At 41.2% G+C, this 57,671-nt stretch carries 35 protein-coding genes and 2 tRNA genes (1 of these 37 running past the window's edge); 14 read left to right on the top strand and 23 right to left on the bottom strand.

The annotated features are described in order from the left end of the window. Nucleotides 1–121, top strand: the 3' portion of a protein-coding gene (gene psb34 / locus H6G79_RS26235) for a photosystem II assembly protein Psb34 (protein ID WP_190593169.1). 308 nt of this gene lie to the left of the window's left edge; only the last 121 of its 429 coding nucleotides appear in the window; the start codon falls outside the window, past its left edge; its stop codon occupies nucleotides 119–121. Nucleotides 122–317: 196 nt separating this feature from the next. Here psb34 and H6G79_RS26230 read toward each other — a convergent pair whose 3' ends face one another. From H6G79_RS26230 to H6G79_RS26215, 4 genes are all read right to left on the bottom strand, one after another. Continuing rightward, nucleotides 318–1,718 (bottom strand): TolC family protein, encoded by a 1,401-nt coding sequence (locus H6G79_RS26230; protein WP_190593170.1) that lies wholly within the window; start codon nucleotides 1,716–1,718, stop codon nucleotides 318–320. 148 nt (nucleotides 1,719–1,866) lie between these two features. Continuing rightward, a complete protein-coding gene (locus tag H6G79_RS26225; protein WP_277877345.1) occupies nucleotides 1,867–2,538 on the bottom strand; it encodes an ABC transporter ATP-binding protein in 672 nt (223 codons plus the stop codon). A 115-nt stretch (nucleotides 2,539–2,653) separates the two neighbouring features. After that, nucleotides 2,654–3,943, bottom strand: coding sequence for an ABC transporter permease (locus H6G79_RS26220; RefSeq protein WP_190593171.1), 1,290 nt, complete (start codon nucleotides 3,941–3,943; stop codon nucleotides 2,654–2,656). 185 nt (nucleotides 3,944–4,128) lie between these two features. Further along, nucleotides 4,129–5,679: an efflux RND transporter periplasmic adaptor subunit gene (locus H6G79_RS26215; RefSeq protein WP_190593172.1), complete on the bottom strand. Its 1,551-nt coding sequence runs from the start codon at nucleotides 5,677–5,679 to the stop codon at nucleotides 4,129–4,131. Between the two features lie 527 nt (nucleotides 5,680–6,206). Here H6G79_RS26215 and H6G79_RS26210 point away from each other — a divergent pair. Beyond that, the gene (locus H6G79_RS26210) at nucleotides 6,207–6,671 is read left to right on the top strand and encodes a hypothetical protein (RefSeq protein WP_190593173.1); all 465 of its coding nucleotides are present in this window, start codon (nucleotides 6,207–6,209) and stop codon (nucleotides 6,669–6,671) included. A 203-nt stretch (nucleotides 6,672–6,874) separates the two neighbouring features. On the opposite strand, the gene H6G79_RS26205 is transcribed toward H6G79_RS26210, so the two are convergent. The 3 genes from H6G79_RS26205 to H6G79_RS26195 form a co-directional block, all read right to left on the bottom strand. Further along, nucleotides 6,875–8,179 (bottom strand): beta-propeller fold lactonase family protein, encoded by a 1,305-nt coding sequence (locus tag H6G79_RS26205; protein WP_190593174.1) that lies wholly within the window; start codon nucleotides 8,177–8,179, stop codon nucleotides 6,875–6,877. Nucleotides 8,180–8,305: 126 nt separating this feature from the next. After that, on the bottom strand, nucleotides 8,306–14,263 hold the full coding sequence (locus H6G79_RS26200) for an AAA family ATPase (RefSeq protein ID WP_190593175.1): 5,958 nt from the start codon (nucleotides 14,261–14,263) through the stop codon (nucleotides 8,306–8,308). A gap of 637 nt (nucleotides 14,264–14,900) precedes the next feature. Next, nucleotides 14,901–14,972 (bottom strand) — tRNA-Lys (locus H6G79_RS26195). Between the two features lie 607 nt (nucleotides 14,973–15,579). On the opposite strand from H6G79_RS26195, the gene H6G79_RS26190 reads away from it, so the two are divergent. Then, nucleotides 15,580–16,032, top strand: a complete 453-nt coding sequence (locus H6G79_RS26190) for a hypothetical protein (protein ID WP_199334078.1) — start codon at nucleotides 15,580–15,582, stop codon at nucleotides 16,030–16,032. Nucleotides 16,033–16,486: 454 nt separating this feature from the next. Next, complete coding sequence (locus tag H6G79_RS26185) at nucleotides 16,487–17,887, top strand: Dyp-type peroxidase (protein ID WP_190593177.1); 1,401 nt, start codon at nucleotides 16,487–16,489, stop codon at nucleotides 17,885–17,887. Nucleotides 17,888–18,486: 599 nt separating this feature from the next. On the opposite strand, the gene H6G79_RS26180 is transcribed toward H6G79_RS26185, so the two are convergent. The 7 genes from H6G79_RS26180 to H6G79_RS26150 all read right to left on the bottom strand — a co-directional run bounded on the left by H6G79_RS26180 (nucleotide 18,487) and on the right by H6G79_RS26150 (nucleotide 29,567). Next, nucleotides 18,487–20,730 carry a GAF domain-containing protein gene (locus H6G79_RS26180; protein ID WP_190593178.1) on the bottom strand — a complete coding sequence of 748 codons (2,244 nt, stop codon included), beginning with the start codon at nucleotides 20,728–20,730 and terminating at the stop codon, nucleotides 18,487–18,489. Nucleotides 20,731–21,130: 400 nt separating this feature from the next. After that, the gene (locus H6G79_RS26175; RefSeq protein WP_190593179.1) at nucleotides 21,131–21,700 is read right to left on the bottom strand and encodes a hypothetical protein; all 570 of its coding nucleotides are present in this window, start codon (nucleotides 21,698–21,700) and stop codon (nucleotides 21,131–21,133) included. A gap of 317 nt (nucleotides 21,701–22,017) precedes the next feature. Beyond that, the gene (locus tag H6G79_RS26170) at nucleotides 22,018–22,791 is read right to left on the bottom strand and encodes a DUF928 domain-containing protein (RefSeq protein WP_190593180.1); all 774 of its coding nucleotides are present in this window, start codon (nucleotides 22,789–22,791) and stop codon (nucleotides 22,018–22,020) included. Beyond that, complete coding sequence (locus tag H6G79_RS26165; protein ID WP_190593181.1) at nucleotides 22,788–25,118, bottom strand: CHASE2 domain-containing protein; 2,331 nt, start codon at nucleotides 25,116–25,118, stop codon at nucleotides 22,788–22,790. The genes H6G79_RS26170 and H6G79_RS26165 overlap by 4 nt, the downstream gene beginning before the upstream one ends. A 72-nt stretch (nucleotides 25,119–25,190) precedes the next feature. Beyond that, nucleotides 25,191–26,618, bottom strand: a complete 1,428-nt coding sequence (locus H6G79_RS26160; RefSeq protein WP_190593182.1) for a DUF1822 family protein — start codon at nucleotides 26,616–26,618, stop codon at nucleotides 25,191–25,193. A 99-nt stretch (nucleotides 26,619–26,717) separates the two neighbouring features. Then, nucleotides 26,718–28,517: an XRE family transcriptional regulator gene (locus tag H6G79_RS26155; protein ID WP_190593183.1), complete on the bottom strand. Its 1,800-nt coding sequence runs from the start codon at nucleotides 28,515–28,517 to the stop codon at nucleotides 26,718–26,720. A gap of 498 nt (nucleotides 28,518–29,015) precedes the next feature. Further along, nucleotides 29,016–29,567 carry a hypothetical protein gene (locus H6G79_RS26150; RefSeq protein ID WP_190593184.1) on the bottom strand — a complete coding sequence of 184 codons (552 nt, stop codon included), beginning with the start codon at nucleotides 29,565–29,567 and terminating at the stop codon, nucleotides 29,016–29,018. 493 nt (nucleotides 29,568–30,060) lie between these two features. On the opposite strand from H6G79_RS26150, the gene H6G79_RS26145 reads away from it, so the two are divergent. From H6G79_RS26145 to H6G79_RS26130, 4 genes are all read left to right on the top strand, one after another. Beyond that, the gene (locus H6G79_RS26145; protein WP_190593185.1) at nucleotides 30,061–30,303 is read left to right on the top strand and encodes a mersacidin/lichenicidin family type 2 lantibiotic; all 243 of its coding nucleotides are present in this window, start codon (nucleotides 30,061–30,063) and stop codon (nucleotides 30,301–30,303) included. Between the two features lie 173 nt (nucleotides 30,304–30,476). Then, nucleotides 30,477–33,779, top strand: a complete 3,303-nt coding sequence (locus H6G79_RS26140) for a type 2 lanthipeptide synthetase LanM family protein (RefSeq protein WP_191049377.1) — start codon at nucleotides 30,477–30,479, stop codon at nucleotides 33,777–33,779. A gap of 44 nt (nucleotides 33,780–33,823) precedes the next feature. After that, nucleotides 33,824–36,040: a peptidase domain-containing ABC transporter gene (locus tag H6G79_RS26135; RefSeq protein ID WP_190593187.1), complete on the top strand. Its 2,217-nt coding sequence runs from the start codon at nucleotides 33,824–33,826 to the stop codon at nucleotides 36,038–36,040. 46 nt (nucleotides 36,041–36,086) lie between these two features. After that, nucleotides 36,087–37,577, top strand: a complete 1,491-nt coding sequence (locus H6G79_RS26130) for an HlyD family secretion protein (RefSeq protein WP_190593188.1) — start codon at nucleotides 36,087–36,089, stop codon at nucleotides 37,575–37,577. A 24-nt stretch (nucleotides 37,578–37,601) separates the two neighbouring features. On the opposite strand, the gene H6G79_RS26125 is transcribed toward H6G79_RS26130, so the two are convergent. The 4 genes from H6G79_RS26125 to H6G79_RS26110 form a co-directional block, all read right to left on the bottom strand. Next, a complete protein-coding gene (locus H6G79_RS26125; protein ID WP_190593189.1) occupies nucleotides 37,602–38,450 on the bottom strand; it encodes a DUF4351 domain-containing protein in 849 nt (282 codons plus the stop codon). A 446-nt stretch (nucleotides 38,451–38,896) separates the two neighbouring features. After that, nucleotides 38,897–44,434, bottom strand: coding sequence for a tetratricopeptide repeat protein (locus H6G79_RS26120; protein WP_242048561.1), 5,538 nt, complete (start codon nucleotides 44,432–44,434; stop codon nucleotides 38,897–38,899). Between the two features lie 417 nt (nucleotides 44,435–44,851). Next, a complete protein-coding gene (locus H6G79_RS26115; protein ID WP_190593191.1) occupies nucleotides 44,852–46,111 on the bottom strand; it encodes a glycoside hydrolase family 10 protein in 1,260 nt (419 codons plus the stop codon). Between the two features lie 642 nt (nucleotides 46,112–46,753). After that, nucleotides 46,754–47,557: an S-adenosyl-l-methionine hydroxide adenosyltransferase family protein gene (locus H6G79_RS26110; protein WP_190595200.1), complete on the bottom strand. Its 804-nt coding sequence runs from the start codon at nucleotides 47,555–47,557 to the stop codon at nucleotides 46,754–46,756. A 111-nt stretch (nucleotides 47,558–47,668) separates the two neighbouring features. On the opposite strand from H6G79_RS26110, the gene H6G79_RS26105 reads away from it, so the two are divergent. Further along, nucleotides 47,669–47,824 carry a hypothetical protein gene (locus H6G79_RS26105; protein WP_190595201.1) on the top strand — a complete coding sequence of 52 codons (156 nt, stop codon included), beginning with the start codon at nucleotides 47,669–47,671 and terminating at the stop codon, nucleotides 47,822–47,824. A 171-nt stretch (nucleotides 47,825–47,995) separates the two neighbouring features. Here H6G79_RS26105 and H6G79_RS26100 read toward each other — a convergent pair whose 3' ends face one another. Further along, nucleotides 47,996–48,724 (bottom strand): Uma2 family endonuclease, encoded by a 729-nt coding sequence (locus H6G79_RS26100; protein ID WP_190595202.1) that lies wholly within the window; start codon nucleotides 48,722–48,724, stop codon nucleotides 47,996–47,998. A 276-nt stretch (nucleotides 48,725–49,000) separates the two neighbouring features. Further along, nucleotides 49,001–50,788: an aspartate--tRNA ligase gene (gene aspS, locus H6G79_RS26095; protein ID WP_190595203.1), complete on the bottom strand. Its 1,788-nt coding sequence runs from the start codon at nucleotides 50,786–50,788 to the stop codon at nucleotides 49,001–49,003. Nucleotides 50,789–51,076: 288 nt separating this feature from the next. Here aspS and H6G79_RS26090 point away from each other — a divergent pair, with 288 nt between their 5' ends. Further along, nucleotides 51,077–52,621, top strand: a complete 1,545-nt coding sequence (locus H6G79_RS26090) for a DUF4157 domain-containing protein (protein WP_242048560.1) — start codon at nucleotides 51,077–51,079, stop codon at nucleotides 52,619–52,621. Beyond that, complete coding sequence (locus H6G79_RS26085; protein ID WP_190595204.1) at nucleotides 52,614–53,573, top strand: polyprenyl synthetase family protein; 960 nt, start codon at nucleotides 52,614–52,616, stop codon at nucleotides 53,571–53,573. The genes H6G79_RS26090 and H6G79_RS26085 overlap by 8 nt, the downstream gene beginning before the upstream one ends. Nucleotides 53,574–53,639: 66 nt before the next feature. Here H6G79_RS26085 and H6G79_RS26080 read toward each other — a convergent pair whose 3' ends face one another. Both H6G79_RS26080 and H6G79_RS26075 read right to left on the bottom strand, forming a co-directional pair. After that, complete coding sequence (locus H6G79_RS26080) at nucleotides 53,640–54,044, bottom strand: hypothetical protein (protein WP_190595209.1); 405 nt, start codon at nucleotides 54,042–54,044, stop codon at nucleotides 53,640–53,642. Nucleotides 54,045–54,090: 46 nt separating this feature from the next. Further along, nucleotides 54,091–54,957, bottom strand: a complete 867-nt coding sequence (locus tag H6G79_RS26075) for a zinc metalloprotease HtpX (RefSeq protein ID WP_190595205.1) — start codon at nucleotides 54,955–54,957, stop codon at nucleotides 54,091–54,093. A 558-nt stretch (nucleotides 54,958–55,515) separates the two neighbouring features. Between H6G79_RS26075 and H6G79_RS26070 the strand changes: the two genes are divergently transcribed. Both H6G79_RS26070 and H6G79_RS26065 read left to right on the top strand, forming a co-directional pair. Continuing rightward, nucleotides 55,516–56,436 carry a TIGR04168 family protein gene (locus tag H6G79_RS26070; protein ID WP_190595206.1) on the top strand — a complete coding sequence of 307 codons (921 nt, stop codon included), beginning with the start codon at nucleotides 55,516–55,518 and terminating at the stop codon, nucleotides 56,434–56,436. Nucleotides 56,437–56,543: 107 nt separating this feature from the next. Further along, nucleotides 56,544–56,628, top strand: a tRNA-Ser gene (locus H6G79_RS26065). Nucleotides 56,629–56,641: 13 nt separating this feature from the next. On the opposite strand, the gene H6G79_RS26060 is transcribed toward H6G79_RS26065, so the two are convergent. Continuing rightward, a complete protein-coding gene (locus H6G79_RS26060) occupies nucleotides 56,642–57,142 on the bottom strand; it encodes a DUF1772 domain-containing protein (protein WP_190595207.1) in 501 nt (166 codons plus the stop codon). An 84-nt stretch (nucleotides 57,143–57,226) separates the two neighbouring features. On the opposite strand from H6G79_RS26060, the gene H6G79_RS26055 reads away from it, so the two are divergent. Continuing rightward, nucleotides 57,227–57,523 (top strand): hypothetical protein, encoded by a 297-nt coding sequence (locus H6G79_RS26055; protein WP_062294907.1) that lies wholly within the window; start codon nucleotides 57,227–57,229, stop codon nucleotides 57,521–57,523. Nucleotides 57,524–57,671: the final 148 nt, after the last annotated feature.

Genomic DNA, 57,671 nt, shown 5'->3' with positions numbered 1-57,671 from the left:
ACCTGTGATGTCCTTGGCAGAGTATCCCTCTCCAGAACAACAACAACGCTACATCATCCAGGGGATAGTAGCTATTATGTTTGTTGCTCTGACACTGATGACTGCATTTGCTGTCAGCTAGGGTAACAATATCTAGTACAACAAGGCAAAAGTAAAAGGTCAAAAGGAAAAAGAAAGAATAGTGATCCTACAACCCTTTTAGCAATTCCTTATGGTCACTGAGCGCCGTCGAAGTGTGGTCGGTTTATTTACGCCAATCTGTACTAGATATTTAGGCTCAGATGGAAGATCGATATCTAGCTAAACTACTGACATACCTAGCGCGAGGCTCTAGCACTAACGGCGCGTTGGAGATTAGCCAAAGCTCGGTTGTAATTTAAAATTGCGGTGACTCGATTACCTTCGGCTCTGGTTAAGTCATTTTCTGCCTCAATAACTTCTGTTTGCGTACCAACACCAGCTTGATATCTAATTCGGGCAATATTCAATGCTTCTCTAGCTTGTTCTAAACCCACAGCAGAAGTCTGCACATTATCTAAATTAGAGCGTAGTTGAGTGTAGTATTGTTCAACATTAAAGCGAATTTGGTCGCGCTGATTGGCAAATTGAGTTTCTGCGATCGCTATATTAGTTTTAGCCTGCGCTGCCCTAGCTTTAGCTGCGCCGCCATCAAATAAATTCATACTGGCTTGCAAACCAATAGAATACCCATCAGTGACGCTGGCAGTATCGTTAAAGCGATCGAGTAAGTTATAACTTGTGACTAAACTTACTTGCGGTCTGACTTGTGCTATTGCTTGTCGTCGTTGTTGTTCGGAGATATTTCTTTGGGCTATTTGTTGACGCAATTCGGGGCGATTTTGAAAAGCTTCAACTATACTTTGTTCTAAGGTTGGTTGCCAAAGTCCTGCTAATGCCACTGCATCTGCGGCTGTTATATCTACTGACTGGGGTAAACTGAGCAATGTCCCAAGTTGACGACGGGCAATTTGTTGATCTGATAGGGAATTAGTCAAGTCTTGTTGAGCATTAGCCAAGTTTACTTGAGCTTGTAGGACATCAAATCTTGTCCCTACACCTGCTCTTTCTCTGGCTTGAGCATCTTGTAAACTGGCTTGAGCATTTGCTACCGCAGATTGATTAATTCTGACTTGTTCATCAGCTTGCTGCAAATTATAGTATTGAGTTTTGACATTCAGTTCAATTTCTCTAGATTGGTTTTCCACATCTAACTCATCGATGCGTAACTGTTCTTCGTCCTCTTTGATAACCGCTTGACGATTACCGGATGTGTAGAGGTCATAATTCAGTTGTGCTGTACCGTTAAAAGAGGTACTTGGTTGAGAAGAGTTGCTACTAAAACCATTACCACTGTTAGTTACATTCCCGTTAATATCAAGACTAGGAAACAAACTCGCTTGAGATTCTCTCAGTGCTGCACGACTGCGTTCTAACTCTAAAATTGTGACTTGTAAATTACGATTATTGCGTCTGGCTAATTCTAAAGCCTGTGTCAAACTCAAAGGTACAGTTTTTTGAATCTGTACCTCTTCTGGTTTAGTCGGAAATTGTAAAGGATTGGCACTAGGATTTAAGTTTTCTGCGGGAATTTGTGGTGTTGTTTGCGGTGAAGTTTGAGCATCAACACTCTTTGGTACAGCAGAAATTAACAGAGCGATCGCTACAACAAACCAAGTAGAATGCACTGAAGATAGCATAGGGAGTAGGGAGTGGGGAGTGGGGAGTAGGGAATAGGAGTGGTTAATAAAGTTTAAATTACTTAATTTTGTCTGACTATCACCTGAGAGAATGATATCCGCGTGCATCCACGTTTATCTGCGGTTAATTATTTTGTAATCACCCAAATCAACCAACAATTAAACCATCTTGGACGCGGATGGTTCTTTTTGTTTGCGCTGCAATATCTGGTTCATGGGTAACAATCACAATAGTGATACCTTGCTCATTTAATTCTGTGAGCAAATTCATCACTTCATAAGAAGTTTCTGTATCTAATGCACCTGTTGGTTCATCTGCTAAAACTAATGCTGGTCGATTAACTAAAGCACGCGCGATCGCAACTCGTTGTTGTTGTCCTCCAGAAAGTTGACTGGGACGGTTGAGAATGCGTTCAGCTAGTCCTACTTTTGTTAAAGCTGACAAGGCTCTTTCGCGGCGTTTGTGTTTGGGTAAGTTAGCATAAACCATCGGTAACATCACATTTTCTAGTGCTGTTGCTCTTGCTAATAAATTAAATTGTTGGAACACAAAGCCTATCCTTTGATTGCGGATATAAGCTAATTCATCATCATCAAAAGTAGTTAAGTTTCTGCCTTCAAAAATATAATTTCCATTAGTAGGTCTATCTAAACAGCCCAAAATGTTCATGAGTGTAGATTTACCTGAACCTGATGTACCCATAATTGCGACATATTCGCCCTCTTCAATTGATAAGTGAATACCTTTGAGAATCGGAACGCTCATTTCTCCGAGTTTGTATATTTTTGTAATAGATTCCATCCAAATCATTGTGGTCATAATTTTTAGTGCTGAGTAGTGAGTGCTGAGTGAAAATATTAGTTAGGGAGTATTTTTATTTAATATATGAATAGAAGAGACAAGGGAGACAAGAGAAAAGCTTTTATTTCTCAAATTAGTCGCTTCTTAAAGCTGTAATCGGATCTAATTTCGCTGCATTACGAGCAGGAATCACACCAGCAACTAGGCCAACAGATAACGAAAGTCCAAAACCGATAACTACTGATGCCACAGAAATTACAAAAGGAAATTTAAAAATACTTGATGCGCCAAAGGCAATTAAAATACCACTGCCCATACCAATACCGCCACCGACAATCGAAATCACGATCGCCTCGGCTAAAAATTGATTGAGAATCGCTGAATTAGTTGCCCCGACGGCTTTACGAATGCCAATTTCTCTGGTTCTTTCTACTACGGAAACTAGCATAATATTGGCAATTCCGATACCACCGACCACCAGAGAAATTCCGGCGATCGCTACCACCATGATTGTAAATAAACCAACCACATTAGTAAAAGTACTCACAATATCAGCTTGATTCGTAATCCGAAAATCATCAGCTTGCGGTGGATAAATTTCATGCCGCAAGCGCAAAATATTAGTCACTTGAAATTGCGCTGCTTCTAACTTATCTTGATTACTAGATTTGATTAAAATTCCACTCACCGAAACACCAGTTAAAGCATTATTTCCTACTAGTCTCCCCGACATACTAGTTAAGGGAATAAAAATTTGGTCATCTCTATCCATCGGCCCTTGAGCGCCTTTCGGTTCCATAATGCCAATTATTTCATAAGTCTCTCCTTGAATGCGAATTTGCTCACCAATGACTTGAGTACTATTGCCAAATAAAGTCCTTTTGACTGTCGGGCCAATCACCGCCACTTGCTTATTAGAATCGAGTTCTTCTTGGGTAAAAAATCGCCCTTCTTGGGGATGAGTATTGCGTGCATCGGGATAATTTAAATCTGTACCGTAGATTGTAGTGGAAGTATTTTCGCCACCGTATACTACTTGAGCATTTCTTTGCAGATATGCCGAAACTAAATCGACTGATGGGGCTTGTTGAGCGATCGCTTTAGCATCTTCCCAAGTTAAAGTACTGGTAGAACCAACGCCTTGACGGATATTTCCACTCCTGGCTGCACCCGCTAAAACTTGCAATACATTTGTTCCTAGTGCTTGGATTTGGTTTTCAACACTTTTCTGCACCCCTTGACCCACAGAAGTAATCGCAATTACAGACGCAATACCAATAACCACCCCTAGCATCGTCAGTCCTGTGCGTAATTTATTATTCCATAGCGTTTCTACAGCCATTGATATGATTTCAGTCAACGGCACTGTAGACTTACTAGGTCTTTTTTGAATTTTGGGAATTTTAGATAAACTCTGAAGCATATTAAATAGAATGGCGTAAATATTTGTAGTTTGGAAAAGGCAGGAGGCAGTGGTTCGACTTCGCTCACCAACCATTCACATATATCTCTCCCTTATCTCCCTTATCTCCCTTATCTCCCTTATCTCCCTTGTCCCCCTTGTCCCCCTTGTCTCCTTCGTCCCCTCATCCCCCTTGTCTCTCAACATTACTGACCAGAACGCCCACCGCCACCAGAAGAACGACCTCCACCACCACCAACACCAGGAAATACACCTCCCCTTGGCGTTGACTGGGGTCGTGAACCAGGGGGGAAACTCAGCAAGACTTTTTCATCACCTGTTAATCCAGACTTCACCTCTGTAAAATTATTCACAGTCACGCCAGTTTCAATGCGGGTGAATACAGGTTGCTCATTTGCGCCTAAAACATACACGCCTGTGGCTCTTTCTCGGCGCACAACTGAGGCTGTGGGAACAACTAAAGCATTTTCTAGCTCACCAACTTGAAATTCTGTATCGACATTCATCCCCGACCGGAGTAGGTTTTCTGGGTCAGAAAGAGATGCTTTCACCTGAAAACTAGTCACGTTCTGCTCGACGGTGGCTTGAGCCGCAATTTGACTGACTTTTCCTTCAAAAACCTTTCCTGGGTAAGCATCAGCTTTAATTGTCACTGGTTGACCAAGGCGAATTTTGGCAATATTCGATTCTGATAAATTAGCAACAACTTCATTCACGGAAGCTAAAGCCAAAATCGAAGAAGAAGTAGCGGAAGAAACAGCACTCCCGGAAGTGGTGGGAGTCACAAAAGCACCAGGATCAGAGAATTTTTGTGTGACTACACCATCAAAAGGGGCGCGGATAATTGTGTCGTTGATTTGGGCTTGGATGTTTTGCAGTGAACCACGGGCGGAAATAACTTGAGCGCGGGCGACTTCAATATCTTCTGGGCGGTTTCCGGCTTTGAGTAATGCTAAAGCTTCTTCTCGCTGTTTCACAGTCGCCCTAGCTTGTTGAATATCTTCTGAACGTGAACCAGCTTGTTGCAGTGCTAAGGCTTGTTGTGCTTCATTAACTTGGGCTTGGGCGCTATCACGGGTTGACCGTTTTTGAATAACCGTTTGCAGAGAAATAGCCCCGGAGTTGTATAGTTGTTGATTACGCTTTAAATCATCTTCGGCTTGGACTAAGTTGGCTTGGGCGCTTCTTAGCCTTGCTTGGGCTTGGGCGATATCTTGGGGACGGTTCCCGGCTTCGACTTTTTGCAGATTTGCTTCGGCTTCGTCGAGTTGGGCTTGGGCTTGGGCGATATCTTGAGGACGATTCCCGGCTTGGGCTTTTTGGAGATTTGCTTCGGCTTGGGCTAACTGTCCTTGGGCTTGCACCAAACTACCCCGCAGGTTGGAATCATCCATATAAGCGAGAATTTGTCCTTTTTTGACCGAATCTCCTTCTTTAACTAGCAGAGTTTTGAGTACACCCGAATTTTTGGGACTAACATTAATAGAGCGTTCTGGTTTGACTGTACCATTAGCCGAAACTGCGATCGCTAAATTTCGTCTTTCTACCGATTGGGTCAATATTTTTTGCCTAGCTTCTTGGCGCGGCACTACCGCCACTCGATAATAAACTCCATAGCCAATTCCACCCAACAGACCGAGCAATAGCAGCCAAAGTAACCAATTATACTTTTTTCGCTGTTTCTGTTCTAAGGGTAGAGCTGATGAATCTACAGGGTTTGATGTATCAAGTTTCATAACTGTGTCCGTTGTCCAAAATGGCTACCAAGCTAGTTATCTAAGTTCCAGCACCTAAATGCTCGGATTTTAAATGGCTTAATCTTATACCATCGCTATAGTGACTATATAAGCAAAAAATTTTAAGTTTGCAATTTATTATCAGCTAAAACGGACTGTTTTCTTCTATGACTAAAGTCACTAATAATTTCTGATTGCTCTATGACTAAAGTCATTAAATTGTCATACCAAATCGATATAGCATTTTTATTTGATATGTGAACAATAGAGACAAGGGAGACCAGGATGACAGGGTAGACAAGGGAGAAAGATGTTTATAAATCATTTAGGATTGCTATAGCTATAATTTTATTTTTAATTGCCTATCTACTGCAAAGACTTTCTGGATTGATATTATTCAAAAATCTAGAAAAACCAGGAATATCTAGGAGCAAATAAATCAATTATTCAGTATTATTGCTGAATAAAGCTATAGCATATTTAGCTATAATACTTCTGTAATTAGGATAAAATTTAGACATTAAAATATGAATAACTTACTGAAATTTTTGACAATTTCATCTTTGCTACTATCTACAAGTTTGCCATCTTTCGCAACCAATAAATCCTTCGTCACTGAGAAACACTTCCAAGGCGATGTGGAGCCAAAAAACTGCCCTCTCCAAAAAAGGAAAAAAGGTATTCTTATATATAATCTTTGCCAAGTTAAGGGTAAGCCAATATCTTTATATATCCAAAGTGTTGAAGTCTCTGGTGGCAGTGAAAATGACGCTCTAGATGTTGCTGTATTAAAATATAAAAATGGAAAATTAATTCACGTCAGTGCTGAAGATTTCCACAGATATGGTTTCCGTAATCAAAAGTTAGTTGCAGCTTGGCATCTAGATAATACCATTGAAAATGTATCATCACCTCAATATCGCGCCATAGAAAAGCGTTTTTTAGCAGAGTCTCGCAAGGGTTTAGAACTATTTGGGATTAAGCAAAAATAGCTGTAGAATCTAATTGATTCGTAAGTTGGAATTTACAACAATGCAAATGAAAAAGCATATAATTACTGGAATTTAGACTAAATGGCAGACTATCAGTCTGAGGGTGTTTATATGCTTTTTCATGCTTGGCGATGAAATTTATTTGATTGAGACTGCTTTCCTCATCAAACCTTTGGGTTTTTGACTGAACACAAAACCTAACTTTAATTAGCAACAATTCCTTGTGGGAAGCTATTATTTACTGAGGGTATTAATTGAGGTGAAGAAGGTACTTCAGTGACAGTTCCGTCATATCGGTTGACTTTCAGCACAGAGATTCGATTATTCGCAACATTGATAGCTGGTTGAGAAACAACATGCAGAAATGATTCTGTAGAATCTAAAGCTAGTTGAGCGCCACCAGTAAGCATCTCTCCCCTGAGTACAACCCTCTGAATTTCTACTGGTGTGCTGGGGTCTCGCCCAATATCATAGACAGTCACACTGTTATCAAGAGGGTTTGTGGTGTAAAGACGAGTTCCAGCGCGATTAGTTACTAGCCAACAAATTGCTCTACCCGAATTAGGTACGGTTCTCAGGAGGTGTAAATCTCCATTAGGCTCGTAAGAATAGACTCCCAATTGATTGCTGAGTGTAAAAGCAACATACAAAATTGGTCGACGGGGATGAACTTGAAGCCCCAGTGTTAGACCTAGAGGGTTGGGTGGGAATGCGGCTGGAGGTAGTTGTTGTGGTGAGTTTGGGCTTTGTTGCAAACGACCATTAGGAAGAATTTGATAAGAGCGCAATAAACCAGTCCCTGCGTCCATACCAAAGAGCAAACGTTTGTTAGGAGAAATGAGTGCTTGGGTAGGTAGAGAACCTCTGGGAACAGAAGCTGTAGAATTTGGAATAGGAATCAGTCTGCCCTTGGGAGTGACGCGAAAAGTAGTATAGTTCGGTAAAGAATCGCTGGCTTCCTGGGTGGGAATCTGCGGTAATAAGTTTTGGTTAACTACAGTCAAAATATCGCCGGCTAGACCAAGACTAACTGGCTGAACTCCCCCGCTAGGAAATGGCGATCCTTCTACTGGCGAAAGACTGCCATCTCGATTGATGTCAAAAACAGCAATAGTATTTGACCCAGAATTGACCGCAAATAGCCGCGTTTTTTCAGGGTTAACAATCACTTCTTGATCAGAAGCAAAGGCTGTAATGAAAAAGGGGCCTTTTCCAGCGATGGAAGCATTAGGAATTCCTGCACCGCCAGTTGGAAAAGACGGTGTAGATAATGGTGTGAGCGTACCCAAAGCATCACGGCGGAAACCAAGAATAGAGTTAGCATTGGGAGTTGGAATGTTACTTTGGGTGTAAACAATACCAGTTAAACGAGGCCATTGATACCAGTGGGCATCGGCACTTTGAATTGCTAATCCGCCTGTCAGTACAAGGGCGGCTACACCAGTGAGTGTCAGCAATTTTTGAGAACGCTGACGATTATTTTTGTTAGTTTTGGAGATTATATTCATCAATTTACCCTGGGAAATAACTACATGCGGTATGTAGAGATATCACAGTGATTCCGAGAATTTATGCAAATTTCTTCAGATCATTTCCGGGTAATCAATTATGCTTCTGTACAAGCAGAGGAAACTTTATACAGGAAGGTGTAAGATAAATTCTGTACCTTCACCCAACACAGAGTTACAAATTAATTTGCCATTGTGAGTTTCTTCCACAATTTGACGGGCGATCGCTAATCCCAATCCTGTACCTTTACCAACTCCTTTGGTAGTAAATAAATGGTCAAATATTTTTTGCTTGACTTCTGCCGTCATTCCTTTACCATTGTCAGCAATTGAGATGATTACTTGCTGCTCTACCACAGAAGTTGTAATTTTAATTTGATTGGGTTTGGCTTCGATTTCGGCAAACTTCCGCCCATCATTTGATTCATCTAAAGCATCAATCGCATTTGCCAAAATATTCATAAATACTTGGTTTAACTGCCCAGGAAAGCACTCAATATTTGGTAAGTCGCCATAATCAGTAATTACGGCAATGGCAGGGCGTTGGTTATTAGCTTTGAGGCGATGTTTGAGAATTAAAATTGTACTATCGATACCTTCATGAATATTGAATAAGGCTTTGCAATCCCTATCAGCACGGGAGAAAGTACGTAAACTAGTGCTAATGCTTTTTAAGCGATCGCAAGCCAGAATCATGGCAGAAATCATCTGGGGAATATCTTCTAGTGTATAATCTAAGTCTATTTCTTGGGCATGTTTAATGATATTTGGATTAGGAGGATTTAAACTTTCTTGGTACAGATTTAAATGTTGAATAATATCTGCCAACATAGGTTTAGCTTGTGCCAAACTAGCAGAAATAAATCCCAGAGGATTATTCATTTCATGTGCTACCCCAGAAACCAAATTACCCAAAGCAGACATTTTCTCATGTTGGACTAATTGGATTTGAGTATGCTGGAGATGTTGGAGTGTTTGTTCAAGTTCGGTGGCTTGTTTTTGTGTTTCAATTAATAAATCTGCTTGCTTGATAGCAACACCCATTTGTGCGCCAATTTGTTGGGCAAATTGAATTTCAAAAGGTTGCCAATGACGTGGGCGATCGCATTGATGAATGCAGAGTAAACCCCACAGTTCATCATCTTGCATAATTGGTACTACCAACGATGCTTTAACTTGGAACTTCACTAAAATTTCTCGATGACAATCAACTACTGCATCTGTGTTGATATCATCAATGGCACAATAGCGCCCTTGTTTATATAAGGTAGCAAATTCTTCTCCAAAACAATGATCTTGCACTTTTACTGCTAAAGCCGAAGTAAATGAGGGTAAAACATCCTCGGCGATAAATTCACCATATTCATAATTTGTCTCTAGGTGAAATTGATAAATTCCCACCCGATCAGTATGGAGAATTTGACGGATATTTTGGGTAACGGCGCAGAAAATTGCCTCTAAATTTAAAGATTGTCGAATTTGCGTTACCACCTCAAATAAGGTTTTTTGCTGCTGGAGAGTTTGTTGCAGTAGTTGGGCTTTTTCTTGGGATTCTCGATACAGTCGGGCATTTTCTAAAGAAATTGCCGCTTGGGCTGATAACATTTGAATAATTTCCAGGCGATCGCTATAAAATACACCACTTGTGAGTTTATTTTCTAAATAGATAATACCGACTAAATGCCCATGATAAATAATTGGCTTACCTAATACACTACCGGGCTTGACGCTTTGCATATATTCCCCAATGATGCCCGGAATATCTGTTTTACAATTATCAATGACAACGGTTTTTTGCGTATTTTTGACATAATTAATCAATGTGGCAGGAATCTCAAGGCAAGTTTCTATTGATTGGGGGTTAATTGTAGTTTCTATCTTCCCTTGAGAACTTACTTGACGATTAATTTTAGTAATTGCTTTGACTTGCCAAACACCATTTTCTTCCGGGAGAATCAGTACTGCTTTTTTTGCCCCAGAATTTTCTAAAATAATTTCAGTTAACCCGGCGATAAGTTCATCTAATTCAATAGTACTGGAAATAGTTTGAGCAGCTTTGAGGACAGATGCAAAATCTATAGCATCAGTAATATTAGTACTATTACTAGTAGATGTTTGAGCAATGGTCGCAATAGTTTCTAATGGGTTGAAGTTGAGTCTTTGCTGTTGTTGGATAGGTTTTAGGAGTTGCGGGTAGCGTTTTTCTAAGTCGTCGGTTTTAGCTTTTGCGCCCCAGCGTGCATAGCTATAATATGCAGCTTGCATATATCCTTGGGCAGCATTTTCTTTATTCAACTTTAGATAAAATCTAGCTAAAAGTTCATTTGCTAGTGCAGCTTCGCAGATATAGCCATTATTTTTAGCCCTCTCAATTGCCAGATCATAACTTTCTATTGCTTCCCAGTAATTATTAAGTAATTGATGACATTCAGCCGCCACTAACTCAAATTTGTGTAAATAATTCATTGGCGCTTTATCAGCCCAATTTTTCATTTTCTGCTGATTTTCAGCTATTTTTTTCAGTAACTCATCCAACTCCAGATGAGGCTTTTCCTTGTATACCTCTATGTGTGCTAAAGAATCATAAAAATAAAATAGAGGAATATAAGGAAACCCAACAGCACCATCTAAATATTGTGCAGTTGCAGCAGCATCAACAATTGCTTGTTGATAGTCTCCCAATAAATAATTTAAAAATAATTTATGAAAATTGATGTAAAATAAACCCAAGCGATCATTAGATTCTATATACTGGGATAAAATAATTTGTTCATCAAAAAACTCTCCTTGTAAGTATGGTGATGAACTTCTACCAGTTTGGCAATCTTGTAGTGCCTGTTGCAACATTTTTAAATAATAAACAGAAGTATTTTGCTTGATTTGATAAAGAGAATCGTGAAAAGCTAATACTTCTTGTTGTAGTTCTGATAACTCCTTTTCTATCCCGCCAAAATATGCAAATGCACAGTACATAACTGCGCTATATCCGGCAAATTGAAAATCTCCAGTTTCTAAGCCAATAGTATAAGCATCACGCAGAGGTTTTAAAGTTGTACTTAAAGCATCTTGCCAATGTTTAATAAAGCCATAAACCATAGCATTAACTTTACATTGCAGTTCTTTAATATTTAGCTTGTGCAATAAATCTAATGCAAGTTGACCAAACTGATAACCAGTTTCACTATCTCCCATCCCACCAGATAAAATCGCTGCATAACAGCCATAACTATGGGTAGAAATGGCATGATTTCCAGATTCTACTGAAATTTTTACTTCTTTAAATGTTAGTAACACATAAAGAATAGGAGATGTAAGAAAAGCTGCCGGTAAAATGCTCGATATCAGGCATAAAATTGCTAATTGTACTGGATCAGTCATTAATGGTAAGTTAATTAATGACTCTATTTCTTGACCTTGATAAGCTAATTGTGTTTCTTGTAATGCCACACCAATATCATTGGGTGTGGGATTTTCAGGAAATTCTACACCTAATAATTGTAGAACTTTCAGCACTATTTTGATCGCTACTAAAGCTTGATTTTGGGCAATTAAAGCTTGAGTTTTGACTTCATAAACTGTGATTGTGTCAAGAATTGTCTTGGCTTGTTGCAATAAAACTTCTGATAATCTTTCCATTTCGGGAAAATCACCACTGAGATAAGCGGCTTCTATGGCTGTTTCATATACTTTTAAAGTAAACTCATATTGATATTGCCAACTATTTTCGGGTAAAAGCTGTAGACTAAATGTGCAGTATTCCCAAGCGGCGCTATATGCTGTTGAGGCTTTAGCTTTTTGGGCTGCATTGAGATTTAAATGTGCTAGTTCGTCTCGCTGTTCGGCTGTTGCTAGTAATTTAATTCCCCAGTTCAGTTGATTAACAATGGCAAATATTTTCTCCTCCCGTTGATTTTTAGGAGTATTATTTAACAATAATTGCCCGATATGTAAATGGGTGCGTTGTTTGTGTTCTTCGGGTATTAATGAATAAGCGGCTTGTTGGATGCGATCGTGTAAAAATTTATAGGTGATAATTTCAGAAGTGTTTTGATGAATATTTTGATGATCTGAACTGATGAAAAACTTGTAAACATCACTTTGAGGTAAAATCAAACCTGCTTTTAAAGCACTCCACAAAGATGTTGCCGTTTCTGGTTGTGATTTTTGCGAAACAATTGCTAAGGTTTCTAAATCAAATTGGTTGCCGACACAAGCAGCTAATTTTAAAATTTCTTGTGTTGTTTCTGGCAATTTTTGGATTTGTAGTGCCATAAATTCAACAACATCGCTAGTAAGCGATCGCTGATTAATCGCCGCTATATTACATTCCCAATGTCCTTGCTCATAATTAAAATAAATCAGCTTATCTTGGTGTAAGAATTTGAGAAATTGTGTTGTAAAAAAGGGATTGCCTTGAGTTTTTTGATAAATTAATTGTGAAATTGGTAAGGCTAAGGTTTCTGAACAAATTAAGGTATCAGCTACTAACTGATTTAATTTCAATTCGTCCAGTTCTTTCAGGGTGATGGTATTAATTGTAGTGCCATTTTTAGCAACTTCATCTAAAGCTAAGATTAAATGATGTGCTGCCGAAACTTCATTATCTCGATAAGCCCCAATCAGAAGTAAATATTCAGGATGTGCCTCACTCATTAACGATTGCATCAGTTTTAATGAGGCAGAGTCAATCCATTGTAAATCATCTAGAAATATCACCAAAGGATGTGCTGAGGCGCTGAAGAGTTTAATAAATTTTTGGAATAGCAAATTAAATCTATTTTGGGCTGCATTACCTGATAATTCTGGTGCGGGTGCTTGTTTACCAATAATTAGTTCTAATTCCGGGATAACTTCAAGAATTACCTGGGCATTTTCGCCTAATTCTTCAGTAATTTTATGCTGCCATTGTTGGATTTTATCATCGCTTTCGGTGAGTAATTGTCCCATTAAATCCCGGAAGGCTTGTACAAATGCTGAAAAGGGAATATTCCGGTTAAATTGGTCAAATTTACCTTTAATAAAATAGCCACGTTGTCTAACAATTGGTTTATGAACTTCATTCACAACCGCAGTTTTACCAATTCCCGAAAAACCCGCCACTAGCATAATTTCTGTGCTACCGTTAGCAACGCGATCAAATGCGGTTAACAGAGTTTCAACTTCTAGTTCACGTCCATACAGTTTTTCAGGAATAGTAAAGCGATCGCAAATATCCCTTTGGGCAATTTGAAAACTTTTAATTCTACCCGTTGTGTGGAGTTGGGTTAGACAATTTTCTAAATCATACTTGATTCCTAATGCACTTTGATAGCGGTCTTCGGCATTTTTCGCCATCAGTTTCAACACAATCTCGGAAACTACCTGGGGAATTTCTGCACTGTTAACTAATGCGGGCGGAATTTTGGCAATATGACAATGCAACAATTCCATCACATCGGTTGATGGAAAAGGTAATTCTCCAGTCAGTAACTCATAAAAAGTTACCCCCAAGGAATAAAAATCAGTCCGGTAATCAATCAAACGATTCATTCTCCCAGTTTGTTCGGGAGAAATATAAGCCAATGTACCTTCTAAGACATGAGGATTAATCAGCGTTTGAGTTTCTCTAGGCAACAAAGATGCAATACTAAAGTCAATAATTTTTACTTGTTTGGTATTGGGATTAATGACAATATTGCTGGGTTTAATATCTTTATGGATGATACCATCACGATAGAGCGTATCTAATATACTGCACAGAGCGATCGCTATTTCTAAAAACTCTAGTAAAAACTCAGGAGATTGCCGTTTTGTGGCAGTAAAATAATCCTTGAGCGCAATTCCCCCCATATCTTCCATCACGATCGCATAGCCATTTTGATAAGATTCCAGGCTATAGGTTTCGATAATTCCAGGTTTATGCAAATTTTTAGCGATCGTGTATTGATTGCGAAACTGCACTAATTCATTAAAACTCGGATAAGGGTTTTTCAGCAATTTCACTACTACTGGTTTGTTGTCAATTTCTCGATATCCACGATAAACCAGTGTTCTAAAGCCATCGTAGAGTATTTCACTAAATTGATATCCAGAAACTGCTAACATACCACCAAATCCTAAAGACGCTTAGATATTAGTGTTCCCAAATATCATCAATTTCTCATCAATAATTTTGATTTTTTAATTTATTATTTCAATTCAATTTTCACTAAATTATCTTACCTATGTTTACAATGGAAATCCTTGCCTAATTTTCTCTGTTTATGGATTCAATTTGTTAAAGCAATGTCTAATACAATTTAGTATTTGAGATTTTAGATTAGTTTAGGTGAGCAAAAATTTTACACTTCTGCAACCTTATATCTATTCCTGCTAATGTGAATAGGACTTTATAGTAAAGTACTGACTAGGAATCTAGTACAAGTCAGCGTAAATAAACCAACCATAAGAAATTGTTAAAAGGCTTGTGGTATCACTATTCTTTCTTTTTCCTTTTAACCTTTTACTTTTGCCTTGTTGTACTAGTGTTATCAGGTGTTTCAAGCATAAACACAGTCCTAAAAGATGCTTCGACTACTTTAGTGCATCAGCTATTAGCAGTTAGTAGTGTACTGACATTGGGATCAAATTAACCGCAGATGGAATTTCTTTTACTACAATACTTTAGCCTTACCATAGATGTGTTAGCGACAGCGTAACACATCATACTTAATAGTCTGTTTACTCAGCACTTTAAAGCCAGTGGGTGACGAGGGATTTGAACCCGCAACCAATAGATTAAGAGTCTACTGCTCTACCGTTGAGCTAGTCACCCGCACTGAATAGCTATTATAGCAGCTTTTGTGGGGTGATGCCAAGGTAAAGTTAATCAGGAAGCGGGTTACAGCGTAGTTAATCTAACAGAATCCTGCCTAGACAGCAAATGTGAAATGGCGATCGCCTTTCAAAAAACAGAATTAGGATTTCTGAAGTCAGGAATAATCTTCTTTTTAGAGCCGAAAATATTAAAAAATAATGATATCTTATCTATTTCGATTAAAACTAGTTGACATACATCTATCTTAGGATATAGTTTATTTAGCCAATACAGCTTGATAGTTGATTGCTTGCAACAGTGTGAAAACCACGTTGCTACTGAGTAGTATTTCAGTAAATCTATTAGGTGTACATATCCAACCAAAAAGTATGAGATTAAATTCGTAAATCTCTGTCAATTTGTTTGGATACAATTTGCTCTGGCATAACAACGCTGTCTGTAGCGCAGATATCGGTTTGTTTTTATGCACCTATGTCAGCACTATCAAGTTCAAATTTATTATTACTGCATCAAAAAGTAGAAAAGTGCAGATCACCTACTAATAAATGTGGCAAGTTTTGTAACTACTTACGTTAAGTTTTGAAAATACTTCGGAGTCATGAACATGAGTAATAAACCAGAACAAAGTCCATTAAGCTTTGTTGCTCCAATTAAAGCACCAGTAGCAGATAACTATAAAGCTCTCAAGAAAATTTTAGAAACTGGGACTTTTGGAGAAGCACTAGATGAAGTTGGTACGGTACATTTTGGACGTTTTATGTTCCTCGAACAAGTTACGCCAGAATCAGGGGAAGAGTATTATGCTAAATTCGCTCTCTTTACAGCCTATGACGGAGATTTTACAAAATACGTTGATGACTTTGTTGCAGTAGTTGGTGATTTTTTTAATTTACTATTACAGCATTTAGAAGATGGAGATCAGGTAATACCAGTTCAAAAAAATGCTCAAGATTTTGCACAGTATGTACACAAATATGATCAGGAAGTCAAAGTCTGGTATAGTGCTTATCCGAATTTAAATGTAGTTGACATCCGTCAATTAGTAGCCCAATCATAAGATTATTGGTTTTATCACTTCCTTGCAGCTAAACCTAATTAAGGACAGATGAAGAATTAGCTACTAATAAAATTTTAAAAGAAGTTTTACTGTTTAAAAGTTTTCTAAAAAATAGCGTTGTATATTAGCGCAATTAGCTAGAATCTTTACTTAAAAACATTCTTTTAAGATTTTATAGCAGAATCATCTATTAAAGTGAAGAAGAAATTTAGATGAAGTTTAACACAAGGAAGTGATAATTTATGACCTGTAATACTAAGGGTATTACGGGTATTCGGATTAGCTAAATATTAAGAATATAGGGATACGTTTTGATTACTGAATCCATTTGTGTACGCAGAGAGGAGGTAGTAGGAAAGAAGCTTAATCTGGGCGTACTGATTTTTTTAGAAATCAAACATGAGTCCTATAGTAGCATATTTCTCTTTGAAATCAAACAAGAATCAAAGTTGATATGACAATTAGTAAAAATCAAACACAGCTTGATTTCAGTGATATACAGGGTTATATCGTCCGTGGCTATAACATGGATTTTGCAAGACATTTTGTCCTTCAGGTTCAAGATGCAAAAGCTGCCAAAAAATTTATTGGTAACTTAGTAAATGGTAATGAATCAATTCCCCAAATTACTACTGCGGCATTGTGGGACGTAAAACCGAGTTACTGCTTGAATATTGGATTTACTTTTGAGGGGTTAAAAGCACTACAATTTGGAAATGTTGATCAATCTTTTTCAGATAAGCATTATCTTTCCTTTAAAAAAGGTGCTAATCATCCAGAAATAGCAAAGAAATTAGGTGATGTTGGAGAAAGCTCTCCTGAAAATTGGAAAGGTGGATTAGGAACATCTAATACTCATATTTTACTATCTCTCTATGCTCAAGATAGTGAAGTGTTAGAGAAGCAATCAGATCAACTGCGAATACTTTTTCAGGAAGAACAAGCATTGAAAGAATTATCTTGCTTGGATGGAGCTAAACTTCCTGATGAGCAAGGCAAACCTAGCGATATCATTCATTTTGGTTACAACGATGGAATTTCTCAACCAAAAATAGAAGGGGTTCCCTCAAAGGCTGGACTTCCATCATCTCTCGATCCTCAGCCTGCGATTCCTGCTTATGACTTTATCCTACTAGATGAACCAAAAGCTCCTTACTACGTACCAACACCTGATAAGTTGGGTTTAAATGGTAGTTTTGCTGCTTTTCGAGTGATGGAACAGGATGTAGCTGGATTTGAAAAGTTCCTTCAAGAGCAAAAAGATAAAATTGAGCCAGAAAAACTAGCAGCTAAAATGTGTGGTCGATGGCGCAATGGTGTCCCGCTAGTCCTTTCTCCAGATGCTGACCAACTTTCACCCCCCGAAAAACCAATTACTTACGAACAATTTAATAATTTTAACTATCGTCAGGAAGACCCACAAGGATATAAATGTCCCATTGGTTCACACATACGTCGCACAAATCCCCGTGATGCGAATATACAAGGGGTAACAAAAATTCACCGACTCCTCCGTAGAGGAATGCCTTATGGGCCTGCTTATAATCCTAATTGCCCTAATGATGGTCATGAAAGGGGATTACTAGGACTATTCATTTGTGTGAGCCTAGATCGCCAATTTGAATTTGTCATGGAAGAGTGGGTGAATAAAGGAAAGTTTGCTACTCTGCCTGACAATGCCCAAGATCCTTTGCTTGGTGTTAACGACAGTAATCAAAGTCAGTTTGATATTCCTGTCTCTCCCGACCAACCTTCTATCAAGCTGACTAGTTTTGAGCGATTTGTTAAAACTAAAGGTGGAGCTTACTGTTTTTTACCTAGTATTACCGCCTTGCAATATATAGCTAGTAATTGATGAGTGATGAGTAATGAGTGATGAGTAAATAGGACTGATGCAAAATTATGAGAAGACGTAGACGCGCTCTTCGGCTACTCTTACGAGAACGCCTAACGGCGAAAACGAAGTTATAAGAGTTTGAGAGAGTTCTTGCGTAAGTCCTAGTAAATACTCATAACTCATTACTTATTACTCATTACTTGTTATACCATTTTGGATTTTAGATTTTAGATTTTGGATTGGGTAAGGGTTGATCGGTATAGCTTTTGAGTCATCCATCTGTCGCAATCATTTTTTAATTTGGTATTACTTAACGCGATGTGCGACTTATTCTTGAAACCCCTCTCCAAACCTCTCACGCCAGTCGCTACAACGGAGGAAACCTCCGCAACGCGCTGGCTCCCCGAAACGGAGAGAGGCTTTGAATCTTGCTCCCCTTCCCTACCAGGGAAGGGGTTGGGGGTTAGGTTTGAGAGAAAGTCGCACACGGCGTTATACCAATTCACGAAATTACTGATACAAATCACTTCCTCTGCAACTCTGATTCCGGTCGCCGAGCGAAGTCGAGGCGCTGCTTTCATGTCTGTATCATTTTTAAAGTGAAATGGTATTACTTATTACTCATTACTCATTCCAAAACTGGGCAATGTAATGATGAAGGTGGTTTGGCGATTTGCACTCTCTACCGTGATTGTACCGCCTAGATGCTTGACCATTTTCTGCACTAAAGCCATTTCTAAGCCTGTACCACTATATGTCCAGGGGTCATTTTTCATGAGGCGATAGAATGGTTCAAAAATCCGGTGTATTTCACTGGCGGGAATTTCTAAGCCGGAATTGCAAATCTTCAGTTGCACTGCATTAACTGTAAAATCAGCCGAGACGGTGATGATTTCACCTGATGGGGTATTTTTGCAAGCATAGCTTAACAGTTCGGTGACTATGCGTTCTAAATCGGTGATGTCTGTTTCTAGGGGCGGGAGTTGATGATTAATATTGAGGTGTAATTTTTGTTTTTGGCAATGGGAAAGGTCACGAAAGGACTCAACAATAGGTGGTAGCCATGTTTGTAAGTCAATGGTGATCAATGTGGGTATATTTGGTTCGGTTTCGAGATAAGAAAGCTGCATCAAATCGTTGATTAACTTACTTTCTCGCCCACACTCGTTTTGCAAAATCTGCAATAGTTGGGGGACAATTTCGATATCTAGGATGCCTTCTGGGGTTAGCACACTTTCGAGAGTTTGGGCGGCGAGACTAATGCTGGTTATGGGTGTGCGTAGTTCATGGGAGAGGGTTTTTAAGAATTCGTTTTTGCGGCGTTCTTGCTGTTCTAATGTTTGCATTTGTGCTTGAGTGGTGGATGCTGTTTTGGCTTGGCGAAGGGCGATCGCACATTCATTGGCTACCTGTTGTACTAAACTAATTTCCAGTGGCTCAAACATTTCTTGGTTTGGTCGATGCAACCATAAGTTACCCAAAATGCCTTGGTTATCAAAGATTGGACAAGCTAACTGAGTTATAACCTTTAGTTGTGGGTGCCATCCAGGAACAATTTCTAAAGATTGCCAATGTTTTTTGGCTAACAATAGCTGATACACTTCTGGCAAGTCGGCAACTTGGCGGGTTAATCCTTGATATTCCGGGGTGCTAGTGGTGTATTCATAGATAACAGTTGTTTCACTTCCACCAGCATTGTAAGTTTCAATGTAACAAGACTGGAGTTGAAATAACTGAGTTAGTTCTTGAGTGGCTGTTTGCATTACCTGGTTCGTAGATTGATGGTCGCGGATTTGTTCGGTAATGCGACACACTAATGTTTGAAAGTTATTGGCTTGCTGTTTTTGTAGTTCTAGCTGGGTTTGCAAATGCTGTACTTGTTCTTGGAGTTTGGCTTGATGGACTGCTATACCAATTTGATTGGCTAGTTGTTTGAGTAAGTCAATTTCGATTTCTTGCCATTGGTGGGGTTGATGGCAATGTTGGGCGGTGATTAATCCCCAAAGTTTTTGCTGTGACCAAATTGGGACAACTAAATTCGCCCTGATAGGCCAGGATTCCAGCAAATTAACTTGGTCAGGATGTAACCCGGCTGTGTAAATATCTTCAATAATTTGAATGCAACTGCGTCCACTGCGTTCTTGATATTTGCCAATTAAGCTAGGATCGGGGAATTTCTGCCCTAAACAAGAATTGGGGGTGACTGTTGATTCTGCAATGACTACGTTAGTCTCATCAGGCTGCATACAATAAACTAAAATGCGATCGCACCCCAAACAATGCCGCAGTTCTTTAACAAGTTGATGCAGCAATGTATCTAAGTCTAAGGATTCTCGAATCCATTGAGCGATCGCTTCTAGCAGTTGTTCTTGGGCTGTTTGAATTTCTTTTGCTTGGGCTACCTGCTTCACTGGAGTGATGTTACTACTTGTGCCAATCAGTCGATAAATGCGAGAGTTTGCATCTCGCAATGGTGTTAATGTGGTACTCCACCAAGTCGCCACTCCTTGAAATTGCAAGCATTGTTCGTAGGAAATGGTTTTACCAAACCGCACGCAGTCAGCATAATGCTGACGCACATTTGCCGCATCATCAGGCGAGAGAATATCTTCTGGTTTTTTTCCCTTCAGATTCTCAGAACTAATGCCAATCCATCGTTCATGGGTGGGGTTTAAGGCTACGTAGCGAAAATCTCCATCGTCGAGAACATCCACGATAAATATAGATGTCTGCACAGAATTATAGATGCTCAGTAAAAACTGTTCACTACCACTGTGTTTCGCTAATTCTGGATCAAAGAGAATTTGAGAATGCAATTGTTGTTTCAACTCAACGGTTGATTCACCCGGATTTATATTCATGGGAGAGTCCCTGTCTGCTATTAATGACTCCTCTAAGCGCAACCCCTGATGATGCTAAGTGATGAAAAATGCTTTTTTGCGCTTACAGCAAAGCATTGTCTGTCTTTGCTCAACTGATTTTTCGATCTTTTTCTATTCTTATCAGAAATATCGGAAACTTAATAGCAGTCAACTCAACAAATATATCTCCTTGAAGATCAGAGTGCATTTGCAATCAGATGCAAATTTATTAGTCATTTTTTATTAAGAATGATTTAAGATTGTTGCATACATCTAAGTATACTCAAAAGCAATATTTGCCAAAAATTACATTTCTTAATGTTATTTTAATATGCAGTGCTATTAACAGCATATTAACAAAATATTGCATGATGATTTTGCCTGGATGAGAAATGATAAATTATCGCAATAGTCGGTAAGCATTGATCCCTGTGAAGATGGCAACAACAATCCAAGCAATAGCTAAACCAACAACTTCACCTAAAAACAACCGCGTTAACCGGAGTAATACTATTCCCACAATTGCGCCAATGGGTACAGCCATCGCCCAAGCGATCGCACTCACAAATATCCATTGCCATGACAAAGCTACAGACTTGGGAATCGCTGTCCACTGTGCGAAGCCAATAATCAAACCAGCAACAGCACCTAAATTTGTCCCCCAAAATATTCTTAGGGGTAAAGCTGGTGTATTGGGGACAATCCAACCCACAGCACCCACACCAATAGCCGTGATGATTGCCCAAGCCAACAAAGTCGCTAATACCCAGCGCCCAGATAAAATTTGATGGCGGATGAGTAAACTTTGGGGAAATGCGATCGCCAAACCACCCAAAGAAGCCTGCGCCACCCCCACATCTGGCTTTTCCCCGACTTCAATCCAGCACAAACTGATCAAAAAACCACCCAAAGTAGCGATCGCCCACTGCAAGATAAAACCAACTTGACTTTTAGTAGATGTGAAGAACATGAACTTCTCGCCAGTAAAGCATGGTAGAGATTACTATACAGCGCGAGAAAAATCAAAAAAGTTCAAAATGTTTGGCTATCAACAATAAAACTTTTAAAACATCCTCTTACACCCTTACACCGCATTTCTCACAAGCTTCAGGCGTTTGATGGGGCAGAGGGGCAGAGGTGCGGAGGGGCAGGGGAGAGAGTACCTTCATTCTCCCCTGCTCCCCTGCTCCCCTGCACAGGCTTTGAAAGGTGTGGTGAGAAATCCGGGTTACACCCCCACACCCTTACAACCAGTCTCCACAGAAAATATTTGTGCGTAAGTTATACCTAATTACAACATGAAACAATAGGCTTGTTAGCAATCTCTTTTAAACCAACATCACCTAGTAATTTCTGCCAATCTTGCATCAAGGTTTTGCTTTGGGGATTGCGGCGGCGGAGTTGGGCTAATTGGGTTAAAGCATCGTACCAAATGCCTTTTTGGGCATACAAAATCACTTGCTGGCGATTCGCTGAAGGAGTATGTTGAAATTTGACTCGTTGAATCCAGCCATTGACATTGATTGATTCATTGTCACCCTGACAATTGATATTTAGGGATAAATACCAATGATAGTTTTTATCTGGTTCGAGTTTAACTGTGGATGGCAGACTGAGAGCGATCGCACCTGGTGTTTCCTTAACAGTGAAAGTTCTTTGATAAATTTGCTTGTAATTTCGCTGTTCGCGGCTAGTTTCGTCCCATAATTCTAATTCAGCGCCCTGAATATCTTTGGCCTGGTAAGGAACATAAAACCAGAGTGTCGGAGAGGCGCTAACCGTTAAGCCCCAAACATGGCTCATTTTTGGTTCTGATTCCACAGCCGGAACTATAGCGGTGAGACGCTCTTTAATATCTAGGGCGGTGCAATTGCGACCGTCACGAGTTCCCCCACCTTGGCGATTTCCCGGTGCGCCTCTGGATGATAACGGTGGTTGATTAAAAATCACCGACGAAATCCTAGAAGGTGTTGACTGGGACTGTTTTATAGGGGATGAATAAACTTCTCCCTGATTCACAGCTAAAACCCATACCAAACCTAATCCTATCAACCGCATCATGATTTCCCTCCCAAATGCCGCTTTAAACCAGTTGTGATCACGTATGTAATTGCCAAAGCAAATACTGATGGTATCACTGGGAGACAAAGACCACTCAAGAAAAAGCCAAAACACAGACTAACAAGGATAACACTGGCGATCGCAGCTAAAACTCGACGATATAGAACCGAGTCAAATCTCCAAACACATAAGCCCCCGATGAGTGACCAACTCCAGATCCAAATCACATCCCAACCCTGGGGCCAAAACCTTAGTAAAGGGCGTTCTTGTTGAGCGATACTGAGCATTTGACTCACCATTTGGGCGTGAATGACGATACCGGACATTTTTTTGTCAACTTCTTTACTAAAGGGCGTAAAAAAGCGATCGCCAATTGAGGGCGCTGTGACACCAATCAAAATAATCCGATTTTTCACCCACTGGGGCGGTAAATCATTGTTGAGAACGGCTGCTAAGGTAACTTCCCTGGCAACTTTTTGCGCTGAACGGTAATTGAGTAAAACTTGATGACCACGCGGATCAATGTTGTGATAAAAACCAGTATGATTTTCCAAAGGCTGAAAAACAGTAGAGCCAAGCTGCAAGTTACCCTCTGATGTGGCTTGTGGTTTGATGCCCTCAAAATCGAGGTAACGCCGCGCTAATTCGGCACTGAAGGCAAATGAAGACTGACACCGGGAATTTCCTGGATCTATATGCAGCAAAGAACGCCTGATTATGCCATCTGATTCCACTACAAAATCACTAAAACCCACATTGCTTGGCGGACTAGTAGGGGGAGGTGCAACACCAAATTTATCAGTGTTCGACTCTGGGTTGCTGACTTCGCAAGTCGTCACCAGCCGGGAGTTTTTCGGGATGTGGGCGGCTAGTTCCCGGTGTCCCGGTTCCACTGGTAAATCGCGGTAAATATCTAAGCCAATCACTCTGGGTTGATAGGCCTGGAGTTTCTCTAGGGTTTGCCAAATTACGCGATCGCTCAAAGGATACCGCCCTTGCTCTTGAATATCTTGTTCTGTAACTTGGACAATCAAAAGACGCTCATCAATTCCGCTATCTGGTTGTAAGCGCATAAATAAATCAAAAGCCCACAATTCTATCGGCTGGAGTCCACCTAAAAACCGCAATGTCATAATTAAGCCAGTCGCCAGTAAACTCCGTACCAAGATATCTTGCAAATCTTTCCAGTCTAGCCGACGACGGTAATTAGGAAGGCTGATCGGCCGCAAATCTTTCCAAGTTGGTGGCACTTGGGCAGGATTTTGGTAAATCATCGGTAGCCAAGTCGCCCCCGGTAAATCCGTAAATTCCTCTAGTCGTTCTTGGGCGCGGCGCACAGCAGTGTATAAAGTTTGTCCCGCCGCATATTCCCGCAAGAATTCTTTGAGAAACGATTGAGCAACGACATCGGGGACAATCTCTTGCATAACAATAATCACCGGGACGTGTAAATCAGCTAACTGTTGCGCTAGTCCCAAACCTTCACAAGAGTTAAAAATGGCAATCTTTAACCCTTTTTGCATCGCTTCCCGAAAAGCATGTTTAAATTGCTCAGTTTCGATGCTTTCTCTAGAACTAAGACTGATGCGCCCTCTTTGTTCTACCGTTTGACTATGACCAGCAAAAAAGAAAATATCCCAGCCTTGGGGATTTCGGAGTTGGGTAATTAATTCTCTGCCTTGGGGCTGATGACAAAAAACCGATTCTGTTTGTGGAAGATTGGCGATCGCCTGACGATCTGCTTCTAAATCTAGGTGTTGATGATCACCAAAAATTGCCAGTAACCGGACGCGATCGCGTGGCGTTTGCTGTTTCCCAACTTCCCAAGCTTCATATTCTATCGGACTATAGCTAACACCGACATTTGGATAACTTGCTAGTAAATCCCAGGTATGCCAAGGTAACTTCCATAACATTACTTCCTTGGCTTTAATCGCTAACCGCAGAGTATCCGGCTGACTGGCTAACTCTTTACTCAACCTTTCCCGAATTTTTTGCCAACCGACTTCCCCCGATGCTTGCAACCATTGGTTGAAGTTGGTTTCTACTTGTCTCATTCTTTGCCAACAGTCAGCCGCAATTTCCTTAGTTGCGCGATTCGTCGGTAAGCTTTCCTCAATTTCCCAACCATCATAGCGGGCGAGCGTGGTGAGATTCCGAAAAGATTGTTGCCACAAAAAATACAAACCTTCAATCTCAGTATTAGCTCCCAACCTACCTTCAATTTCTCCCACCGAAGAACCGCCATCTTCCCTCAGTTCTAGGGATACTTCAAACCCTTGAGCAAAATCTCCCCTACCAATTTTGAGAACTGCTACCCTGCTCATCGCTGCTTTCCAGTTAATTTTTTGTCTTACGCAGAGACGCAAAGATTAACACAATAATATCGTCTAATTTGTTCACGCAATAAAAGTCTCACTCACGCTGACTTTATCCAAAGTTACCTGCACTTGGAATTGAGTTCCAGGCGGGGGACTAAAGCCTAATTGCAGAATTTTGTCTTTCCCTGCGCCTTGTTCGTCGCTTCTTGTTTCTGCTTGCAAACGAGTTTCACCGCCAGCAATCACGCTCAGTGTCAGATGGGGTGGTAGTTGATGTTGCTGGTTGATTGGCTGTACTTGTAGCCGCACTGCGATTTTTGATTCTGTTTTGGGACGAATAGTAACAATCAGCGCCATTTGACAACCCGCCAATTGCAAGCCCAAATCAATCAACCGGGCTTTACTGATTCCGGCTTGGGGATGATCTGGGGCGATTTTGCCTAAACTTAAAGCTGCTTCCCAACGGGTTTCCTCATCCTGGGCAACTTGTAACAATTCTACCAACGCCGCGATCGCCTCTGGATGACCGACACCAATTTGTCCTAACACCCCGGCGGCTTGAGCGCGTTCCTTTTCGGGGCGATTGGATTTGAGGAGGCGAATTACTGGCGCGATCGCTTCCACAGAAACTTGCTCTTCCGCACCCCGCACAGCACTGAATTCTGGTGGTGTTAAAACTGACTCTACCGCTTGCCAAATTTCTGCAATCATACTGTCAGCCATTTGTAACCACTGACGCAAGTTGACGACAGCTAAATTCGGTGGTGATAACCGTTGTTGGTAGAGTTTTTGCCGCAACTCTTCATTGACTAGCAATGCTGCCCATTGTTCAAATGTTACCGCTAATCTAGGGGAGTATAAATCAGGATTACTGATTTGTGTGCATAAATCTGCCACTACTGCTGTAGATAACTGCGGTGGCGCTGCTGTTTGGGGACGAGAATCTGGTTGGGGCAGGAGGAGCAATTGTGTGATATCTTCCGTCAAGACAGCCTGATTAATATAGTAAGAGCGATCGCCCTGATCATATATCCCCCGACTCTTCAGTTTTTGATAGCTGACATATCCCCACAACCGCAGCCAAGATTGCTCAGGCTCACCTAAATTAATCTGCACAGCCAAATAATAATCTTTTCGCCAGCTAGGAATATCAACCCACTCACAGGGAACAACAAATTCCTCTAAATCACTCGTTTCACTGGGAATTAAAACTAATCTAATTTCACCTAAATCAATAGGAGTTCCATTCACAAATTCCCACAGGGAGTTACAAGTATTGGCGGCAATAATATTATTAATGCTCACATTAGCATCTTCTTCTGCTAACCAAGCCTGTAACCAAGGTACAAAAGACTTGAAACACAGATAATTAAGATAAGCTTGACAGCAAGCTCCTGCATTAGTATGAGCTTGAGATTGCTGCCAAGCTTCTTCTTGCAGTTTTGGTGATAACGGCAAGCATATCTGATTCGGATAAATCGTGGCAATTCTTTGCAAATTCAGCATTTTCCTTCCTCAACTTCTCTGAATTTCTTGGTAGATTCACATCTTGCACACAGACAAAACCTTTGATTTGAAGTTAGTCCGCGTAGGCGGACTTTGTTTTTATAGCCGCGAATTCCATTCGTCGGGGCTAGGTACAAGATATGTGTAGAGCAAGTTTGTCGATAGCCAGTCTTCAATTATTTCTCCAACTTGTTGAATTTCCGTTTCTAAAGAAATACCAAACTTCTGATCAATCCCCTGGATAAAAGAACCCTGCAACTGCTGTTTAGCTGTAGTAATTGTTTGAGCATCACTATTAGATTTGATGATTTTTTGAGCATATTTTTGCCATAAAATTTCTTGGCATGGTGATTCTAATTGGGTAAACGACTTTAATAACTCAGATTGAATTAAATTTTGATAATAGTTTTTCAGCCATGATTTGATATAGTTATTTTGCCATCGCTTGAGTATATTTAAGAAACTGCTCTGTAATTCATCTTCGGCTATAGTTAGTTTTTGTGTTAATTCTTCTTGAGTAATAGATTTATTTTGAGTAATAATTTTAGTTAGCTCAGTAATATTCAGTTTTTGACCATATTTAAGTTTGATAATTTGTTGTAAATCAGGTTCTAAATCTGCAAGTGCAGCAATTAATTGAGAGGCAAGGGGATTAGCTACTAGATTAAAATTGCTAAATTTATCATTTAAAAATGTTGTGATATAAGCTGTCGGATTAAATTGTTCACGGGTTAACTCCTGAAACTTTTCTAATAATGGCGTTTCTATATACTTGGAAATATAGCGCGAGACGGTTCCTTGATGGACGTTCATTCTACTAGCAAACTGTTCTTGAGTTAACAGTGCCAAGCGATGGGGATAGCACAAAGGCATCACAGCCTGACGGTAAGATGTGGGAATTTGGCTGCGAATTTTAGCTAAATTCTGCTCAATCAATTCAAGTTCGCTACGCAAAATTAAGTCTACTGCTGCTAAAGATTCTGCGTTTTCTGCCTCTGTTTCTCCTGTTTCCCAAAAGTTGAAACTAGCTGTATCTGGCTGTTCATTACTATTAGCATCGTAAGGTACTTCCTTAATTTGCTCCGATTGTTGTAAAGCTTCAATACAGGTATTCATCCATTTTTGAATCATGATTGGTGTGATGGCTACACCAACGGCGACTTGCAGGGGTGCGCCTGGTTGAAATCTCTGAGAATTATAATCTTTAGCCGTTTGGACAAAATCTGAAAATTCTGGTTCTGGCCATTTTCCCCCGCCTTGTCTCTGAGGATGGTAGACGCGGTTGTTTTTGTAAACAGGAATAAAATATTGCCAAGCAAAAAGATATTGGGAAATTTCTGGTTCCTGTTTACCAGTGCTTTGCAATGCTGCTTTCAGGCGTTCGGCTGCGGTTTGCAATTTTCTGCGACTATTAATATCAACATCGCATAATAGATGCCAGGGTGATTCCCAATTGATATGCTCACGAGTGACATTTCTCAGTACCCCTAAGATATAGGTTTTGAGACTTGCACCACTATTGTCATTAGTTTTGTACTTATTGAGATATTGCTGTAATTTTTCGCGGTTACACAGGTGTTCGTTAGTCAGAGCATATAAATTTTCAGCATAAGCAGCGTAAAACGGCAAACGACACCAGTTGCGCCAAATGAGGTAACAGCGATCGCGATCGAAGTAAGCTAATAAGTGCCAGTGAGCTAACTTTTTCTCTGTTTCCGCTTGGGAATCATCATTGAGAATTGTAACAAAATGATCCACATAGTCGCTCTCACCCCATTGGGGATGCAACCGCACCAGTTTTTCTATTCTCTCTCGCAAACGATTTTGAATTAACCGTTTGAAAGGAGGATAACCACTAGTTTCTGTAAAGTCATACAAAGTCCAGAATTGATCATTCATTTGCAGAGATTTTCCGCTTAGTGTTTAGTAGCTTGCTCCTTGAGCGCAAGAAGCTAGTTTAACAGAGCTTTTCAGAACTTACGCACTAGTGCCGCTACGCGGAAGTCAAAAGTCAAAAGTCAAAAGTCAAAAAGCTTATATCAAAAGCTTTTCACTAACTTGAAATGGTATCTTTATTTCCGCCGCGTTGTACTAGTAACAGAAGACTAAACACAGAAAAGCCAGTGCGTTGCTTTGATTGTCAAAGTCATAGCAACTAGCACAACACCAAAAAATGAAAGTTGCAGATGATTTTTGCGTAAGTGTTACTTTTTTAGGAGAACTTGATTTTATTTTTCCATATTATTTTCATGGAAGAGACAACAATTTTGTAATTCAAGCAAAATTGTCACCGTTCAAGGAGTAATAAAAAAATGAGGGCAACAGATTTTAGCCAGATGATTTAGCCTGTTCCCCTCAAATTTATCAGCTTGATAATTAGCTTTTGAGACGCACAGTCTACAGTGGTGCGATAACAGGGAAATCAATTCCACTAAATGCAGGGTTTTGTGTAGTGTTAGTTCTCTGCATAGTTACCACGAATGAGTAAAGTCTGTCCAAACCTACATCGTGGATCAGATCCACAAATCGGGTTGTATTATCTATGATGTTGAACCCATTAGAACTCCATGTACCACCGACTGGTGTCAAACCATTAGCGTCTCGGTAGGTAAGGTTTACCTTAATTTCCGATGCCGTTCCGATTCCGTCACTATCTCGATAATAGACTCGGTATCTGGAGATATCGTTGTCGTTGGAAAAATCAACTAGTGTGTTGGCGTTAATTGGCAGTGGACAGTAAAGGGTGACTGTACCAGTAGCAGAGCCATTGAAAACATAAGCTCCGTTCGAGATGACAACTGACGCATCCCCACTGTCACTATTTGGGCGACAAGCGGTAGCAGGGACAGTTGTCGCTAGTATATCCCGATCATTGGCTGATGCAACACTAGGAACAATCAAGGACGCGGCAATGGTGGCGGCTGCTAAGAAGTTTTTTGAGATAAACATAAGAAATCCTTTGACTAGTTATTGTTATTTGGGGTTTGAACCCTTTGATTTGGTTATTGGGATAGGATTTGCTAATTTATGCACTTCCAGCAATTCACAGTTAAAAAAAGCCCTTTGTAAAGGATTGTTAACAAAAAAAATAATCACTACAACCCAATCAGGGTAGTAATTTCAGCAATTTTACTGGCTACAAAAACATTTATAACTCAGGGATAAGTACATAAATCAAAAAAGCCTATCCCATTAACTCTAATGAAAGGGTTCAAACGCAACGATGAAAAGGAAGCGAGTTAAATTCACTGTCGCTCATCACATCGTTAAGTAAACACCTTTTTAAGAAGTAAAAAGTAAGAAGTAAAAATTAAAAAGATAATCACCATAAATAAATTTAGGTGCTTATAACAATTATTCTTTTTCTTTCTTTGGCTTTTGGCTTTTTACTTGTGCCTTGTTCATTCAACATTTTACGTCATTTAAATTAAGGAGAAAAACCATGTCTAACTTTGACATTATTCGCGCTTGGAAAGATGAAGACTACCGCAACAGTTTGAGTGATGAACAACGTTCTCAATTACCTGAAAACCCAGCAGGTTTGATTGAACTTCCCGATGCAGAATCCAATGCTTTATCCGGGGGCGGTTGTTCAATATTTACAGGGACTTGTGGACGTGTCTGTGAAAGACTTACACCCCAGTACGGTTGTAAAGGCTGTGACAATGGCGGTTTGACAACCTGATAGTATGAGGCTGAATGTGATTGCTTGAGATAAAAATCAGGCGATCGCACTTAATTTCCGCGCCAAAAACTAACAAGATTGGGTAGGCTATGACCTACCCAATCACATCTTAATTAATGCTTCAATTTCTCCCGGTAAAAATATCTTAGTTAGTCTTTAATTTCAGGAAACTTATGGCAAAATCAGATAATAATACACGCATATTAACAGATAAAGAGTACGAAATAAACTTAGCTGATAAAATTAACCAATCCAGCACAATATCTTCTACTTGGTATCAGGCTATCACTTTATCTGAGCGCATTGAAGAACCTTTAAGCTCTAAAAAAGTTGATGCTGAACTTGCCGCGCGTCGTGTACAAAAATGGCAAACACAGCCTGTTTTTGCTGATCAAGCTGACTTCGCTCAACGTTTAGCAATTAATGGCATCAGTGCAGAGGAATTTTTCAATTTACTTGGTGAACCGATTGAGGCAGTACGAGAACGTTATCCCCACCCCCCACAATGGTTAACAGATATCATCTCAGCCTTTGTTCACCCGGTTGCTGCTAATTTACCGCCACTTCCCCAGAAATTGCAAAATGCAGAAACGAGTGGTTTTTTGGATGCGATCGCACCATTAATTAGCCAAGGATGCGATCGTTTGCAAGCAGGTATCGCTGCGTTAATTGCCACGCAATCTGATTTACCTTTTGTTTCCAGCACGATTGTAGAATTGCTGTTTGCCAATTTACCAGAAAAGTTACTGGCAATGTTAAGCCGGACAATGGTATTAGAACTCAACGTTGCCCGTCTGCAAGGCAATCTCCAAGGGGAAACACCCAAAGAAAGATTCCAAAGCTTCTTAACACAATTACACCAACCTGAAACAGCGTTCAACTTGTTGCAAGAGTATCCGGTTTTAGCTCGTCAACTTGTAACTTGCATCGAACAATGGGTAACATTTAGTTTAGAATTTCTGCATCATTTATGCTCTGATTGGCAAGCAATTAAAACTACTTTTAGCCCTGATCAAGAGCCAGGATTATTGATAGCATTAGACATGACTGTAGGCGATCGCCACAGAGGCGGACGCAGTGTGTCCATTGCCAAATTTAGTTCTGGCTGGCAACTGGTTTATAAGCCGAAATCATTATCTATAGATATTCATTTTCAAGAGTTTTTAACTTGGCTAAATCAACGCAGCGATCTGCCAGCATTCCGCACGCTGAAAGTTCTCAATCAAGGTACATACGGCTGGGTTGAGTTTGTGGAAATGCAAAACTGCTCCTCCTCAGCCGAAGTTGAGCGATTCTACCAACGTATGGGGGGATATCTGGCATTACTTTACGTTCTAGAAGCCAGAGATTTTCACTTTGAGAATTTGATCGCAGTGGGGGAACATCCAGTTTTGATTGACTTGGAGGCACTTTTTCATCCGCGTCTGGAAGAAGGCGATCGCCACCAAGTACATCAGTTTGCCAATAATATTATGTATGACTCAGTTTTGCGCGTGGGACTACTACCCTATCGCGCCTGGGCAAACGCTGAGTCTGGAGGCATTGATCTGAGTGGTTTAGGCACGGTAGGCAAACAGCTAACACCAGATCGTCTTCCTTACTGGCAAGGTGTAGGTACAGATGAAATGCAACTCCAGCGCCAGCAAATGGAAATGCTAGGACAGCAACATCGACCAACGCTCAATGGTCAAGAAATTAATGCTTTAGATTATATAGAATTTCTCATTTCTGGATTCACCAAAATTTATGGATTGTTGTTACAACACCGCGATGAGTTACTAACAGAAAATAGTCCACTTACTTGGTTCGCTAACGATGAAGTGCGAGTTATCCTGCGTCCAACGCGAACTTATGGACTGTTGTTTATGGAGAGTTTTCATCCTGATATCCTACGTAATGCTTTGGATCGGGATTGCTACTTTGACAGACTGTGGGCTGAGGTCAAAAGTTACCCAGATATAGCTAGAGCGATCGCCTTTGAACAAGCAGATTTACAAAATGGTGATATTCCACTGTTTGTTACTCATCCCAATTCACGAGATATGTGGAGTAGTTCTCATGTCCGCATCGCCAACTTTCTCCAAGAACCAAGCGCGATCGCAGTTCAACGCTGTCTGCAACAACTCAGCGAAACTGATCTCAAACAACAAATATGGTATATTCGCGCTTCCTTAAGCACCCTGGCGCTCAACGTCGAGCAGCAAGCGTCTCACCCCAGTTACTCTGCGATCAAATCTCAGACTGCGATTAACCGGGAACAGCTATTAACGGCGGCGCAAGTAATTGGCGATCGCTTAGAAGAACTAGCACTGCGCGACAAAAATCATGTAACTTGGATTGGTTTAACACCTACCATCACCAGTCAATTATCTCTAATTCCCTTGGGGTTGGATCTTTATGGTGGTGTTGCTGGGGTGGCGCTTTTCCTCGCCTACCTTGGTGCTGTCACTAAACAGGAACGCTACATAAAGCTGGCAAAATCTGCACTGAAGACATTACAACAACAGACTCAGCTAGGTAAATCATTTCTCAAGTTAATTGGTGGATTTAGCGGTTGGGGAGGTGTGATTTATACTTTGACTCATTTAGGAGTATTGTGGGAGGAGCCAGAGCTATTGACTGAAGCGGTAGCCCTCTTAGAAATTCTCCCCGATGCCATCAAGCAAGACGAACAATTAGATATTATCGGCGGTGCAGCCGGATGTATCATCAGCTTAATTAACCTGCATAGATATAAACCCAGCGATCGCATAATCGAGGTGGCGCGTCAATGTGGCGAAAGGCTTCTCACCAAAGCCCAATCTATGGAAAAAGGCATCGGTTGGGTAATTCGTCACGCCGGTACCAAACCTCTAGCTGGATTCTCTCACGGTGCAGCCGGAATTGCTTTGGCGTTGCTAGAATTAGCCGCCTTAACTGGTGAAATACGTTTTCGCACAGCCGCACTGGAGGCGATCGCCTACGAGCGCAGTCTTTTTGCCATCCAGGAAGGAAATTGGCTGGATCTACGCGACTTGGAAGTTCCCGGAAAAGATGTTAGTGATTCCCAACCAGCCTTGATGACAGCCTGGTGTCATGGCGCACCCGGTATTGGCTTGGCTCGATTACTTTCTTTGCCATACATTGATGATGCAGAAATTCGTGCCGAAATTAACACAGCCCTAAAAACCACCATCACCCAGGGCTTTGGTAGCAACCATTCTCTCTGTCACGGAGATTTAGGCAATTTAGAATTACTGTTGCAAGCCAGTCTCACCCTAGATGATCCACAGTGGAAAACTCAAGGCGATCGCTTGGCTGCTGCCATTCTTGAAGGTATCAATCAACACGGCTGGCTGTGTGGTGTTCCCTTGGGAGTTGAGACACCAGGACTAATGACGGGACTAGCTGGTATTGGTTATGAATTACTCCGCCTCGCTGCACCAGAAATTGTTCCCTCAGTTTTGGGACTAGAACCGCCCAAAGTTAATAAGTAGTTGGACAAAATTAAATTCATTCGTGGTGATAGGGAACAGGGAACATGAAATACCACCTAATTCAACAACATAGCGAAGAAGACTGCGGTGCTGCTAGTCTTGCAACAGTGGCTAAACATTATGGTAAAACCTTTAGCATGACTCGCTGTCGGGAAGCGGTCGGGACAGGACAGCAAGGAAGTACTTTATTAGGATTGAAACAAGGCGCAGAAATTCTGGGTTTCAATGCACGAGCCGTAAAAGTACCTCTGGAGACTTTCAACGAAATCACCCTGCCTTTACCCGCGATTATCCACTGGAAAGGCTATCATTGGGTGGTTTTCTACGGACAACAAGGTAATAAATACGTCGTTGCTGACCCAGGTGCAGGTATCCGTTATCTAGAAAAAAAGTGGTTTTTAGAAGCATGGACAAACAAAGTTATGCTGCTGCTGGAGCCAGATCCAGTGCGCTTTTTTACCCAGGAAGATGAACCAGAGAAAATTGGCGGTTTTGGTCGCTTTCTGCGGCGTGTTGCCCCTTATCGCGGCATTCTAAGCCAAACCTTATTACTCAACTCTGTTTTAGGTTTACTTTCCCTCGCTTCGCCCTTTTTGTTGCAAATTCTCACTGATGATGTGCTGGTGCGGGGGGATACCCAACTGCTAACGAGTGTTGCTATTGCTGTGATTGTGATGCACTTAGTTAGTAGTAGTTTGCGGTTGGCACAATCAAATCTGGTCGCCCATTTTTCGCAACGGTTACAACTAGGATTAATTTTAGAATTTGGCAGGCAGATTTTACGCTTACCTTTAAGTTACTATGAATCTCGGCGCAGTGGTGAAATTGTCAGTCGCCTAGAAGATATTCAACAAATTAACCAATTAATTTCGCAAGTTGTTGTCAGTCTACCTAGCCAATTTTTTATCGCTTTAGTATCTTTAGGTTTCATGCTGTTTTACAGTATTAAGCTTACAGTATTAGCTGGTGCGATCGCGCTAGTCATGACCTTATCTACCGTGATTTTCTTACCGACATTACAGCAAAAAATCCGCAGTGTTTTGGTGTTATCTGCCGAAAATCAAGGTGTTTTGGTAGAAACTTTTAAAGGTGCTATTACCCTAAAAACTACTACTGCGGCTCCGCAATTTTGGGAAGAATTTCAAAGTCGATTTAGTCGCCTCGCTAACTTGACTTTCCGCACTATGCAAATTGGTATTGTTAACGGTATATTTTCTAATTTAGTATCTAGCATTGGCAGTATTACTTTAATTTGGTTCGGTAGCAGTTTAGTCATTCAGCAAGAACTATCAATTGGGATGCTTTTAGCTTTTAATAGTATGAATGGGAATTTTACCAACTTTATTCAAACTACTATCGATTTTGTGGATGAATTTACCCGTGCTAAAACTGCTACCCAACGGCTCACAGAAGTTATTGACGCAACCCCAGAAATTTTAGACCACAATCAAAAGCCTTGGGTAAATATTCTAGGCAATGCAGATATCACCTGTACCAACCTCAACTTTCATCATCCTGGGAGAGTGGAACTACTGCAAGATTTCTCGCTGACAATTCCTGGGGGTCAGGTTATTGCTTTAATTGGTAAATCTGGCTGTGGTAAAAGCACTTTGGCAAAATTGATTGCAGGTTTATATCAACTCCAGTCGGGTAATATTCGCTTTGGTATTTATAATTTAGATGATCTTTCTTTAGACTGTTTCCGTCAACAAGTGGTGCTAGTACCGCAAGATGCACACTTTTGGAGTCGGTCAATTATTGAAAACTTCCGTTTAGGTTCACCTCATATTAGCTTTGAACAGATTGTCAAAGCTTGTCAAATTGCTGGGGCTGATGAATTTATTAGCAATCTCCCCGACAAATATCAAACCGTATTAGGAGAATTCGGGGCGAATCTTTCAGGGGGACAACGGCAGAGGTTAGCCATTGCTAGAGCGATTGTGAATAACCCGCCAGTGTTAATTTTAGATGAATCGACGGGCGCACTTGACCCAGTGAGTGAAGCTCAAGTCTTAAATCAGTTACTCGCTCATCGTCAAGGTCAAACCACTATTTTAATTAGTCACCGTCCCAAGGTTATTCAGCAAGCTGATTGGATTGTGATGTTGGAACAAGGAAAATTAAAAATTCAAGGTTCTCCAGAGGCTTTGTGTCATCAAGCCGGAGAGCATTTAGATTTTCTTGATGCTGGGAATTTATCAGTTAGTAAAAATTCTTGCCACTGTTATCCGAATGCAAGTTTCCCCAGTAGCATTCGCTAATTTCTACCGTACTCAGTACTCAGCACTCTTCATCAGGAATACTGTTATGCTTAGTCAGTTTAATGCAGACTCTTTGCCCCCAGTGGAAGACCATGAATTTCTGCCACCGTTGAGTAATTGGGTGAAAATTGGCAGTTTGATACTTGTGGGTGCTGTGGGGGGTGCGATCGCTTTATCTTCGATAATCGAATACAGAGTGACTGTACTAGGACAGGCGATCGTCCGACCTACGGGAGAATTACGGCTCGTCCAAGCGGCGATGACTGGGCAGATAACCAATGTTTTGGTTAAAGAAAATCAGGCAGTGAATCAAGGAGATGTGCTGGCGACAATTGATGATTCCCGCCTACAAACTCAAAAAAGCCAACTGCAAGGCAACATCCAACAGACGCAATTACAATTACAACAAATTGATGCTCAAATTCAAGCTCTTCATCGCCAAATTCAAGCGGAAACTGACCGCAAAAATCGTTTAGTGAGTTCGGCGCAAGCTGGATTCAATCGCGCCCAACGCAACTATCGAGAACAGCAAATTAGCGTCCAAGCAGAAGTAGCCGCAGCCCAGGCAAATTTAAACAGAGCGCAAAATGAATGGTACAAAGCCCAGATAGAATTACGTGCGGCTGATGCTCAGTTGAAGTCAACAAAAATAGCCATGAGTGCGGCGGAAGCTAAACGCGATCGCTATCAAAAGATAGTTCAAGCGGGTGTTTTGTCTTTGAATCAATTAGAGGAAGTGCAGTTAGATGTGGCTCAACAAAAACAAGCGATTGAGATGCGACAAGCGGCGGTAGAAGCACAAAAGCAAATTATTGCCCAACAACAACAAACTGTAGTCGCCGAACAAGCCAAACTGCGCCGCGCTCAAGCTGCACTCAATCCGATTGATGCGGAAGTAGCGATCGCACAAGAGACGATTGCTCAAGAAATTGCCGGTGGACAAGCTACTCTCGCCACTCTCAACCGTGAATTGCAAGCTTTGTTACAACAGCAACTACAAATGAAAAATCAGATCCAGCGCGACACCAGGGAACTACAACAAGTGGTTATGGATCTCAGCCAAACTAAAATTACCGCCAGCGAAACCGGGATTCTCGCGCAACTCAATTTGCGAAATCCTGGTCAATCGGTGCGTCAGGGTGAAGAAATTGCTCAAATTGTCCCTAGCAATGCTCCTTTGGTCATCAAAGCTGCCGTCGCTCCTGATGATGTCAGTAAATTAGCCAAAAATCAAGAAGTCCAGATGCGGGTGTCTGCCTGTCCTTATCCCGATTACGGTACTCTTAAAGGTGTTGTTAGTCAAATTTCTGAAGATACAATCAAACCTTCAGGAAATCAAGTTGTGTCCACCGTTGCCAAGAATCCTGTTTCTGCTGTTTACGAGGTGACAATCATCCCCAACAGTTTTAGTTTTGGTAGAAACCAGCATCTATGTCATATTCAAGCGGGAATGCAAGGTAGAGCCGATATTATTTCCCAAAAAGAAACAGTTTTGAAGTTTTTGCTCAGGAAAGCTCGGTTAATTGCCGATGTTTAACCGCCGAAGTCCGCAGAGCGTTTGTTAAGGAAGGTTCTGAAGAAATTCATCTACAGAGTTGACAGCGATCGCCGCAGCCATTAAATTTTCTAGTTGTTCAATGCTCTGATCTTCCAGCCGGTCTTGCACTTCTTGGGGAATTGTACCGAAACGCAGTTGCAATACCTGTATTAACTGTCTTCTCGCACCTTGCTGTAGTCCTTGTTGTAGTCCTTGCGTGAGAATTTCTTGATACCAAGGTGATTCACGTAATACTGTCATATCCCACCTCATAATTTGTTGGACTAAAGGTATGTCTAGTACAAAACTAGCAAAAAATGCTAACAATGGTTCTAACTGATTAAATTGTTCTGAGGTTCGGAGTTGCTGTAACGCACGTTGTACAACTGATGTTTCTGCACCACCTCGTAAAATCGGCACAAATGGCAATAGTGAGGGTAATGGTTGGCTAAACACAATCTCTGCGTCTACTTCCCACAAGTTAATCACGTGATAGTCTTGAATTACTCTTAGTCCCAAAAACTCGGATTGGTAACTACTGACAACCGTGATTGTGGATGGAGGAGGCAAGATATTGATGAGTACTGGATAAATCGGTAGTTGATATTTTTCTTCTGCTAAGGCTGCATAAGCCCTCATACGGAGAGGCATATTTTTTGGGTAACGCAACTGCAACTCGTTGAGAATTAAAAAATCTCCACAGGATTCGCTGTATGCTTTGATTAGCACATCTGTTTCCCGACTAATCCATTGAAATTCAGCACTCAGAATTTCCTGAGCCACGACATCTGGAAGTTGTGTTACCCATTGCGCCCAAGCATTAGGCGCGAGGCTAATTAATCTTTTACTGCCGGTATCTGCTGCTTTTGCCACTGGATAATTTTTAAGTTTAACTGTGATCAGTAATCATCATATATATCAGGCGATCGCACTCACTACAAGGTAGCTAAAAACCGCGCCAGCTAGTTGTCATACTACTTCAATTGCTTAACTATCAGACCATGAGTTAAGATTTGGGGGATTCTCCCCCAAGCCCCCGATTGGGGGACGGTTGCGTCCCCCAAACCCCCTCCCAAATTATTCTTTGGTTTTTCGTTGAGTGTAGTGATTTTCACTTGAGTAGAATATAAATCAATAAGGTTCAGTTAAGACTAAAAACCAATTCTGGGTGTAGGTTGGGTTGAGGAACGAAACCCAACATCCGAGCATACTTTGTTGGGTTACGCTATCGCTCCACCCAACCTACTTTTCTGCTTAACTTTATTGGATAATACCTGAGTTTTTGAGTTGCGAATTGGTATGAGTGTCAACTGTTTTGATTACAAGCCATTACCAATCAAAATAAAGGCTGACCAGTAAAAAGGATGACTGAGATGCTCGCTTAACTGTGGTGTTAAGTTACCGTATTTGCCAGTAATTAGGGCGATTTGTGCTTGACGTAGGGCTTGGGCTTTGGTGGTTTTTCCTTGGGACAGGATGTTGTAAAAAGCATTCATTAATACTTGTGTACCGCCATCATCTACCGACCATAAAGAAGCGATCGCGGCTCGTGCGCCTGTTTGTTGTATCTGGTAGCCAAAACCCAGAATTTCTCTACCATTGCCAAATTGATCGCCTAATCCGGTTTGGCAGGCTGAAAGTACGATTAAATCAACATTGGGCAATCGCCAGTTTTTGATATCTCGGAGGGTGACGCGATCGCCATTTCCTAACAAAATAAATGATTCTTCCGGCTGTCCGGTGGTAAATGCGGCGTGAGTTGCTAAATGGATGACGGCGTAATCATTCATTTCCAACACAATATCTGAATTGAATTGCTTGTCTAATAATTTTTTGGTGCTGGGAATGGTTTGAGCGAGTGTTTCTACTTCTAAACCAGCAAAAGGTAAACCGGAAAAGTCAAACTGCTGAGATCCTACCTGAAAACTATAGTTGCCTTGGGTAAAGGCTGCCGCTAAGACATTTAATCGATTTTGGGGTTTGGTGTTGAGGTCGGTTAAGCTGACGGCAGTAATATTATTGATTTGGAAGCGTTCGATTAACCATTTTTGACCGTCATAAAGGGCGGCTAGGGGAACATAACGCAGTTGTCCGTCTGGAGCGTAGATGATGGTTTGGGCTTGTGCTTGTGCTAAGTCATTTTCTAGGGGTTTAATCAGCAAATCGTAGAGTTTTTGGGCGGGAACTGTGATTTTTGGGGTACGTTTTGGTAAGGTGGTGCGAAATTCCAAAATTGCTCGGTTGAGTTCTTCTTGGGTAACAGCTACGGTGCGGCGGATTGGTGGTGCGTAGGGAGTGACTAAAACTAGTTCTAAGCGATCGCTCAATACTAGGGGATAAAGTATGACTGCGCCTTGCTGGAGTTTTTTTAAGTTATCTTGTAAGGCACTAGCGGAGGATTCCAGGTTAAAACTCTGCCCTTGGGTGGTTTGCTGGAGTTGGGCGACCCATTCGCGCACTTTCGGGCTATCGAGGAAGGTGTTAAAGTCTTTGGCTAGTGTCTGCTGAATTTTACGTAATTCTAAAATACGCTGTTTCTGGGACGGGGTGCGGCTGCTCACACTAATGTTTTCCAGTTGGGCGAGTTCTCGACCAAGGGCGATCGCTTGCTCAAATTCTGCTTGCATCACCTCTCGAATTTGCCGTTCTTGGGAACGTTCCACAACACCAGTCGCGGTTTTTTCACTTCTTCGCACGTCACGGAGATAGTCTTCAATTTCTTGGACTTTGAGTAAGTCTAGTACTTGTTGCGCTTCTAAAATTCGGTTGCGTTGCAGGAGAAGATCGGCTAAATGGCGATAATCTTTGGCAATGATTTCGGTATAAGATTGCTGTTGTTCTTTGCTTAATTCCCTAATATTATTGCGAATTGTTTCTCTAGCATTTACTGATTGTTTGAAGAAGATAATTGCTAATTCTGGTTGGTTCTGTTTTTCAAGTAACTTCCCGATAGTATTGAGAATGTATCCTTCACCTTCTTTGTTGCCAATTTCTTGAGCAATTACTAAACTTTGGTGTAAGAATTTTCCGGCTAATTCATATTGCCCTTGCTCTAAATAAACGTTTCCTATGGCGTGGAGATTTATCCCTTCTGCATTTCTGGATTTGAATTTTTGATAAATAGTTAAAGGTGGTTGCAAATACGCCAAGGCTAATTGATATTTTTCTTGCTTGAAGTAAACAATCCCAATATTGTAATATGTTGTTGCTTTGAGAAATTCTTGTTGTTCTTTGTTCTGAATTTTTTGCAGCACTGTTAAGGCTTGCTGATGGAAATCTAACGCTAATTCATACTTTTCTTGTCTGTAGTAAATATTGCCGATCGCATTCAGCGCCCTCACTTCACCTGCAATGTCTCCTATTCTGTTTCCGTCTGATTCGAGCAGTACGGGTCGTCTGGCGATTTTTAAGGCTTCCTGATAAGATTTCAAAGCGAGTTCGTATTGTCCTAACACTTTATAAATCTGTCCCATATCAAGTTCAATTCGTACCCAGTCGCCTAAAATTTCTTGCCGGATGGGTAAGGCTTTTTGATAGTAATCGAGAGCTAATTTATACTCTCCCAAGCTGCTGTAAACTCTCGCTATGCGATGGAAAGTCGGCCATTGTCTTGGCTCGCTGCCTAATTTTTTCGCAATCTCCAAAACTTGCTGGTATTTTTCTAAAGCTTCTCGATATTTACCTGCTCTCGAAAATTCATTACCTTGGATGGTGTAAATGTCTGCTATGGAGTTGAGGCTGGATTTTTCCCAACCGCGATCGCCAATTTCTTGTTGAATTGCCAAAGCTTGCTGATAATATTTCAATGCCTGCTGGTAATTTCTTTGGCGATGGTAAACGTCTCCCAGGTGGAACAAAGTTCTGCCCGTACCTGTTTTATCTTCTATTTGTTGATAAATTAATAAAGCTGCCTCAAAGGTTTTAATGGCTCTAGCATATTCCCTGTATATATACTGCCGCCAACCTGCTTCATACAGTTGATCAGCTTTCAATTTTTCTGGTGTTTGAGCGAAGAAAATCACGCCACCTGCGGGGTTAAAAGTTGTAATTTTGCCAGATGAAAAGCGAATTTCGAGATTTTCGCCCTCAAAAGCCCCACTCAACGGCGTTTTACCCAGAATAGTTGCTGTTTTCTCACTTTGTTTTGCGATTTCCTGTCTAATTGCCAAGGCTTGTTGATCAACTTGAGTCGCGGCTTGATTTTCTCCTAATTGTTTGTAAACTGCACTCATCTGGGTGAGAATTATCCCCTCCCAAGGGCGATTTTTTTGCTGGCGAACAATTGTTAAGGCTTGCTGGTAAGCTTGTAATGCAGCTTGCAACTGAGTTTTGAGGTATTGTCCTTGGGTGGCGTAACTGTTTCCCTTGGCAAACAAAACTACTGCTTCTCCTTCCAGTGGGTGTACTTGCACAAGGGTTTTTTTCGCTGCATCTCTACCAACTTCCGTAATTAAGACGGCTTTTTGACCAGTAATATTTTCTTGAATACGGTTGCTAATTTCGCGCTGTAATGTACTTGCTTGCTCACGATACTCCTGCGCTGTTTGCGTCTGCCCTAATTTGGCGTAAATTGCGGCGATACTGTTGAGAATTGCGGCTTGATCTGGCTTTTCAAAGGGTATTCTTGTCCAGCGAAATAATTCCTGTTGTCCAAATTGGAGGATTTGTTGTTCTGGTACAAAATAGTTATCTTGAGTTTGAGGATCACGGGCGATCGCTAATGCTTGCTGATAAGCTGTTAACGCTGCTTCATACTGGCCTAAATTGGTGTAAATTTCCCCAATTTGGGTTAACAATATCGGTTTTTGATTAACTAACCTGTGGCTGCTGTTCTCCATGTTCACAATTGCCAGAGATTGCTGATAATCATCCAAGGCAGTTTGATACTGTCCTAATGCGGCGTAAACTTCACCCATACTTCTTTTAATTCGCTGTTCCTGCTGGCGATAATCTCCTGGGGACAATTCCTCTCTGCGCCAACGAATTTCGATATTTTCTGGGCTGGACATTTCCGCATTGATGATTGCCAAGGCTTCTTTGTAGAATTGCAAGGCAGTTTGGTACTGTCCTAGAGTTTTGTGGATATCTGCAATATTCGCTAAGGTATTTTCTTCCTCATTTTCAGCAAAGTTATGCCATCCAGCTACCCCAGCGATTACTTCTAGCCGTTGTCCGCGTTTCTCTATCTCGGCTATTTCTGCGGATTCAACAGTCGTGATGGCAGTTTTGATTGGTTTTCCTTTCCCTACCTGAATCAAACCGTTGCTGAGTCCATCTTCTAGTTTGATTCCCTCTGGGCGATGAATGTTGACATCAGTACCAAAGGCTACCCGAATTGTCTGGGGGATTGGTGTTTTTGTTGACTGTTCAGCAACTTCCCGACGAATTGCCAAGCTTTGCTGATAGGTATCTAAGGCTACTTGTAACTGTCCGAGAGTTTCGTAAATTGTCCCCATTTGATTGAGAATTACCCATTCCCAAGGACGATTTTTTTGCTGACGGACGATCGCCAAAGCTTGCTGATAGGATGCTAAAGCAGCTGGGTATCTTGCAAACTTGGCGTGTTCTACACCGTTACGGTAGTGGATGAGTGCTTCCCCTGTCAGGAGTGTAATTAAAGTTGGTCTTTTTTGGGGTATGTTGTAAGTCACCAAAATTGCCTGTTTGACAATATTTGTCGCCCACCCCACATGAACACCCATTTCCTGTCTGATGGCTAAAGCTTGTTCTTGATATTCCTGCGCCGTTTGTGGGTAGCCCTGGCTATGGTAAATATAGCCCAGATTATTCAGGATTTTCTCTTCCAGGGAGCGATCGCCAATTTCTCGCGCTATTGGTAAAGCCTGTTGATAATACTCCAGGGCTATTTGCGGCTGTCCTCCTTTGTTTTTGTGAGTGAAGGTGTTTTTGTAGGTGGAGGCGATCGCATTCAGGATTTTTGCTGTTAAGGGGCGATCGCCAATTTCGCGGACAATAGCTAAAGCTGGTTCGGAAAAATCCAGAGAAATCGGGCGCGATTCCCGTTGATTGTCGATTCCCCAGTTGTAATCTTTGCTCAAATTCAACATTACTGTAGCTTCGCCGATGCGATCGCCTGCTTGGCGCATCTGGGCTAAGGCTTGCTCGTAATATTTCACAGCTTGTTCTGTTTGATTTAACGCGGCGTAAGTCATCCCAATTCCGTTGAGACTCCAACCAACACCCGCGCGATCGCCCAAAGCCCCCATAATCATTAAGGCTTGCTGGTAATATTTTCTTACCTCCAGGTAAGACTTAATTTCCTCCGGCTTTTTGATTTGCTGGTAGTAAAGTTGCAATTTAATATAGCTGACGTAAGTATTTCCCAAGCCAATCAAAGTCATCGCTTCCCCAGATTTATCTTTTACCTCACGCCATATAGATAAAGCTTGCTGGTAGAATTGCACAGCATTTTTGTACTGTCCTTGGGTTGCGTAAACGGCGGCGATTTGATGAAGTGATGCGGCTTCCTCTCCACGGTTATTCAATTCCCGTGTAATTTCCCAGGCTTGTTGATGATGTTGAAGGGCGGTTTGAATTTGTCCTTGATGGCGATAAACTTCTCCGAGTTTATTGAGGACTGCGGCGGTGTGAGTGCGATCGCCAATTGCTTGATAAATATTTAATGCTTGTTGAAAAGATTGTAACGCCGAAGTAAATTGACTTTGCGCCAGTTGTTGATTACCTTGCTCAAACAATTGTTGCGCCTCTGGGATTTGAGCCACAACTTGGTGATTAGCAGTTAATTCTGCTGCCAACACTCGCCCTTGTCTGGGATGATCATTCATCAACCCACTATCAATAGAAAAGATAGCCAATAAAACAGCAAGTGTAGGCATTCTCAATGCGGGGAATTGCATCAAAAATATTTTGGTAAATTTGTAAGTGGTGGGACAAAATTCAATTCAACAGTGGAGATAGGATTACTCTAAGAGTTTCTTAGCCCCCCTTCAAAAGGCTACCGTGTACACAAGTCTTACTCAAGTTGCTTAGTGGCATTTTGATCCCCCCTAACCCCCCTTAAAAAGGCGGGAATTTTTCTCAAGTCCCCCTTTTTAAGGGGGATTTAGGGGGATCGAAATATGTGCAACTTCACGTTAAATTGGTATTACTTAATTATTAGTCCCGTCCCATTAATATCTTGAATAATTTCTGTTAGTCAATCCAATGTCACAAAAATATTATTAAGTCGAAACACCCCTCATCCCCCTTGTCTCCCTTGTCCCCCTTGTCTCCTCATCCTCTCATCCCCCAAATCACAACCTCAACCTACTACCTGTTTCATCAATCGGAAATGGCCTGATGGCTTTAGTATTAAACAGTTCTTGGAACACCTTGCGGCGTTTGTGGGGTGTTTCGGGTGCGATGTAACCCCATAAACTTTCCCAATAGAAAAAAGAGATACCAGAAAAAGAGCGATCGCGTACCATATCAATTTGTTCTTTAATTTGGGAAATTCTCACCGGGTTGCGTAAAGTTCCCGTAGAGATACCAATCACAACCGGAATTTTGGAGAGGGCTGATTTTATGGCTGGTTGTTCTAATTCGGTCTTAAAGCTATTTTGATTATGGCGATATACTTGCAACACCAACTCATCCACCCAGCCGTTTTTTACCCAAGTTTCCCAATCTTGCAAATAATATTTATATGCAAAAGCTTGTGCATTGGGAGACAGAGATAATTTTGCATTCGGTTCAATTTCCTTGATGCTGCGATAAATTCTCCCCATGAATGCCGTAATTTTGTTAGCACGCCAACGCATCCATTCTGGGTTAAAGGGATCAGTCGGCGGATTTTGACCTTGATGTTCTTGTTTGTAGAGTTCGACAGTGAAGCGATCGTAACCAAATTGTACTGGCATTCCAAAATGATCATCCAGTTGAATGCCATTTACATTGTAATTACTTACAACTTCTAAAATAAGTTCTAAAATAAAATCTTGAACTTCTGGATTTAGAGGATTTAACCAAGCTTGTTTAGTTGCAGCCCCATTGTTAGCGTCTTCTGGCAAAACTTCTTTAACAGAATTTACACCTGCTTGTCCAATGGTTAACCAATCAGGATAACGTTTGGCTAACTCAGAATTTGGTGGTGTCATAAAACCATATTCAAACCAGGGAATCACAGTCAAACCTTTGGGTTTAGCAAGTTTAATAATCTTGGCTAAAACATCTTGTCCACCGTGCATAAAATTCAGTGTTGGTTCTGCTTCTTCCCCAATCGTATTTTTAGCAACATTACTTTTGTAAAAAGTATTACCCCGATTCCAAACTACAGGATAAATCGTATTAAAATTCAGCGCCGCTAATTGATTAATAGCGCGGTCAATTCCCCAAGGAACAAACAAAACCCCACTAGCAACGTTAGTTAACCAAACACCACGAATTTCTGTAACCATTGTTTGGTTTTTTGGTTGAGCATAAAATGAAAAAGAAGGTAGGGTAAATACTGTTAAACAAAGTATAAATTCTAAAGCTATTAAGTAAATAATCCAATGTTTAGTCAACCGATTCATCAGTGGGTTTGACTGCCTTTGCAAAGAACAATTATAAATACAAAATAATTCAGCATTTTCCGGATTTAGATTGCCCAAAATATCGTTTTTTTAATTATATGAATATACTAAAGTGGGAATTTTTGGCTTTTTGGTAATGAGAAAATGTAGTCTAGCACACAATATTTAATGAATAATAGGACTTACGCACCAAGATTGTCTGTGGAGGTTGGGTATAGGGGTGAAAGGGTATGGGGTGTAACCCGAATTTCTCACGTATGGGTAGCGGGTGTGGAGAGAGAGGGGAGTGTGGGGAGTGTGGGGGGAAAGATTTCTTCACCATCCTCCCACACCCCCAATACCTTTCGGTTAAGATATCTCTTCGTTGAGGCAGCAGTTGTGCGGAGGAGCAGAGGGGCAGGGGAGAGGTTACTGTTAATTCTCCCTTGCGCCCCTGCACCCCTGCACCCAAGATACCTTCACAAGTAAATTCCTTATCCGAAAAGTATTGCCCACACCCCTGGATTTCTCTCTTGCGAGAAATCCGGGTATACCCCTACACCCTTAATATTTCGTCTTACTGCGTAAGTCCTAAATAAGACACCTCTGTTATGCGTGGTAAAAATATCTAGTTTGGGAGAGCCACAAACTATTCCAGAAAATCTACCAAAATAAAACTTCTAAAGTATCTTGGTAGCTCATTTGCAACTGTGAATGTGCATTTCCGCCATTGATGGCGATTTCTACCCAGCCATGACTACCAACTAAGGCGACAGCTTCACCAACTTGGCAATTACTGTAAGTTTCACATCCTGGGATTGTCAACCCCGCAATCTGCACGCACCAGGTTTTACCTTCCACGCAACTTTGAGGAATATTGCTGATTAAATTGCCAAAGTGATCTATATATTGAATATGTCCCAACACACCACGGCTAGTTGTTTGACATTTGCCCATCCCTAGCTGTAACAAAGTTGTGGGATTGATTTCGTTTCCCAAATATTTCAACGGAACGCCACTAGCCAGATTAGCTCCCACAGGTGCGAAAATATCTCTACCATGAAAAGTGCGACTAGGTTGGGGAGTTAACCAGTAGTCTGGGTTTGTTAGTTCCACGGCTGCGACTGCGGGAGTTTGACTGAGTATACCGCTAAATATGCCATTATCGGGGCCGACTAAAAACCCTCCAGCCAATTCTACTGCGATCGCTCTCCGGTTTCCACCCACCCCCGGATCTACTACTGCTATATGTACTGTTCCATCGGGAAAGTAGGGATAAGCATTCATCAAGCAAAATCTAGCAGCAACAAGATTTTGTGGCGGAATTTGGTGTGTTAAGTCGATAACCCTAATTTCTGGGTTGATTTGAGCAATTATACCTTTCATCACCCCGACATAAACATCGCGATCGCCAAAATCGCTGAGTAATGTCAGGTGCGATCGGGTGTTCATTGCCTTTTTTGCCATAAACCTACAATATTCACATATATAAAGATGTAAATTTCTGTAGCAACAGCTACAAAACCTGTGCTATATTAGCAATACTAAACAGAAAAAAGCATAAAGAGGGAAATAACTATGAATCAAAATAGATTACAGGCTATGAGACAAGCTAAAGAAGCTCACAGACAAAACCTGAGAAAAAGCTTGGAACATCGCTTAGAAGTAGCTAAAGCCCAAGGTAACGAAAAGCTAATTCATCAACTAGAAGCCGAAATGAGATATATCGGCTAAGTCTGGTAAAGCAAGAGTTGACTGTTTATAGTTTTGTTGTGTGGAAACCCCCGCTTCGGCGGGTTTTTTGTTGAGTGCTGAGTGGGGAACTGGGAGTTGGGAGTGGGGAGTTGGGAATGGGGGAAGAATTTTCTTCTACCTCCTACCCCTTGTCTCTTTTTTCCTGCCATTTCATACTTCCGGTTCTACCCCCAAAGCCCGTAATTGTGCCGCCAAACGTTCAGCACGTTGCAGTGCAGCTTCTTTAGCCGCTCGTTCTTGTTCAGCCCGTTCTGCACCAGTAGGAATGACATTCCCTTCCGCATCACACCACCTCAGCCAAATATCGCGTTTGCCTTCATACACGCCCTCCCACAAACATAACCCTAGCTCAACTTCTGTCAACCATTGTTCGCTCATGGTTACATATTGCCGTCCTTGCAATTCATACATTTGCAGAACTTCACCACCAAGTTGCTGAGATGGGTCGAAAATAATGTAGTATAAAATCCGCATCCGGGCATATTCTAAGAATTTACGCCCTGTTTCATTCCCTTCTCGATTTGAGACAATTTCAATCACTACTTCTGGTGGTTTACCAAATTCCCAAAAGAAATAAGAACGATGTCTTTTTTCCCACCAATTTTCGGCTACTTGTACATCCAGGCTCAAGAAGACATCAGGTACAATTGCTGGTTGATAACTACTAGCAAACAACCCCACATTAGCAGCCACAAGAAACCCTTGGGAATTATTTGCACCTCTCCAAGAACTGTAAAGGGTTTCTGTTAATAGGCGTTGTTGTTTTTCCGATGGTAGATTATCCACTGCTGCGTCGTCTTCTGTCACCAATTGACTGACATCTGGTAACACATCCTCTGGTAATAAACCGTCCTCTGTCAAGATAATAGATTCACTCATAAGAAACTATATATAGGAATCCGGTTTGATTTCTGAATTTATTTGTGTAGGTAGGGAACAGGGAATGGGGAGTCGGGAGTAGGAAAGAAGCCTGATCTGAGTATACTGATTTTTTTCCAAAATCAAATATGAGTCCTATATAGCCTTAATTATATTTTGACAGCATTATCAAACAAGGCAAAAGTTAAAGGTAAAAAGTAAAAAGAAATACTAATTTTTGATTTCTTTTTACTTTTTACTTTTACCCTTTTACTTATTAAATCCCCTTGGACTTTGTTATGACTTGGGTTTATATGTCGAAGCAACGTGCAGTTCTTTTAATTGCTTCGCATCCACCCCAGAAGGCGCATCTGTTAACAAGCAACGGGCTTGTTGTGTCTTCGGAAAAGCAATCACATCACGGATAGATTCTTCCCCAGCAAGTAACATCACCAAACGATCTAAACCGTAGGCGATACCACCATGCGGCGGTGTACCGTATTCAAAAGCTTCTAGAAGGAAACCGAATTTACTTTGCGCTTCTTCTGGAGACAAGCCAATGGTTTCAAATACCTGTTCTTGAATTTCTCGCTGATAAATTCGCAAACTACCACCGCCAACTTCAAAGCCGTTAAATACCAAGTCGTAAGCTTGGGCGCGGGCGGTTTTTAAGTCGTGTAAATCATCGGGATGGGGTGCGGTAAATGGGTGGTGTAATGCTTCCAAACGCTTTTCGTCAGCATTCCACTCAAACATCGGGAAATCAACAATCCATAACAAATTGAGTTTATCGGGATTGATTAACCCAAATTCTTTAGCAGTAAATTGCCGTAATCTATCTAAAGTTTTGTTAACAGTACCAACATCACCAGCCGCAAACAATAACAAATGTCCGGCTTCTGCACCTGTGCGGCGGAGAAGTTCAGCTTTTTGTTCGGCGGTGAGGTTGTCTTTAATTGCGCCGATGGTGTCAATTTCTCCATCTTCCCTAACACGGATGTAAGCTAAACCTTTCGCGCCGGCTTCACTAGCTTCTCTGAAAATGTCGCCGCCTGGTTTAATGCGGACGTTAGAAATTTTGTCGTTACCGTTGGGAATGGGAAGGATTTTGACGATACCACCGTGGGCGACAGCATCCCGAAAGACTTTAAAACCAGAGTCTTTGAGAATATCGGAAACATCGACTAATTCTAAATCATAGCGAGTGTCGGGTTTATCGCTACCATAACGCGCCATTGCATCAGCGTAGGTTAAGCGCGGGAAAGGATGGGGTAATTCAATTCCTTTCACGGTTTTGAAGATATGACAAACAAGCTTTTCATTGAGTTCGATAATTTCTTCTTGAGACATGAAACTCATTTCCATGTCTAATTGGGTGAACTCTGGCTGTCTGTCGGCGCGTAAGTCTTCATCCCGGAAGCAACGAGCAATCTGATAGTATCTGTCCATACCGGATACCATCAAGATTTGTTTAAATAGTTGTGGTGATTGGGGTAAAGCAAACCATTCGCCAGGGTTGACACGACTGGGTAAAACATAGTCCCGCGCACCTTCGGGAGTGGAACGAGTCAAGACTGGGGTTTCAACTTCGATGAAATTTTCCCCATCTTCTAAATAGCGCCGCATGGCTTTGACGACTTGATGACGCAGTTGCATATTTTGCGCCATGCGATCGCGCCGTAAATCCAAATAACGGTATTTTAGTCTTAAGTCTTCCCGCACCGATTCGGTGTCAGCACTGGAAACCTGGAATGGTAGCTGCTTGCGGACTGCATTTAACAAGGTAATTTTATCCGCATAAATTTCTACTTCACCTGTAGGAATGCGGTTATTCAGTGATTCTTCGGGACGCTGCGTTACTCTGCCGGTGATTTCGACGACGTATTCATTCCGCAAAGCATTGGCTTGCTCGTAGGAGTTGGGGGTGCGTTGCGGATCGCTGACAATTTGGACTGTGCCAGAGCGATCGCGTAAATCTAAGAATATCACGCCCCCATGATCGCGGCGACGGTCTACCCATCCGTACAAGGTAACAGTTTCTCCAATATCTTCTTTTCGGAGTTCGCCGCAATAGTGAGTTCGCATAGTAGTTAATCTGTTCTTCTGGGCTAGATGGGGCAATAAAAGTCAAAGCTTTCCCATTATCTAGCATCAATAGTATCTGATTGAAGAACCGATCGCATATTATCGCGCCAATCAATACAAATTGAATTTTTTCAACTACTCTCAACTTCTTCCCTGTTTCTGGGGTTATGTTCTGTAATTAAGCCAAATTTCTAATCATAATTTCAATAAAAAAGCAATAGACTTTTATCTAATAGTCATAAGTTTATTTTTATTCTATTTTAGGCATAAAATTCATACTTAAAATAAATGTATCAGAAAAAACATGCTAATCATAGTAAATCTACATCTGATTCATCATCTAACAATCAGTTTGCACCACGTCCATTTAAAGTTGAATCAACACCATCAGAAAATTTAACTTCAGAACAACCACAAGATACAACCGAGACTAGACAATATAAATCACATCTTCCTAAAGTATCTATAGTTACAGAGAATCCTGTGCAGCGATCGCCAGTCTCACCTTGGAGTAATTTAAAAATTGATCCGAATTATCAAGCTGATAGTTATACGTCAAAAATCTCGCAATCAGCAGTACCAAGTTTCCCATTGCAGATGAAGTTGCATACTGAACAGCTTGGAGATAAATCTCATCAACAACCAGATAGTTCAGCAGACACCATACAGCCAACTGAGTTGGCAATTCAAAGTCAAGAAATTCAACCTGAAAATAACACCGGCTTGCCTGATAACTTAAAAACAGGCGTGGAAAATCTTTCTGGAATGGGAATGGATGATGTCAAAGTTCATTATAATTCCAGCGAGCCTCCAAAGTTTCAAGCTGCTGCCTATACCCAAGGAACAGATATTCACGTTGCACCTGGACAGGAAAAGCACCTTCCCCATGAAGCATGGCACGTAGTTCAGCAAAAGCAAGGAAGAGTCAAACCTTCTATTCAATTGAAAGGAATCAGTGCGAATGTTGATTCTACGCTAGAAAAAGAAGCCGATGTCATGGGGGCAAAAGCTAACAGTGTTGGTAGTGTGATGTCTCGACTACCTTCGGCTTCTCAGGTAAAGGAAAGTATTCAGTCTTTTGGGCAAACTAAACCAACTACGCCACCTACTAAATTAGGAAGTTCTGTTAGACAATTTAAATGTTTTGGATCAAGAAGAAACCAAGCTAGTAACAACCCTCAATCAGAACCGGAAGTTGTAACAAGTAGTAAACAGGAAGTAGATAGAACTGATCAACAATTTCCTCCCTCTGAAGTTGATCCGAAGATATTAGCGAAGTCGATAGAGCCAAAAGCAGCAAAAATTAAAAGTGATATAGTAGGACACCTGAATTTAGTACCTTATGACGTAGCTACTGTCACCACTTGGCTGAATAGTATGGGCGAATTTCCTAGAGAAGAAGTTCCAACAGTTTTATATCATCCTCGTGAAGAAACTATCATGTATCACACAACAACAACACCAGCAGCACAATCAATATTACAAACTGGCTTAGACCCAACTTATGGTGGCACAGGCGGTGCTGTAGGTACTTCTGGTGAAGCTAATGCTAAAGGCTATATTTACTTATGTAATAACGAAACTTACGCCTGTGTAGTTGCTAAAAACTTTTTTGGAGATACTACCAAATACAACGAAGGGCTGACAATCTTGCAAGTCATAGTAGATCCATCAACAGTATTTGTGAGCGATCCAGATTTAGCTTCTGCTGTCAGAACAACAAGAAAATTAACCAACATTAAAAGATATGCAACTGTGAGTAATAAAGGAAAAATCATTGCTTACTCAGACGAAGCTATAAGACCTACTGAAGATGTAGAATCAGATGATTAGTAAACTTGCAATTAATCTAGTTGAAATACTAGCTCAAATCCGTCAAAAAATTATTAGCCTTGTCGAAGATGAATGGCAGGAATTAGGGAAAGTGGTAGACGAGATACTTGATGATCCACTTAATCCCACAGCCATTATACCGATCGCCACTGGGATATCCATAGGCGCAAAAATTGATGATCTGATTGCTGTAGCTGCATCAGTAACACTGATCAGTCTATCTTTCCGAATTGTTGATGATTGTATTGATATGGATGCACCAGATGGACTTTACCAATCTTTGGGAGTTGGTCGGGCAATTAATTATGCAATGGCTTTGAATGCTGTTGCAACCCGTGAGTTCATAAATTTTAAACTTCCTTCAGATAACTTAGAAGGACTCTTGCGGGACTATTTCTATTCATTCTTGCAAGTATGCCAAGGACAAGATAAAGATATCAGTCAGACTATTAATTCTTTAGATGAATATCGAGAAATAGTCAACCTGAAGACCGTTAAAGCATATCAATTTGCCACTGCGATCGCTAGTTATCTGTCTGCTTGTGATGCAGACATTATCGCCTTATGTGTTCAATGCGGCACTCATTTAGGTTGGATGACGCAAATTCTTGATGATATTGAATCCCTGTGGTTTCCAGTTACAGAAAATATCCGTGAAATAGAAAAGAAAACTTTTCCTGTCTTATTAGGTTTGACTCTAGAACATCCTAATGCACAAAAATTAGCCAGCTTATTTCACAAGCAAGAATATAACAGAATCAAGATTTGTGAATTATTAGATGAAATGGAAGTTCGCACTCGACTAATGAATATAGCCCTTGATCATCGAGATCAGGCAATCAAATCTCTGGCTAAGTTGCCTAACCCAGAAGGAAGCAATATTTTACAGCTTTGGCTGGATTGGTATTTACGTAATGGCGAACTTCTATTACAACCTGTGGTGCGAAATTAGTTGGCTTGACTTCTTTCAGTTGAAGGTAGAGACGTTTCACTGCAACATCTCTACCCTGGGGGTTTATTATTGATTACGAGGGGCGTTGAAGGCTTCCCAGGCGGCTTTGGCTGCATTTTGGAGGCGATCGCCAAAATCAGCAAATTCTTTCCAAAGTAAGTGCCAGTTTTTCTCAGCTTCTTCTTGGATCACAGTCCAAGCATTTTCTAGGCGATCGCGTTCAATGAGTTTTTCACCTTCAATGGCTTGGCGTGCTTGGCGCACAGCATTTAAATAAGTTTCGCGGGTAAGAGTTCCGGCTGATTCTGCTTCAGCTTGGGCGCGTCTTTTGAGTGCTTCAATTAAAGCTTTGGTTTCGTTCTTCACTTCATCAGTCTCCCCAGCCATTTCAGCTTCTACCATTTCGTTAGTTTGAGAACTGATTTCTACAACTACAGTAGATTCAATTGATTCAAAATTATTACCAGTCATCATGATAATATCCTCAGAATTAACTTTTCCAACAAATGACTAATGACTAATATTTTGTAGACAGTTGTTGTTCTAATTTCAGTAATTGTTCAACTCGTGATTCTGTGTCAGGGTGACTAGAAAATAAGTTACCTAAAAACTTGCCAGAGATAGGATTGATAATTAATAACGGTTCAAAAGCTGGATTAGCATCTAAAGGTAATTGTCGTGCTGTGGCTTCTAATCTTTGCAAAGCGCGGGCTAATGCACGGGGATTACCTGTTAATTTGGCAGCACCAGCATCAGCAGAAAATTCTCTTGTACGCGATATACCTAATTGAATTACTGTTGCAGCTATTGGCGCTAACAATACAGTTAACAATATTCCTAAAGGATTGCCACCTCTATCATCGTCCCGTGAACCACCGCTAAACCACAAACTGTAACTCACCATCTGGGCGAGGAAAGAAATCGCACCGGCGATCGTTGCGGCTACTGCCTGGGTTAAGGTGTCACGATTGATAATGTGCGTTAATTCGTGGGCAATCACGCCTTCTAACTCGTCTTCGGGCAGAATATTTAAAATACCTTCAGTCACAGCCACAGCCGCGTGTTCGGGGTCGCGTCCTGTTGCAAAGGCGTTAGCAGTTTGACCAGGAACGATGTAAACTCCAGGCATTGGGATGTTAGCGCGTTTAGCTAATTTTTCCACCATCCGATACAGCCCTGGTGCTTGGGCAGCACTCACTGGCTGGGCGCGGTATACTGCTAATGCAATCTTATCTGATTGATACCAAGAAAATAGATTAGTTACTGCTGCTAAACCAATACCAATAATTAAGCCGCCAGTGCCACCAAATACCCAGTAACTTATCGCAATTAATAAACCACTGAGCGCACCTAACAAAGCAACTGTTTTAAATTGATTTCCCATATTTATGCTCTCCTATTAATGCTGTATTAAGCTTTTCTCAATCACAGCATTACTTAAGCCACACATAGATTGTATCGACCCAAACAGGCAGTTATCAGGTAGAGATTGCGCCCCCATTCTGTACGGTTATCCTACTCAAGTCAGCAAATAATAACTTATTTGAAAAGAACGAAATTTAGGGTTTAGTTAATCAAGCCAGAAGTTTAAATGAAATTATCAATTAAGAAAAAATATATATAGGAATCCGATTTAATTTCTGAATCTAGTTGTGTAAGCAGGGAGTAGGGAGTAGGAAAGAAGCCTGACCTGAGTTTACTGATTTTTTTCATAAATCCAATATTAGTCCTATAGTAATTAATACTCAATATACTTACAGAAGAATTCAGCTTGCCAATTCTATTCGATTGGTGGATATTGTTCCCCACTGATTACATTCTGACTTCTGAATTCTGACTTCTGAATCCTTCCACAATATTGTTCTTTTCCATACTCTGGCGGAGATAGTGTCAAAATTTCCCTGAGTTTCATATCCTGGAGATAGACAGCAAGGAAAGCGGCATGACCAGTCAGAAAAAACCATCACAAACTCTCAAAATTGCTGTAGTTGGAGATATTCACGACCAATGGGAAGTGGATGATGCCATTGCACTCAAGCATTTGAGTGTGGATTTAGTGCTATTTGTGGGAGATTTTGGCAATGAATCAGTGGAAGTGGTGAGGGCGATCGCTTCCCTGGATATCCCCAAAGCAGCAGTTATGGGCAACCACGATGCTTGGTATACGGCTACAGAATGGGGACGGAAAAAATGTCCCTACGATCGCACAAAAGAAGACTGGGTGCAAGAACAACTAGATTTACTGGATACAGCCCATGTCGGTTACAGCCAATTAGATTTTCCCCAATGGAATTTAACCGTTGTTGGTGGTCGTCCTTTTACTTGGGGAGGCCCAGAATGGAGATTTGCCGATATCTGCAAAGAACGTTACGATGTGACAAATTTTGAAGAATCAGCAGCTAAAATTCTAGCGGCGGTTAAAAGTGCGGCTGGTGATGCAATTATTTTTTTGGGTCACAACGGGCCGAGTGGATTAGGCGATCGCCCCGACGACCCTTGTGGTAAAGATTGGCATCCCATCGGCGGCGACTTTGGCGATCCCGACTTTGCAGCAGCTATTTCTCAGACTATCACCATTGGTAAAACCATTCCCCTCGTTACCTTTGGACACATGCACCACAATCTGCGTCACACCAAAAAAGAACTACGTAAATCAGTGTTTCAAAGTCCAGAAGGCACAATTTACTTAAATGCCGCCAGCGTCCCCAGAATTATCGAACATGAAGGACACAAGCAGCGTAATTTCTCAATTGTCCACTTACAAGCAGGAGTAGTCACAAAAGCGGCTTTAGTTTGGGTGGGACAAGATTTTCAGGTAATCTCAGAGGAAATTTTATATCCTGCTTCACCCAGTGAATCGTAGACATTTGCTTTGAGTAGTGCAACCTGCGTAGATGTAAGATATAGTATTATCTGTCAGCTTTTTGGCTCACCAAAAAACCAGGTAAGCAGTAGCTAGACAGTTTTACTGGAGAGGTGGCAGAGTGGTCGATTGCGTCCGACTTGAAATCGGATGAACCGAAAGGTTCCGGGAGTTCGAATCTCCCCTTCTCCGTTGTTTGAGATACTCATCGTCCACTTGGTTGGCGAAGGGCAAGAATCAGCAATATAGTAGCCCCAAATGCTGCTATTGTGCGGATGTGATTCCAAAATGTCCAGTCGCTCAGATATCTAGCCCATAAATTTGCGCCCTCGGTGCTATCTGGATCAACGATCGCCAAGGCATCATTTAGAGGTACATTGAAGGCGATCGTTACCCCAACCGTGCCAATCAGGTAAAGTAGGCTGCCAAACAGCAAGTAGGCTGCACTGGGTTGATGTAACTTGGAAAATGAAGCGATCGCTAAAACCAAACAAGCTAAAGCTGTGCCGAAAAGTGCCACCATAAACAACGGATTGATTGCTGTGATATTAATGGACTGCATAGCAACAATCCCGGCTTTGGGCTGGAGTCTAGCCAGTGCATTCATCACAAAAGTCGAAAAAGCAAAAAAGACTCCCGCCACTAGCCCACAGCCCAAGGTAGCGCCAAGTTTGAGTATAAAAGGCCAGTGGTCAAAACTGATCATCAACCCTCCTACATTTGAATTGATATTCCAGAAAGAAGTACTATAAATGTACTATCACTGCCCTGTTCTATTTAACTATTTAACGTGAAAGCCAGAATTGAAAATCAAGTATTATTTCTCCACCACCCAGATTTGCCAGAGTTTAAAAAAGGCGGTTCAGTGGTGAGAAACTCTTATTTTTGGGCTTTACGTTCAATTGCAGGTCGGGCTTCACGTTATAGTGATTGGGAATATGAATCCGAAGTTTGGTTCGCCCTGAGACGAATGTTGTTATCTTTTGCGGAGTCTGGGTATTTAGGTTACAGAGAAACTTTGCTGGAATTTCCCCTAGAGATGGGAGAAATCCCCGATGTGCTGCGTGATGTCTCTACTTGGGAGTAATTTTGTCATTTGTCGTTATTTAATTTTTGACAAGCGTGACGTACTCCACACACTCCCCTTCGGGTGAGTGTGGGCTTCTCAATGACTCTTCTAGGAAGACATTAATTGAGCTTTAAGACCATGCGTCCCACGGTTCTTTATGTTTATA

The sequence above is a fragment of the Anabaena sp. FACHB-83 genome (assembly GCF_014697485.1).
Lineage (GTDB): Bacteria > Cyanobacteriota > Cyanobacteriia > Cyanobacteriales > Nostocaceae > Nostoc_B.
The sequence above is the reverse complement of the archived record's forward strand: the minus strand, read 5'-3'. Positions and strand labels throughout refer to the sequence as shown.

What these genes read in the sequence shown, in the direction of transcription:
- H6G79_RS26230 (WP_190593170.1), bottom strand. Translation starts at nt 1,718, where the DNA reads ATGCTATCTTCAGTGCATTCTACTTGGTTTGTTGTAGCGATCGCTCTG.
- H6G79_RS26225 (WP_277877345.1), bottom strand. Translation starts at nt 2,538, where the DNA reads ATGACCACAATGATTTGGATGGAATCTATTACAAAAATATACAAACTC.
- H6G79_RS26220 (WP_190593171.1), bottom strand. Translation starts at nt 3,943, where the DNA reads ATGCTTCAGAGTTTATCTAAAATTCCCAAAATTCAAAAAAGACCTAGT.
- H6G79_RS26215 (WP_190593172.1), bottom strand. Translation starts at nt 5,679, where the DNA reads ATGAAACTTGATACATCAAACCCTGTAGATTCATCAGCTCTACCCTTA.
- H6G79_RS26210 (WP_190593173.1), top strand. Translation starts at nt 6,207, where the DNA reads ATGAATAACTTACTGAAATTTTTGACAATTTCATCTTTGCTACTATCT.
- H6G79_RS26205 (WP_190593174.1), bottom strand. Translation starts at nt 8,179, where the DNA reads ATGAATATAATCTCCAAAACTAACAAAAATAATCGTCAGCGTTCTCAA.
- H6G79_RS26200 (WP_190593175.1), bottom strand. Translation starts at nt 14,263, where the DNA reads ATGTTAGCAGTTTCTGGATATCAATTTAGTGAAATACTCTACGATGGC.
- H6G79_RS26190 (WP_199334078.1), top strand. Translation starts at nt 15,580, where the DNA reads ATGAGTAATAAACCAGAACAAAGTCCATTAAGCTTTGTTGCTCCAATT.
- H6G79_RS26185 (WP_190593177.1), top strand. Translation starts at nt 16,487, where the DNA reads ATGACAATTAGTAAAAATCAAACACAGCTTGATTTCAGTGATATACAG.
- H6G79_RS26180 (WP_190593178.1), bottom strand. Translation starts at nt 20,730, where the DNA reads ATGAATATAAATCCGGGTGAATCAACCGTTGAGTTGAAACAACAATTG.
- H6G79_RS26175 (WP_190593179.1), bottom strand. Translation starts at nt 21,700, where the DNA reads ATGTTCTTCACATCTACTAAAAGTCAAGTTGGTTTTATCTTGCAGTGG.
- H6G79_RS26170 (WP_190593180.1), bottom strand. Translation starts at nt 22,791, where the DNA reads ATGATGCGGTTGATAGGATTAGGTTTGGTATGGGTTTTAGCTGTGAAT.
- H6G79_RS26165 (WP_190593181.1), bottom strand. Translation starts at nt 25,118, where the DNA reads ATGAGCAGGGTAGCAGTTCTCAAAATTGGTAGGGGAGATTTTGCTCAA.
- H6G79_RS26160 (WP_190593182.1), bottom strand. Translation starts at nt 26,618, where the DNA reads ATGCTGAATTTGCAAAGAATTGCCACGATTTATCCGAATCAGATATGC.
- H6G79_RS26155 (WP_190593183.1), bottom strand. Translation starts at nt 28,517, where the DNA reads ATGAATGATCAATTCTGGACTTTGTATGACTTTACAGAAACTAGTGGT.
- H6G79_RS26150 (WP_190593184.1), bottom strand. Translation starts at nt 29,567, where the DNA reads ATGTTTATCTCAAAAAACTTCTTAGCAGCCGCCACCATTGCCGCGTCC.
- H6G79_RS26145 (WP_190593185.1), top strand. Translation starts at nt 30,061, where the DNA reads ATGTCTAACTTTGACATTATTCGCGCTTGGAAAGATGAAGACTACCGC.
- H6G79_RS26140 (WP_191049377.1), top strand. Translation starts at nt 30,477, where the DNA reads ATGGCAAAATCAGATAATAATACACGCATATTAACAGATAAAGAGTAC.
- H6G79_RS26135 (WP_190593187.1), top strand. Translation starts at nt 33,824, where the DNA reads ATGAAATACCACCTAATTCAACAACATAGCGAAGAAGACTGCGGTGCT.
- H6G79_RS26130 (WP_190593188.1), top strand. Translation starts at nt 36,087, where the DNA reads ATGCTTAGTCAGTTTAATGCAGACTCTTTGCCCCCAGTGGAAGACCAT.
- H6G79_RS26120 (WP_242048561.1), bottom strand. Translation starts at nt 44,434, where the DNA reads ATGCCTACACTTGCTGTTTTATTGGCTATCTTTTCTATTGATAGTGGG.
- H6G79_RS26115 (WP_190593191.1), bottom strand. Translation starts at nt 46,111, where the DNA reads ATGAATCGGTTGACTAAACATTGGATTATTTACTTAATAGCTTTAGAA.
- H6G79_RS26110 (WP_190595200.1), bottom strand. Translation starts at nt 47,557, where the DNA reads ATGGCAAAAAAGGCAATGAACACCCGATCGCACCTGACATTACTCAGC.
- H6G79_RS26105 (WP_190595201.1), top strand. Translation starts at nt 47,669, where the DNA reads ATGAATCAAAATAGATTACAGGCTATGAGACAAGCTAAAGAAGCTCAC.
- H6G79_RS26100 (WP_190595202.1), bottom strand. Translation starts at nt 48,724, where the DNA reads ATGAGTGAATCTATTATCTTGACAGAGGACGGTTTATTACCAGAGGAT.
- aspS (WP_190595203.1), bottom strand. Translation starts at nt 50,788, where the DNA reads ATGCGAACTCACTATTGCGGCGAACTCCGAAAAGAAGATATTGGAGAA.
- H6G79_RS26090 (WP_242048560.1), top strand. Translation starts at nt 51,077, where the DNA reads ATGTATCAGAAAAAACATGCTAATCATAGTAAATCTACATCTGATTCA.
- H6G79_RS26085 (WP_190595204.1), top strand. Translation starts at nt 52,614, where the DNA reads ATGATTAGTAAACTTGCAATTAATCTAGTTGAAATACTAGCTCAAATC.
- H6G79_RS26080 (WP_190595209.1), bottom strand. Translation starts at nt 54,044, where the DNA reads ATGACTGGTAATAATTTTGAATCAATTGAATCTACTGTAGTTGTAGAA.
- H6G79_RS26075 (WP_190595205.1), bottom strand. Translation starts at nt 54,957, where the DNA reads ATGGGAAATCAATTTAAAACAGTTGCTTTGTTAGGTGCGCTCAGTGGT.
- H6G79_RS26070 (WP_190595206.1), top strand. Translation starts at nt 55,516, where the DNA reads ATGACCAGTCAGAAAAAACCATCACAAACTCTCAAAATTGCTGTAGTT.
- H6G79_RS26060 (WP_190595207.1), bottom strand. Translation starts at nt 57,142, where the DNA reads ATGATCAGTTTTGACCACTGGCCTTTTATACTCAAACTTGGCGCTACC.